Here is a 57671-nt window from a genome sequence, read left to right as displayed (position 1 = left end):
ATTTAGCTAAGCTCGCTCTGACTATGCTTTAATGGTCCGCTATAGATAGGCAAACTTGTAATCAAATCGTCATTCAACCATTGTCGTTTTGTCATGGAATCTGTTTAGTGTAGAGCTCGTCAAACACATTCATATCTTGACCAGTATTTTAATAACAATGTCGTTGGCTTATCGAAAAAACGCGCGTAATGCGCGTTTTTTTATGGCTATAGAACTCAATCTTCGCCATCATTTCACGGTAGACTTGAAATAGCTTGCGCGACTTACATGTTTACCTTGTTTCCTTACTGAGATTGCAACTTTGCTCGAATGAACTCACTGTGATCAACGTAGAGTAGTTCTGCTGTTTTGCGGATCACTGCATCTTCTAGTGGATCAATTTCGCCATCGGCATACGCCACTTCCCACATGCTTTTGATTAAGTTGTAGCGTGTTTCTTGAGTCAATTCTCTCAGTTGAGAAGTAAAATCGTACAGAGACGCGGAGTCTTTTATTTTCTGTTGCGCTTGCTCTAACAAAGCATTTGATTCTTCTTCATTTAATGACAGAAGCTTCATCAATAATGAACGCTTTGTTTCTTGCTCTTTATCATCGACGTTATGGTCTGCGCCAGATACTTCACACAGCAAGCACGCGATAGCCATATTCGGAGAGAGTGTGTTGGTTTGGCTTAAATCAGAGCCTTCAATGAGCTGTTTAAATAATGAGGTGAGAGAGTTAAACATATTGAACACCGAGCTATTGTTTATTTGGTTAACATGGTCATAAATACGGTAGATCTCAAGGTGTGGTATCAAATTTAGCACGCCGTTGACAGTCAAGAGCTTTGCTCATCTACCCAAATCCCTCGTACTTTTAAGTTCAGTCAAAATGACTTGCCTTCAAGAAAGGGCAAGTCATTTTGGGAGCGAGATTTAGCCTTCTGCACGAGTTGGTGGAAAATGTACCTCTTCACCATCGCTCGTTAGAATGCTAATTTGACTCGGCTTTCCTTCGTCATCAAGACGCAGCTCACCAATGGCGCTGTGGTTAACTAAGCGATAAAAATTGTGCGTACTTGGTGCGCGTTTGTAGATCTTTAGCCGCTTACGTTTTGTAAACCAGTTTAAAGGCGAACGAGGGCTATATAGCAGTCTATCTAGACCATCACAAATATTGAGCAATTGGGTTGGGAACTGATTTTTAATCCCGCTACAGGTGATTTGATAGATATTCGGACTATTTTTTCGATAGCGGAGCTTAATATCGTATGCAAAAGAGTAGTGCACGTCACCAGAGAGAATAACGAAATTGGTCGGCGTCTTAGTATGTGTAAAAATACTAATAAGCGTATTCGCACTTCCGGGGTGCGCCATCCAGTTTTCAGCATCGACCATTAATGGTTTACCAAGCATCGTTACTACTCGCTGCAGTGCTTCGATAAATTTCACTCCGAACATCGGCGCGGCAGAAACAATGATAACTTTGTCTTGATGAACAAGTTCTTGGTGGAACTCAATCATTGCTTCCCAGTCCATTAACCCAGAGGGCTTGTTCATTTTAGACTCAGAACGCCAGCGTCTGGTTCGCGTATCTAGCACGACAACTTTTGGCGTCGTCGGAATGGTGTAATGCCAATTCTCAAAGCGATACAAATATTGAATAAATGCATCTTGAGTTTGTGAGGAACGCTCGTTGAAAAAGCGTTGAGCGATACTCATAAATTCATCATTGAATTTTTCTGGCGCGTTTCCCCACCCTTGGCAGAGCCAGTAGGCAATCAGGCTGTTGCCTATAATACGTTTTGCAAAGGCGTTGCTGTACGCGGCTTGTTCCCAGCCTATGGTAAGGTTCCAATCGTCGGTGACATCGTGATCATCAAAGATCATGTAGGTTGGAATGTGAGCAAGTAGGCGTTGAACATTATCTAGACCTGAGACGAATTTATCTATTTGAGCTTTTTCTTCTCGCCATTGCTGTTGCCATTTGGGGTCGAGAGTTGCTCCGCCGACAGTAAACTCATTTTCTAATAAGCGATCTGTCCGAATGAGCTTCCATAAGGTTGGAGACCAAACCAATAAGTACATTGCAAAGCATTCGGCAAAGCTTATTAGATGGTTTTCACACTCTTTGGCGCTGAATATTGGCGTCCCTCTGTGCGGGAAAAACGTACTCAGTAAACTGCCATCATTCACATAATGAGGCAACAATTTGTCCCGACCATAATAACAAGCTGAGTGCTGGTAGAGGGCATTGGTATTTTTTATCGGCGCTTGCTCGAATTCTTCGCCCGGTAAACCGAGTAGGGCAATGACTTGTTCGATGGCGTCCAGAGTAGGGCCTGCAACATGGTCTGCGTAGATTTGGTCACCACTCATGATGAGCATATCTGGTCTTTCTTCGATGGTTTGAGATGCGATTTTATGATCCGCAGCGACCAATGTATCTTTACTGAAGTGGTGGGGATTCCGGCACGAGCCATGCAGAACATAATCTGCTTTTTCGCTGATTAGGAACTCAACGCCCAAATTTGGACAGTTATCTCGTTCATAAGTCAGATGAGGAAGCAGTTCCGTTACTGAGCCGTGTTGCGTTTGTATTTGATAGCGTAACGTTTGATGGGTCGGAAACTCGCCCTTTAATTGCAACAAACAGCACCACGCATTGAGACCGATTTGAAGCTGTTCTTTTTGCTCACTTAAGGGGGCTTGATGAAGGACGGAGGCGTTTTCATCCGTAATTTGCACCATACCCTCCAAGCGTTGGGTGGTGACTAACCAAATATTGATTTCAGTTGCGGTCACTTTGCGCAAAATCGGACCTGCAACGATAAGAGGAAGTGAAGATGTTTCAGTCGTATTCATCAATGCTGGCAAAACGGCTCCTTATGTGTCAGCTTCTTCTTCTAATATTTCGATAACTTGTGAACTGCTAAGTTCATGTCCCATAAGGAATAAACCTAGCATGGCATCGGCTTTTGACGCGTTATCACTGTCTTCATCCAAAATCTGCTGAAGTCGCGTTCTGATTAGATCTATTTCGTGCTCGACGAAGCCGCGTCCCTCTTCGTCTCCCTGACCATCTTCTGGAGCATTATCAAAGTGCAAAAATAACATGTCACCATCAAGTTGAGTCCCTATCAACCTTTCAGGCAGCCATGCTTCTCCCATCACAATGTCTGGGTCCGTGTCTGCGGGTAAATGATTCAAGGTAGAGATAAGTTCTGATGCTTTCACTTTTTTACTTCATTATGTTTGATTTAGAACTAAGCTAGAGTTTTAAGAGCTTGTTACGATAGTAAAAATATTCACAAATAAGCTCATCTAGTCGTGCAATATTAATATAATCTTGGGACTCAAACTGTCACGAGGATGACAACATTTGTCATTGTAACGGCTATCATCAGAAGAACATAAGCTTTAAATGGCAAATCATTGATGTTTGCCTGCTTCTCAACCAACATTTTTCGAACTCATGAAGAGATTAATTCTAACAACACTCACTTTGCCTTTAGCTGCGATGGCTTCTTCTGCGTATGGTGTAGAAGAGCAAACATGGGGAATTGCAGCGATGTATCGCACCGCATCGATCCCGTTTTATACCCCCGATAATGACTCGACGGTGAGTACATTTGTACCAATGATGTTCTTTGAAAACGAGCATTTGTATATCAATGGCATTGAAGGCGGCGTTTTTCTGTATGACGAGAGTGATTCTGACTGGCGCGCGAGTGCGATCATGCGATTGAGATTTGTTGATATTCCCATGTCGCTACAAAATGCCAATGAAGGGGACAGAGTCGACTTTGGTGGTCAAGTTCGTTATAGCATTAACGACAACTGGCGCGCGGAAGTAGAACTAATGACGGACGATGAACTCCAGTTTCACTCTAATTATCGCCTTGCCGCTAATTATGCGTTTGGTGATTGGGAGTTAGAGCCATCTATCACGATTCGATACAAAGACGCTGACTTCAACAGTGAATATTATGCGTTTAAAGATGTTACTGGGGAAAGAATTGGAGCAGGACTTGACGCCAACCTCGGCATCAAAGCGCGTTATCATGTGACTTCCAACTTGTATTTATTGGGGGAGACGAGTGTCACTCGCTTAGATGATAATGCTTACAACAGCCAGCTTGTAGAAGACCGATATCAAGGTGAAGTGTTTGTCGGTTTTGGTTTTTTCAACGATAAAGGCAAAGCTCCGAAATCAACACTGAGGAATAAACCATACCTACGTATCGCGCATGGTTGGGCGACGCCTTCAAATATTGGTGAAATATTTAGCTTTGAGAGAGAAAAAGACCCATACAACAATCAACTTACTTCACTGTTTTATGGGCACCCGCTAACGGACGAGTTGTTTGGTTTTCCTCTTGATATTTATTTAACGCCAGGTTTGGTTCATCACTGGTCGTCCAGTGTACAGTCCGCGAGCACAGAATACGTGATGGCGATTAAGGCTTATTATACCGTTAATTGGCCAACGACTTGGCGATTTGGTGTTGCGGAAGGTATGTCATACGTCGACAACATTACCTACATCGAAGGAACCGAAATGGAAGACAAGGGTTATACACCAAGTAAGCTACTGAACTACTTAGACTTCTCGTTTGATGTAAATATAGGTGACTTATTCAACCAAAAAAACTGGGAAAATATGTGGGTGGGTTATTCATTGCATCACCGCTCAGCAATTTTCGAAAGTGCGTCCCAGTTTGGGCGCATTAAAGGCGGGAGCAACTACAATACCATTTACTTCCAGTTCGAGTTTTAGAGCATCGTAAGATGCATATAGGTCGGATTTGCAACTGACTTCTTTATCACCCATTATGAGTAATGATGAATAATACAATGCTGCTTTCAACGCGAACCTTCGTGTATCGTGCCAAAGTTAAGGCTGTTTGTGATGCATCTGATGAATCGGATGGCATGAGCACCATGAGTATCGACTCCTCATTCAATATTCAAATTGAGGCGATAAACTGTACCAACGATGAATTTGCCAAGCGTTTTTTTGTCGTCCACGGGGAAGGGCATTTAGAGGGGGATGAATGGTTAGTGTTGTACGTCAATTCTCTTGAGGTTGACGTTGGAGACGATCTCGAAATTCCGAGTGATGTCGCGTTTGATGCGATGATTGAGAATATGATAAACGAAGCCGAGCAGTCTTTGGAAAAGCTCTATCACGAAGCGCTACACAACTTAGAGAAAGTGAATCGCTCTGGGAGAAATAAGATAATTTCTAAACACGATTAGGGTATTTTGATCGACAAGGGATTGGCGCGAACCAATCCCTTGTTATTTACATTCTTCTATCTAGCTTGGCCAATTTACGCTATCGCTGCAAGTTGGCTCTGCGCTTCAGAAATGCCTTTCGCAGCGAAATCTTCACCCATGTTTAGCGCTTCCGCATAAACAAATTCCACATCAGTGATACCAACGAAACCTAGCACGGTACGCAGGTATGGTGTGACGTTGTCAGTTGGTGAATCTTTATGGATACCACCGCGAGTCGTGATGACAATCGCTTTCTTACCTTCGATCAGGCCTTGAACGCCGTTTTCAGTGTATTTGAATGTCACGCCAGCACGAGCAATCAAATCAATCCAGTTTTTAAGCTGAGTTGGAATTGTAAAGTTATACATTGGTGCGGCAATAACCAAAGTGTCTGCGGCTTTTACTTCTTCAATAAGGGTATCCGACAGTTCGACAACCGCTTGTTGTTCTTGTGAAAGATCTTCCGTTGCGCGAAGTGCAGTGGCAACGGCGAAGTCCAAAACTGGTAATGGGTTTGCAGCCAAATCACGAACAGTTAGCTTGTCTTGGTCTACATTTTTGATGAAGTCTTCAACCAGTTTGTTTGATTGAGAGTAATCGCCAAGGATGCTTGATTTTAGAGCTAGTACACGAGACATAATGGTTATTCCTTAAATAAGTGCTTTTGACTATGGGAGCCATTATAAGCGAGGCACGTTGGTTAAAAAGTATAGGGATTCGCTGAACATGTTCGAAAAATTTGAATGTGGTTTCGGTTATCTTGTTGCAGATCTTGTGTGATACAATCCGCGCAGTTTTTGTAATGAAAAGAATAGGAAACGCTTTGACTTCGTCACAGCCCCCAAAAAAGAATCCCGCTGAAGAGCAAGCGACACCGTCAAATGGTGTGCAAAAGGCGACAGCGAAACAAGATAAAGCACCTCAGGCTCAAGTGAATAGCGCGGCGTCTCTACGTAAAGCGTTAAGCCAGTGCATGATGCGTGACCGCTTCCGTTTAAGTAAACGCATTTCTGGTGCGAGCAAAATTAAGAAAGATGCAGCACGTAATGCTGTGTTTGATGAAATTGCACTCGACATTGCCAAATCAATGATGGTTGCGGAACAACGCAGCAGCTACAAGCCAACGATTGAATATCCAGAAATTCTGCCCGTCAGCCAAAAGCGTGACGACATCGCTAAAGCGATCGAAGAAAACCAAGTGGTTATCGTCGCGGGTGAAACCGGTTCTGGTAAAACCACTCAGCTGCCAAAAATCTGCGCTGAGCTTGGTCGCGGTAAGTTCGGCCTGATTGGTCATACTCAGCCTCGTCGTCTTGCGGCGCGTTCGGTTGCGAACCGTATTGCCGAAGAGATGGAAACCAAACTGGGTGAGTTTGTTGGTTACAAGGTTCGATTCAACGATCAGATCTCTGAAAATACCCAAATCAAATTGATGACGGACGGTATCTTGTTGGCTGAAATTCAGCATGACCGTTTCTTGAATCAATACGACACCATTATTATCGATGAAGCGCACGAGCGCAGCCTTAACATCGATTTCATCTTGGGTTACTTGAAAGAGTTGCTACCACGCCGTCCTGATTTGAAAGTAATTATCACGTCGGCAACCATCGACCCAGAGCGTTTTTCAAAACACTTCAACAATGCACCAATTATTGAAGTGTCAGGTCGTACTTACCCAGTAGAAACCCGTTACCGCCCACTAAGCGGTGATGACGACAATGATCGTGACCAGCTTGAAGGCATCTTCGAAGCGGTAGATGAACTGTGCGATGAAGGTTTAGGTGACATCCTGATCTTCATGAACGGTGAGCGTGAAATTCGTGATACCGCAGATGCACTGTCTAAACGCAATCTGAAGAGCACCGAAATTGTGCCGCTTTACGCGCGTTTGTCGGCGGGCGAGCAGAACAAGATTTTCCAACCTCATGCCGGTCGCCGAATTGTACTGGCAACCAACGTGGCAGAAACCTCGCTAACTGTTCCTGGCATTAAGTACGTTATCGACCCGGGTACGGCGCGTATCAGTCGATACAGTTACCGTACTAAGGTTCAGCGTCTTCCAATCGAGCCAGTTTCTCAGGCGAGTGCGAACCAGCGTAAAGGTCGTTGTGGTCGTGTGGAAGAGGGTATCTGTATCCGTCTGTACTCAGAGGAAGATTTTGAGTCGCGCCCAGAGTTTACCGACCCCGAGATCCTGCGTACCAACCTAGCATCGGTTATCTTACAGATGACGGCACTTGGCTTGGGCGACATTCAAGCTTTCCCATTTGTGGAAGCGCCGGACAAACGTAACATCCAAGATGGTGTTCGTTTGCTGGAAGAGCTTGGCGCGATTAATTCTGAGGTAAAAGACCCGAAAAAACGCCTGACTTCCATCGGTCGCCAATTAGCTCGTTTGCCAATCGACCCACGCTTGGCGCGTATGGTTTTGGAAGCGCCAAAATATGGTGCGCTTAAAGAAGTGATGATCATTGCAGCAGCCTTGTCGATTCAAGATCCACGCGAGCGTCCTTCAGACAAACAACAATCATCAGATGATAAGCACCGTCGTTTCTTCCATGAAGAGTCGGACTTCCTGACGTTTGTGAATTTGTGGGAATACATACAAAAGCAGCAAAAAGCGTTGTCTAGCAACCAGTTCCGCAAACAGTGCAAGCAAGATTATTTGAACTACTTGCGCGTTCGCGAGTGGCAAGACGTGTACTTCCAAATTCACCAGTCGATGCGTGAAATGGAATTCAAACTGAACGATGAGCCTGCGTCTTACCATGGCGTACACAGTGCGATCTTGGTTGGTTTGTTGTCGCACATCGGTATGAAAGACCAAGAAAAGAATGAATATCAAGGCGCGCGCAATGCTCGTTTCCATATCTTCCCTGCATCGGGTCTATTTAAGAAACAACCTAAGTGGATAATGTCAGCCGAGTTGGTGGAAACCTCGAAACTTTGGGGCCGTATCATTGCCAAGATTCAGCCGGAGTGGATTGAGCCATTAGCCAAACACCTTATCAAGCGCAGTTACAGCGAACCGCATTGGTCGAAGAAACGCGCGGCGGTGATGGCGCACGAAAAAGTCATGCTTTACGGCGTGCCAATCGTACCGAAACGTTTGGTGAACTACGGCAGTATCGATCCGACCGTTAGCCGCGAAATCTTTATTCGTAGTGCATTGGTTGAAGGTGAGTGGGAAACCAAACACGCGTTCTTTAAACAAAACCGTAAGCTTCTGCAAGAAGTGGAAGAGCTTGAACACAAATCTCGTCGTCGTGACATCTTGGTGGATGATGATGAGCTGTTTGATTTCTATGACCAACGTGTTGGTACCGAAGTGGTGTCTGGTAAACATTTCGATACGTGGTGGAAAAAAGCATCGAAAGAAGATCCTGAACTGCTGAACTTTGAAAAAGAGATGCTGTTCAAGGGTGATGCTAGCCATGTGACCGATTTGGATTACCCGAACTTCTGGCATCAAAATGGTTTGAAGCTCAAGTTGAGTTACCAATTTGAACCGGGCGATGATAGTGACGGTGTCACAGTGCATTTGCCGTTGCCGATTTTAAACCAAGTTGAGCCAGCGGGCTTTGACTGGCAGATCCCTGGTCTGCGTCATGAGCTTATTGTTAGTTTGATTAAATCGCTGCCGAAGACGATTCGTAAGAACTTTGTACCTGCGCCGAACTATGCCGATGCATTCTTAGCACGCGTAACACCAATGGAAGCGCCGCTGCTAGACTCGCTAGAAAAAGAACTGCGCCGCATGACGGGTGTAGAAGTGTTGCGTGAAGACTGGAACTTGGAACAGGTGCCTGAACACTTGAAAGTCACGTTCCGAGCGGTTGATCATCGAAATCGCAAACTGAAGGAACATAAAGATCTTCACGAATTGAAAGAGAGCTTGAAAGACAAAGTTCAAGAAACGCTTTCCAAAGTGGCAGATGACGATATTGAACAGCAAGGTCTGCATACGTGGAGCTTCGGTGAATTGCCGAAAGTGTATCAACAAAAACGTGGTGGCTACGATGTAAAAGCGTATCCTGCACTTGTTGATAGCAAAGACAGCGTTGAAATCAAACTCTACGAAACGGAGTACGAGCAGATAACGGCAATGCGTGCTGGTCAGCGTCGTTTGATTTTGTTGAATGTGCCGTCTCCAATTAAATATTTGCACGCTAACTTACCGAACAAATCGAAGTTGGGTTTGTATTTTAACCCTTACGGCAAAGTGCTTGATCTGATCGATGACTGTATCGCCTGTGGTGTCGATAAGCTTATTGAAGAGCAGGGTGGCTTAGTTTGGGAGCCAGAGAAGTTCGAAGCGTTGAAAGAACACGTTCGTGCTGAACTGGGTGATACCGTCGTAGAGATCGCGAAACAGGTTGAGACTATTCTGACAACGGCGTTCAGCATCAATAAGAAGCTAAAAGGCAAAATCGACTTCACTATGGCGTTTGCTCTGTCAGATATCAAAGCACAAATTGAAGGCTTGATCTTCAAAGGCTTTGCGACGGAATGTGGCTGGAAACGCTTGCCGGATATTCTTCGCTACATGCGTGCGATAGAGCGTCGTATGGAGAAGTTGCCAATCGATCCAAACAAAGATCGTTTACATATGCTGAAGATTGAATCTGTGACTCAAGACTATAAAGAGTTGCTGAACAAGATCCCGAAAGGTGTGGCCATTCCTGAAAACGTAAAAGAAGTGCGTTGGATGATTGAAGAGCTTCGCGTGAGTTACTTTGCTCAACAATTAGGCACTCCTTATCCTGTTTCTGATAAACGAGTCAAAAACGCGATTGATGCTTGCTAATCAACCAGTAAAATAGCGTCAGATTTGCAATTATCGCGTATGAGGTTACTGGTACACTAATTGCTAGTAACTCAATAAGCGTTATTTTTTAGTTCTGGGAGGCAATGGTTCGCCTCCCTTTATTTGTAGTACCAACGACTGAGTTATGCAGACGTGGGAATAATAAAGAGTAAAGGTAGATGATGAAAAAAACTCTATTAGCAGTGGCGCTACTTGGCGCATCTTCTGCGGCAATGGCAGATTCTTGGATTTACGGTGGTGCAACAGTAGGTCAGTCTGACTACAAAGGTGAGACGGATACATCATACTCTGTTCACGTTGGTACAGGCATCCTACCTATCATTGGTATTGAAGCAGGTGTGACGCAACACGGTGAATTTAACGTAAATGGTCAAGACACTAAGCTAACGTCTTACTACGCAGCACTTAAGCCAAGCATCGACTTTGGTCCACTGCATGTGTATGCAAAAGGTGGCTTCCACCAGTGGGACAAAGAAGTGAAAGGCGGCAAAGACGATGACGATTTGGATCTAATGTACGGTGTAGGTGCTGAGTACTTCATTTTTGGTCCGATGTCTGTTGGTGCTAGCTACATGAACTACACGGCGGGTAAAGACGATATCGGCACGTTCTCTGTTAACGCAACACTGCATTTCCTATAAGCGTCTAGCTTTCTAACACCCATATGAAAAACACCGACTTTATGTCGGTGTTTTTTTGTCTGGAAGTCACAAAACAAAAGTTGAACATAAATTATTCACTTTTGGATCTTAAAATGCTCATGCTTTCCAATATATAGTGGCGATTAAATGCGCATATTTGCGTAATGTTTCGCTTAGGAATCGCTCAGGAAGGGATAGTATGAAAAAAACACTCTCGTTATTAGCTCTAACGTTGTGCTCAACATCAGCAATGGCTGACTCATGGATTTACGCTGGCGGTCAAATTGGTCAATCTGATATCGATAGCGAAAACGATACAACCTACGGTATTCATGTAGGTACTGGTATTTTGCCATTCATTGGCATTGAAGCAGGTTACTTTAATCACGGCAAGGTGGATTTATCACTGAGTGGCAGCAGGGGTAGTGCTGATTTTGATTCATTCTATTTAGCAGCGAAACCAAGCATCGACTTTGGGCCGCTTCATGTCTATGCCAAAGGTGGCATCAATGCATTCAATGTTGATTATGACGGCGGACTGAGAAATCTAGATAAAGATGATGGTGTCTCCTACATGTATGGTGTCGGTGCCGAATACTTCTTGCTCGATAATGTTTCTATTGGGGCAAGCTATCAAGCGTTTGGCGTGGATATTGACAGCGATAGTGACACCGTGAGCAGTGTGACGGGGAATATTACCTTCCATTTCCTATAATAATCAGTCTCTATGAAAACTTTACTGACTTGGTTTCATCGCTATCTTTGAAACCAAGTCAGTGTTACTTATCTCAATTTACGCGCCCATCAATGATAAAGCCACAGAGCGCAAGTATTTCCAGTGCTTTTCGAACGATCAAATTACGATAAAATCAATCGTTAGACCTCATAATTTTTGTGTTGATATTACTTTGTTCTCATCTGCCTTTAACTGAGCCAAAAATGCAATAAATGGCGATTTTTTGCAAAAATATGTGATTACTGCTAAACTTCGCCCCGCTTTAAAACTTTAGAGTTCAAATTAATGGAGGGCGGTATTGGAGTACTTCTCACCTGAGGGGCGTTTCAAATTCACGTTAAATTTGTATTTATGGATAATGCATTTAAAAAATATAGTATCGACACAACAGACTATCAGGTTGGACAGGACAACGTTCAAAAGTGGGGATTCGACATACATAACCCCGTTTTTGGCATCAGTGCGGGTCTCGTTGTTTTCTGTCTAATTTCACTTCTTCTTGTTGAGCCAACCACTGCTCGTGATGTATTAAACGGTCTGAAAAACGGAATTATCGAACAGTTTGATGCGTTCTTTATGTGGTCGACAAACTTCTTCTTATTATTCGCTGTTGCTCTTCTTTTTTCTCCGCTGGGTAAAATCCGCTTAGGTGGCAAAGAAGCAACGCCGGATCACTCAACCGTTTCTTGGTTGTCGATGCTCTTTGCTGCTGGTATGGGTATTGGCCTTCTGTTCTGGAGTGTGGCGGAGCCGACCGCGTACTTCACTGATTGGTGGGGAATGCCACTGAACGCAGTGCCATACACAGAAGAAGCGAAATCTCTCGCGATGGGTGCCACCATGTTCCACTGGGGTGTGCATGGTTGGAGTATTTACGCACTCGTTGCACTAGCACTTGCGTTTTTTGCTTTTAACAAGGGTTTACCGCTTTCATTGCGCGCGGCGTTTTATCCAATTTTTGGTGACCGAGCATGGGGTTGGTTAGGACATGTTATCGACATTCTTGCCGTTTTATCCACGCTGTTTGGTCTTGCAACGTCGCTGGGTCTCGGTGCTCAGCAGGCGACCAGTGGTATTAACCATGTCTTTGGTCTAGAAGGCGGCATTGGTACACAAATGATTGTGATCACCTTTGTTACCTTTATCGCGGTGCTATCAGTAATTCGTGGTATTGATGGTGGTGTTAAGCTACTGAGTAACGTCAATATGGTGGTTGCGTTTGCCCTGCTTATTTTCATTACCTTTATCACGTTTGATACGGCGTGGGGTTCGCTACGCGACACAACAATGGCTTACATTGAAAATATTATTCCGTTGAGCAACCCCCACGGTCGTGAAGATGAAACTTGGATGCACGGCTGGACGGTATTCTACTGGGCTTGGTGGGTATCTTGGTCACCGTTTGTTGGTATGTTTATCGCGCGTGTGTCTAAAGGTCGTACGGTTCGAGAATTCCTGTTCGCAGTGATCGTTATTCCTACTGTCGTTACCTTGATTTGGATGTCTGTATTCGGTGGTATCGCGCTTGACCAAGTGGTGAATAAAGTTGGTGAGCTAGGCGCAAATGGTCTAACTGATATTTCACTGACTCTGTTCCATGTTTACGATGCGCTTCCGTATAGCTCAGTGATTTCAATGCTTTCTATCGTGCTGATTCTGGTGTTCTTTATTACATCATCAGACTCTGGCTCACTGGTTATCGATAGTATCACTGCGGGTGGTAAGATTGATGCACCAATTCCACAGCGTATTTTCTGGGCTTGTATTGAAGGTGCAATTGCAGCTGTTATGCTTTGGGTTGGTGGTAAAGAAGCCTTGCAAGCATTGCAGTCCGGTGTGGTTGCAACGGGATTACCGTTTACCTTTGTTCTGTTGTTGATGTGTGTAAGCTTGGTTAAAGGGTTAAGAACCGAACTGTCAGCTTACAAATAAACACTATCCACTATTGAATTTAAATGCCGAGCCTAATGCGCTCGGCATTTTTTATTTCTACTTTTCTTTTTCAATAATTCCGTTACAGTTTGGGCTTATTCCCACCTCATTTAACAGCATTATGTCACTGGCTAAACTCATTCTTATTCGTGGACTTCCAGGTTCAGGTAAAACAACCTTAGCAAAGCAATTGGCGATAGAGCTTGGTGCTAAGCATTTTGAAGCTGACATGTATTTTGAAAATGATGAAGGTGATTATCACTTTAACCCAACTGAGTTACCCCAAGCGCATGAATGGTGTTTTCAGCAAACTCGAAAGTGGTTGAACAAAGGGAAAGTCGTGATTGTGAGTAATACGTTTGTTCGGCACTGGGAGATGAAGCGTTACTTGGACTACTGCGTGAAGAAGCGCATTGAGGTGGAAGTTAAAGTGTGTCGCGGCGCGTATCAAAGCATTCATGATGTGCCACCAGCGACCATCGAAAAGATGCGACGCCAGTGGCAAGAGTGATCGTTACCAGAATCGAGAAACTACTGGCCTCGTCCATCAATCATTACAACGAATGTTTTACTCATGATTGAAAGGTCCATTGAAATCCAAGAGTAGAACGAACCTAAGCTTAGTGCGTAACTGTGGTCAAAACCAACTTTACGTCTTACATCTTCAATGCATGCATCATAGCCTTGGTTAACTTGCGCTAGGCCTGTAATTCCTGGTAATACGCCATATGTGCGTTCTACAAAATAAGGGATTTCATCTTCCAACTTTTGGTAGAAAGCAGGGCGCTCTGGACGTGGCCCGATCATGGACATTTCACCTCTCAACACATTAAACAGCTGTGGTAGCTCATCTAAACGCGTCTTACGTAAAAAACGTCCTACTGGTGTGATTCGAGGATCATTTTCGGTTGCCCAAACTGCACCGGAGCGTTGCTCCGCATCAATATACATGGTGCGAAACTTCATGATTTGAAAAAGATCCATTTTTTCTGGTGTACAGCGACCAACACGCAGTTGACGATAGATCACTGGGCCTTTTGATGTGATTTTTATAGCTAGCGCGATAAATGGGAATAGTGGTGCAGTGACGAGCAAAATAAACATTGCAACCAGTACATCAAACGTTCTTTTCGCGTGGCATACATTTGAATCGTAGCGTGAGTTTTTCATGATGCTTTCCTTATTGGTTGACGCGTTTCCAACGTCCATTTTCCATTCCTAGCAAATACTTCATACCGCCGATGAAATTGGCGAGATGACCAATGACGATGTAGCTAATCAGTTTAAAAGGCTTGACTGTGTTAAGTGCAGGCACCAAGTAAGTGACAAGTGCGATACCATAAACACAGGCTTGAGCGAGCAGCATTATTTGAAACAGCGGGTTGTGTGCCAGTAGCAGTGAACAAACCAAGCAAACAATCATCAAATAGGGTGTTGCTAAGCGCAGAACCTTTCCCGATAGAAATGCAAAGGCAGTGCCACGATAGCGAGGTAGCAGTAATTTCTTTAATTGCATGAGCTGCTGCATGTTACCCGCTGAAATTCTTAGGCGTCGCTTGAAGTCTGCGTCGTCTGAGCTTTGTTCGAGTTCAAGAGCCAGCATGTTAGGTTCGTAGATAGCGTTATAGCCTCGCAAAACGATTCTCATAGGGAGAATAAAATCGTCATTGATGGTGCTGACTTCAAGTGGTTCAAATAGGTGGGTTCTGAATGTATAAAACGCACCGTGAGAGCCAATCGTTGAACCTAGCAAGGATTCTTGGTGCTTCACTCGAGACTGGTATTGCCAGTACGCTGCTTCACCTTGGTTATCGGTACTCATTATTTGATATGTCGCGTTAACCACTCCAACCTTCTCATTTTGATAATGCTGACTAGCTAGCAACAGAGAATCGCAAGAAATCAATGCCGATGTATCACTTAGTGCGGTAATGTCCGAGTTAACATGACGCATTTCTTCGTTGAGTAGGGCAACTTTACCGCGATTGACTTGGTGGTCATTAATGATGAACAGTGTATCGGAGCAGATTGCTTCTTGAATCGTTGCTTGAGCAATCTCGGCTGTGTTATCTGTGCAGCCATCACATGCGATCACCACTTTCAATTTATCTCTTGGGTAATCTAAGCTCGCAAGGTTGCGGATCTTTTCTGCTATCCATTGTTCTTCATTGTAGGCGGGCACGATGACAGTAATAGATGGTAACTGACTGTCTGTTTGAGAGGCTTTGTAAGCTCGCTCTACAAATGGTGCTGTGGTTTTTTGCTGTTTTAAAGGAAGCCATTTAAGTAGCAATGGATAACCAACATGATGATAGACAATCAAAAATGCGGATAAACCAAAACCTGTAATCCAAAGTAAATCATTCATAGCTAGCCTCCTTGGCCAAACGTGAGTAGCGACTCACCATGTCTCTGATATCAAAATGTTTGAGAATAAAAGTTCGAGGAGAACCATGGGTTGATTTCAATTGCAGCGACAAAGCTTCCGCCAAAGAGAATACTCGGTTGGCTTCAACCAATGTGCTGTTAATCGGGCAGAGCGTCTCTTTCACGCCACCAACATCGGTTGCGACACAAGGAATGTCACATGCTTGAGCTTCTAGTGTTGAGAGGGGGAAACCCTCTTGAAGCGACGGTAAACAAAATAAATCGAGGCTTTGGTAAAAGCTGGGCATATCATCGACCAAGCCTAAAAAGGTAACGCGATCCTCAAGTTTTAACGTTCTAACTTGTGCTTCCAATTGAGCTCTCTGAGAACCATCTCCAGCAATGGCTAGGTGTGTGTTTGGCGTAAGATGAGAGAGGGCTTCGATAAGCACTTTATGGCCTTTAACAGCTTCTAAACGTCCAGCTACTCCAATTACGGTTTTGTTGGCTGGAAGCCCAAACAAGTTTCTCTTGGTTGCTTGATTACCGCTTTGAAATTTCTGGCAATCGATTCCATTGTGAATGGTGCAGACTTTGCGGTAATTCAGTTTTGTCTGGATTTGTTCGGCGACAAAGTTCGCATCGGCAACCACATGTGGACGAATCATTTTTAGCAGTAGGGACTGCAGTCGAGCTGACTTTCTGTTATTCAGATGCCAGGCGTCGTGCTCAGTATGGATAATTACTGGCACCTGCGCTAAGCGTGCCGCAATCCCACCATATAAGAGTGGACCGATATGGTGAGTGTGGACCACATCAGGCTTAAGTCCTTTGAGCATGGAAGTCAGCGTACTTATGGTTGTCCCGCTGAATCCAGGTTTCTTATTGAGAAAGTGCAGTTGGCCTTGGTAGGCCGAGAGTTTTGACCAGCATTGCAGTGCTTGCGCTTTGCTTCCCTCTAAACTTACGACAAACACGGAATGATTCGGTTGCGCAAAACGAAGCATCTCTAATACGAGCGTTTCCAAACCGCCAGGAGCTAAGTGCTGCACGACGTGTAATATCACTTTTTTATTGCGTTGAGTGCTATTTTGTTTTTGTCTGAATTCCATTCTCAAACCCTCGTTGAGTTCTTTGTTTATTTAGGAATTGCAGACTGCGTGCCAATAAATTAAGTTTTTAAAAACATAAGGTTAATGGCAATGCATATGAAGGGCGATGTTTATTCTCAATTTGAGATTCATATTAGTGGAAACCTTACACGGAGTTAGAATAAGCACAAAAAGAAAAGCACTCGCTGAACGAGTGCTTGTAATGGAGTGTTAACGGCTGTTAGCTTCCGTATACCACTTTAGGTAGGGTGGTGATCACAGGAACGCCAAGATGCTTTTCTAATGCTCTTTTAGAGCGGATAGAGTTATCTGCTAACTCAAGTATCGTCGCTAATCCAATGCCCAAACCCGCGCCACCGATAAACCCTAAAATGACAAACACAAAACTAGGTAAGTTAGACGGAATGGTTGGTGTGAAAGGTTCATCAATGATTTTCACGCGTTTATTCTCTTCAAATACGCCAAGTGAACCAGTTAATTGAGCCATTTCATAACGCTCTACAAGGTCATCATACATTTCTCTTTTTACCGCGACATCACGAGCTAGGCGGTTAATTTCTGTTGCGGTGCTACCAAATCGATGTGCATTACTTTCTAACTCTTGAATCATTGTTCGTAAGCTATTGGTTTCTTCTGTGAGGGCTTCAAAGCGTCCGCGCATAATTTGCAGTTGGTGAAGCTGAGAGACCAGAAGAGGCTGAGCTTCTCCAAGACTGTTTACGGTGGTATTGCTTGCGATATCCCAAAGTTGGGCGCTGTTTAATTCCGGTTGTTTAGAGTTTAATAGTACTGAGCGCTCTTGCTCCAAGCGGTTTAACTCTCGTAGCTTGCCTTGAACCATGCTATGCGCCTCAGTGTACTTGGCGCGAAGCAAAGTGAGCTCACTACGAATGTCGATGATTTGTTCTTCAAGCTTACCGATAACCGGGTTGGTTTTAGAAAGCTGTTGGTCCAAACTACCTAGGCTTCGGGTAACACCAGCAAGCTCCGCTTCTTTTTCTGCCAAGGTTTGTTTAAGGCTTGCCAGACGAGTCAGGCTTTGTGCTTGCATTTCAGGCGTCGCGTGAGAGTAAGTATTCTTGTATTCCGCGAACGCTTGCTCTGCTTTATCCAACTCTTCTCTGCGTTTATTAATATGGATGGTTAAAAAGTGACTTGAATCTTTAATTGAAGATCGTTCAGGAGCTAAAAGCTGTTCGACAAAATGTTCGCTGACGGAGAGTAACATCGACTCCATGCCATTCGGTTTGCCACTTCGTAGTTGGATTTGAATGAAGTCCTTACCAAGCTGCTGAACAGACAAACGCGACGCGAGATCTTTAATGATGAACTCTTGCTCTTTGGCACTCATTTCGTCACTAATCAGCGCTTGTTCTTTGGCAACTGAGTACAAAACATGTCGGCTTTTTAGCAAGGTACTGAGTGCGCTCAATCGATCTTTCAGCATGGTTGAGACGGCAAGATCTTGAAGGAATGGGTTCATTTTCGCTGTCTCTTGGATAAGCATACTCGTATGAGCGACATAAGTCGTCGGAACCAGTTTACTTACGATGAAACCCAGCACAGGCAATACAAGCATAGGAATAACGATCATGTAGCGACGTCTCCAAGCTCCATGTAACAGTACACTGAGGTTTTCTCTTAAATCGTTCATAGCGCCCTCACTAATTTATCAACTTGGTTGGCTCTTGCTTCCCAGCTTTGCTGTTGAACAAATGACTTTGAATCTGTCGGTGGCGGTAGGAGGTGATCGAGACTGGCACGCACGTCTTCGACATCTTGAACCACATGGAGCATATGTTTGTAGGGCATTAATGCGGGAAAGGGTGTGCTGATAACAGGGGTTCCTGTTGCCAAGTACTCAAGAAGTTTAAGCGGATTACATGCCTTGATTTGAGCGTTATCAACAAAGGGCAACCAACTGGCATCCCAGTGTTGAGAGTAACGTGGCAGAGTGTGATGCGCTCTAGGGCCCAGGTAGTATATGTTGCTTCTTTGTGGAAGTGGATTATCACTGAACTCGTTGGGGCCGATGAACACGAGATCCCAGTCAGGCGCTTGGTCTGCGACTTGGGCAATTAAGTCGTAGTCTAACCATTCAGACAAACTGCCATAAAAGCCCAGCACTTTGCGACCATTATTAGGTAAATCTTCAGCCTTAGGTGCTGGCTCAGAAAACAGGCTAAAGTCGACACCGTGAGGTAAAGTGACGGTTTTACCAGATGGAAATTGAGTGGCGAGTTTGTCACTTGCTGTAAAAATCACATCAGCCGCGTTAACCAGTGTACGTTCATGCTTGGCAACCGTGTCGTGGTCAACACCAGCTAAAGCGCTAAAGTCATCGCCACAATAGTAAATTAGCCCACGTGAATTCATTTCCGCACAAACATCTGCGGCCGTCGGGAGCGATGTCCAAAATATAGGCTTATCAAAACCAAGAGCGTGTAACTGTTTATTGAGCTGGTATTTCATCATCTTAGCCGCTACTTTTCTTACCAGCGCAGAACTTGGAGCAGGAATAGTGAGTAGGTTAATGGTGTGAATATTTGGGTTTATTTCAGACTCTAACGTTGGCTTATGCGATCCAGCGTTATTAAACACACGAGTGAGCTTGTTTAACGCACGTTGCATGTCTTTAGCGGTCAGCCTAGGTTGACGCAGACCGATTGAGTTAACCCAAAGGATGCGGTGGCTCGTTGCTAGTCGTTTGACAATGTGTTGAGTGGAGGAGGGTAGCCCGCCAAAATCTTCTCCAAATACTACGATGTCTGTCATGTGGCTCTCCTTGAGTCTTCGTTATTTGATTACTAATCAGAGAGTAATCACAATACGTGCCAAGGATTTATTTGTTATAAAACAGGTAATTAGACTTTCTATTGGTATTTGAAATTAGGGTTTCTCATTTTGACAATCACTTTGAACGATTCGGCTAACGACAACCGTTAATGCTGCCAGAATGTAAATTGGCCAAGTGAAACCTTGAGTGAGGAAAGTACCTGATACGATGGTCCCGATAAGCCCACTTAAGACTGCGTTTGCTCCAACAGAGAGGGTGTAATCCGATGTTGGCGTCAGTAGTGAAATAGAATGCAAAGAGGTTCGAATCAATGACACAATCAATGTAATGAACACGGCGAGTCCAACAAACCCCGTTTCTGCTAATACGCCAAACCAAGTACTGTGTACGGCGTGATTGATGCCATCCCAGTGAGGGCTATAGAAATAGTAATTGAAGTAGAAATTATCAAGCCCAACCCCAGTTAACGGATGGTGGAGAGCCATTTTAAATGCGGCCTCCCACGCGTAAAGTCGTCCCATCGCAGAGGCATCTATACCATCCTCGGCTGCGCCACCCGATTCTCGCCCTGAGATACCAGCAAATGCGTAGAGTACGATGGCTGCTACGGCGCCTAGTACTAAGACTAACGTTTTGCTTTTGATGTGCTTAAAGGCAAAGTACGCAAATACCGATAGAGAGCCTAACAAGCCTCCGCGGCTTTGTGTCTCAATAATCGCAAAAAACAACACCAAACAGGTAACAAGTGCGAAGAGCCGGAGATGCTTAGGTGAACGTTTCTCCATTAACTGACTAACGGTAAAGGCGAGGGGAAACATTAATACCAGCGCCAAGTCGTTCGGATCGCCGAGTACTGAACCTATGGAGCGTCCAATCGATACGCGCGTCCCTTCGACTAAATCAATGCCATTCGCTGCGTTTTGTAATGCGACTAAACCAATCAACAATCCGGCGAAAATTATCGCTTTCGACATTTGTGCTAACTGAGCCGGTTTGGTAATAAGCCAGGTGATCGCCAATGTCATAATGATGATTTTCCAATAGGTACTTTTGAAAACTGTAATGGCAATGTCACGACTGGATGCAAAGACGATGCCGATGATCACCAACCCCCAAAATATGCACAGCCATTTTAATGAAGGGTGCCAAAAAGCAGTAAGCTGGCGACTTATTAAAAGGTGGAAAGCAAGTGCGGCCAGTGCCCCCAATGATAGTAGCAATGGGATCTTAAAGTTATAGATAACGGGAAACGCTTCATGAATACGAAAGAATGAAAAAATAACGAACAGCGTGACAAGCCAAAACGTTTGGTTGAGAACGAACAGTAAAGCCAGCGGGGCGAAACATAATGCGACAATCAAAATAGGGTGAGGCATAACAATCCAAAGCAGGCCGATACAGACGGTAATCGTCAGCGCTGCGATGGACTGCTTTCTTCTCACCTTGCTTTCAGTCATAACGAGTATCTCTTCACCTGTCCACGCCATTTCACCATGTATCGAGTGAGCGCATTTAGCGTCTCTTTACTCATATAGCGAGTGGCTATCCCTGCCAGCAAAGTGCATGTCAAAATGCAAATTGCGATGGCGATGCCTATTGATTGTGAGGAGTGAAGCAGGAACAGTGCCACACCGGAGATAATCTGCAGTAAAACCATCAGACTTAGGTGAAAAGGCAACGGCATGCATTGTTGGCCTACCACATAAGTAAGGCCAAGCTTACACAGTTGAGCGTAATAAAGCGCAATGAAAACTCCATAGATACCCAGGGACGATAGGCCAAACAGCAAAGCAATTGCAACGCATGCTGAGACGACATTAATACCCAGTAACCAGCGAGTACGACGCTTGTACAAAATGGAAATATTAATGAGCTCGCTCCACTCTTTTAGCATAGCGATAGGCAGTAAGAACAAGCTGAACAGTACCGCCTCATGATAGGTTTCTGGTAACAGGTAAGTGATCATCACCATTGCTAATGTGCCGACTGCAACACTTAAACCTGTAATGTAAATCATGCCTAGATGAGTGATGCGCACAGCTTCTGTACTCTTACGACCTTCTAGGTAATTAAATCGACGTGGCATCCACCACATACCAAATGGCTGAACTAAAATACACATGCCAACCGCAAATTTTACGGCTATCGCGTAAATCCCTAAGGTCGCAAGTGAGGCGTTCGCGCCGATGAACCAGCGTTCAGCGCCATTGAGACAAAACGCAACCAATCCAGCCATCATCATTGGCAGACAGTAATTTAGGTATTGTTTCGCCACTGTCATACTTGGCAGAGTCATGCTGTAGCGGTTAATGATGTGCAGCCAGACAAACTGAGTAATAGCAGCCAACAAGCCACCCCATAAAACAGAAATAACATGTGGGTGAACAGACAGCGCCGTGATGATGAAAATGACCTGAAAAACAGTGGTAGTCACCATGACGTTAAGTAGGGTTCTTGCTTTGTCGTCCTGTGTTCTCAACCAAGCTGTGCCGATTGCGATACTGCCTTCTAGAACGATAGCAAACATAACAATAGCAAACTCGACTCGCGTAAAAGGTGCAGGAATAGGCGCGAGCATAATGATAGCGAGTAGGCATAAAGCCACGATGCCAGCGATGAATAAAGCAAGTGAGTACAGCTGGTTTAGAAGGCTTGTGCGCGTATTTTGATCCTTTTCAACCCCGACGAATCGATACAGCGCTTCATGTAAAGCGAAACTGACGAATAAGGTTGTGACAACGCCAAAGGTGGTAAGCAGTTCAAGCTTGCCCATTTGTTCTGGTGAGAGAAAGTGGGGCAATACAGGCAGCATGATTAAGCTGATGCTTTTGTTTATCACTAACGCGATAGCGAACAGCGACATGTTGGTCATTGCTTTAGACATGGTCATATCCTTTGATGTATCGCGGTGTTTTGAGTTTACAATCGCCATTCGGTGCGGATTCTGCTGCAAGGTGCTGAGCGATTGGCAGATAACAACGTTCGGCCGTATAAAGTTGAGAAACGTTGAGTGCTTCGATACCCATTGTCACTTTCATCCATGGAGACTCATTCAAAAGGCGAATTGCGTTATGTAACGACGCCACATTGTTTGGTGTGTACTTGATGCAATTGCGGCCATGCGTCAATACGCGATCCCAGTAGCTATCATCATGTGGGATGACGATGCACATGCCTGCTGCGAGAGCTTCTAAAATGGATAATCCAAAAGGTTCGTTAACACTGGTGGAAACAAACACACCACACTGAGAGCGTAGGTCATCGAGGTTATCTGGGCATTCATGCCATTCAACACCTTTTGTGGTGAAGTCTGGTGTTGAATATTCCACACCTGCCACATTTGGTTTGATGTAACACACGGTAGATTTGATCTCTTTTGTCTTATCAAGTGTTAAAGCATCAAGAAAAAGATCGATGTTCTTCCATTTTAGTAAGCTGGCCGCCCAGAAGACGCGGTTTGAAATCGGATTTGCTTGTTTTGGCCAACGGTCTCTCGATAGTCCGTTAACAAACGTAGACGCATTCAAACCACACCAATAGCGTTCAGTGGCTGGCTTCTCTGTTTTGAGGTAGACCTGTAAGGCCTCTAGCATCGATTCTCGGGTGTTTGCCAAGTAATAAATTGCGGATGCTTTTACCAAGCAGTAGCCGGAAGATCTTGAACGACCAACTGGACCATGAACCATTTGTACCACAGGCTTTTTGCTGATTAATCTTAGTAAGTACAAAGGCATATCGTTACTTGGGCAAGATAGACCTAAAAAGCTATCTATCTTTGGTAGTTTCATGCACGCAAAAATCAGTTGGATAAAGTAATACGCGTTCATTAACCAGTAAGTGAGGCCATGAGTGGAGCTCAGTGGTGATGGTTTGATTTTGATAATCTGCACACGAGGCGTATCGCTAAGTAGTGACTCCCAATGCTCTGGATTCGTGGTCAGCAGATAACCAATTACGTTCAGTTTATCGCACTGTTTGAGGAGCTCTGCATTCGCAATTTTAGAACCACCTTGCATTGGGATGGCGTCGAACATTAATACACGTTTCATGACTGGCCTCCTCAATTGATGCTCAACCAGCGTGAAAGAGGCTTCATGCAGTGAGTCATTGGCATTGGTGTAATACTGTTGTTCTCAAGCTCACCTTCATAAATACGTTCAATGGCGCTTATGGATGCTGCAGTCGTGAGGTTTTGGCTAGCATGAAGATAGGCGTTTTCAGCTAGCTTGTTTCTTAGAGCTACATCTTGCATGACTTGTTGGATAGCGTTTAATAAGCCTGCCATTCCGCGATTCTGGTACAGTAGCGCAGAGTGATTATGCTCGAACAACTCAGGAATACCTCCCGTTTTAGGAGCCACGATAGGTAATTGGGCTAAAGCCGCTTCCCCTAATACGAGACCAAAGGCTTCCTCGTAGGCGCCGCTAATAAAAGCGTCTGCATTCCCAGACATCCATGCACCAGCATTGCTTTTTTCCCCGACAAAGTGGACTCTGTCTTGGATACCGAGATCCGAAGCAAGTTGTTGCAATGTTTCTCTTTCCTCGCCATCGCCAACGATAACAAGATGAGGATTATCGTGATGGTAATTGTGCATGCGCATAGCGCGAATAAGGCGGTCGAATCCTTTTCTTTTAATCAACGAACCTACCGAGAGAAAGGTAAATGCTTGTGGAGGTATTCCGAGGTGAGCCTTGATATCAATGGGCGTATCAGAGTCCAGAAGCGATACACCGTTGTGCACAACATAAAGTTGGTCTTCTGGGTAACCGTCCTGAATAATTTCACGGCCGACATCTTTACTAACGCAAATCAATTTTGGGGAGAGGTGTAGCCCAAGAGAGAAGCGATCTCGCAATGTATAGTGACAATGAAGTTGAGTGACAAGTGGGATGTGATTCATGCGTGCAGCCAAAGACATCCATTGACAAGGACCACCGCTATTAACGTGTACCAAGTCGATATTGTGTTTTTCGATCAGTGCTGAGCCCTGTTTGATAAGGCTATTCCATCCGCTAATATCCCAGCGAGGTGCACTCCAGCCACCAACGAGATTGAAAACAGAATGTTCCGCTTCAATTCCGAGCGATTGACACTTATCGATTAGTGGCTGGCAGTTTGACCACACGAATAGCTCAAACTTATCACGGTCAATCCCTGAGATGAGATCCAGAAGTACCACTTCACTGCCGCGAATCCAGTTATCACCATAATGAACATATAGAATGCGTTTTGGAGTAGTCATAAGTCACCTCTGTCTCATCATTAACTTGTGTTAACTGCTGAGTTGCAACAGAGATGCCAAAATATGCCATTAGTTTATGTGTTTGAATATTATTAGATATTTGTGCTTGGCCTTAAGGGGGTAAGCAATATTCTCATATTGAGAACCAATATGGCTTATTGCTCCGTTTCAATTTGATATTTTCGTAGCAATACAGGAATAACGTTTTGCGCCGAGAAATCATCAATAATGGTCTGCCGAGCGTTCTGACGAATGTGAGATTGCTGCACTTCATCAAGAGACATCCAATGTTTAAGGCATTGAGCGAGAGATGGGACGTCATCGACAATAAAGCCATTTTCGCCAGTTTGGATAATATCGGGCAAGCGACCCACGCGTAGGCTCATCACTACTATTCCTCTAGCCATTGCTTCAAGCGCCGCCATAGGCAGGCCTTCATAGCGAGAAGAAATAACAAGTACGCTAATGTTTTTCCAAACGGTCTCCATTTCAGTTTGATGACCGAAAAATATCACATTTGAAGGGGCAATGTGGGCGAGTGATTCTCTTTCGGGTCCATCACCGTAAACACTAAAATGCAATGTTGGGCAGAGCTTAGCCACTTCGATAAATTGGTCGGCACCTTTTTCTTGGCTCAATCGGCCGACGAAAGCGATTTCTTGATAGTTGAGATTACGATCGGGAATCGAAACAAAGTTATTCAGCAGTTCCGAAGGGAAAATGACTTTGCGCTGAATGCTTGGGCTGACGGAAAAGCAGTGGTTAGAGAGGTAGCCTGAACTTCTATCAAGCCAATCATAGAGCCACATTTTGCCCGAGGATGATTCTCCTGCATGATAAGTTGAAATCAAGCGAGGAAATGTGCGCGTGAGTAGCTTGGCACAGCGCGCTAAGATTGACGCTTTGTAACCGTGGGAGTGAATGACCGATGGTTGGTGATTGGCGACCGCGCTTGTTAGGTGTTTGATCTTTAATGCCTTATGTGGCTCACCAGACAAATGGTTCAAGTAACTCACAGGGATGGTGGATTCTTCTGCTTTCTCTACAATCTGTGCTGGTGGCGAGTACTCAGTCGTTAAGACAACACGTGCTTTGTGCCCAAATGTCATTAATCCACGAGCAAGCTCTATGACGTGACTTTCGATACCGCCAAACAGGCGGCTATCAAGAAAAATCCAAATTTCACCAACGTCAGGTTTCTCAAGATTGTTCGAGATTAATTTCATCCGCTTCCCACGCTTGTTTTTTTCGGTAAACCGTAGATGGGCTTAGCTCCAGCATTACGGCGGCATTGAGAACGTTGCCATCACAGTATGCGATTGCGTTTTGAATCGCCTCGCGTTCCACTTGCCACATAGGGCGAATGGTTCCATCAGAGTTAAAGTACGGCGAGGCAGCCGCTGAGGATTGTATGTTAGGTTCCGGTGTCGGTATTGACGGTTCTCTAGCGGGGGCCAACTGTTCCTCAACATACACAGGTTGGGATGTTATTGTTGGAGGGGGGGCTGGCTCTTGAGTTACATGTGCGGGAGTGGATGTTCTCACCGTTTTAGACTTTCTAGTCAGTTGAGCGGGTAGGTGATTCACCGTGACTTTTTCGTCATTATTAAGCACCACAATGTTACGTATGATGTTTTGTAATTGCCTTACATTACCCGGCCATTCGTAATGCTTGATGATATGTTGAGCTTCGCTGTCGATTGTTGAGAATTTCTTTTTGTCCTGTTTGGCATAAGTGGTCAAAAAGTGCTTGGCTAGCGTGACAATGTCACTTCCTCGCTCGCGTAGGGGGGGCATATCGATAGGTATTACGTGTACGCGGTAATACAAATCTTCACGAAAACGACCTTCTTCCACTTCTGTTAATGGATCTCGGTTGGTGGCACAAATGATTCGAACATCCACCTTCATCTCTCGAGTGCCGCCAAGCGGTGTGTAGGTTCCTGTTTGAAGAAAACGGAGCAACTTCTTTTGCATCTCAAGTTCCATTTCACACAGTTCATCGAGAAAAAGCGTACCACCGTGAGCCAGCGTCGCAGCACCTTTTCGGTCTGTTGTGGCTCCGGTAAATGCGCCTTTAACGTGGCCAAAGATCTCACTTTCCATTAAATCTCGTGGGATAGCCCCGCAGTTAATAGCAATAAAAGGCTTGTCTTTACGATCGCTCTGACGGTGCACGGCTTCAGCACAGACTTCTTTACCTGTGCCGCTTTCACCCACAATAAAGACACTAGCAGATGTTGGAGCAACGGCATCAATGGTTTTATATACCGCCTGCATTGGGAGACTTGAACCGATAAATCCGTGATAGTTATGGCGATCAAACTTGGACTGAATGTTTTCTACTAAATCTTCCAATTTGGCGCGTTTGAGGTGTAATGCAACAGAAGTTTTTAGGCGATCGGCGTTAATAGGTTTTTCTAAGAAATCTTCCGCACCTTTTTGAATTAGGTTAACGGCTAAGTCTACGCTGCCGTGCGCTGTAGCAATAATAACTGAGGTAGGAATGTCATTCTGGTTGATCCAATCCAACACGTCTTCACCAGACATATCGGGCAGTTTCAAATCGAGAATGATGAGCTGAGGTTTGCTTCTTTCAATAAATTGAATTGCTTCGCGACCTGTTTCGACATGAAAAATGTCATAAGGTTCGTCTTTGACATACTGCTTATAAAGTATGGCTAATGAAGTAGAGTCTTCTACCAGTAACACCCTTGGTCTCATAGTCCTATCCCAACGTAGTTCGTTTCACTTTTATGATTTTTGTCAGCACTATTATTTCTATTTGGCGTGATGAGCGAGTTATATGGCTTAGTGCTCTCTAGTGCTGAATATTCTCAATTTGAGAAAAGCGTTATCTAAGTATTAGCACAAGGTGGGAAATTTGCGAAAAATCCATACTTTTTAATTGATTAAGTTAAATTGTAAATGTCTTAGATGATATCGGCATCGCACTTTAATAAGTGCGATGATTCATAAGATAATTTATCATTGAAACTGTTACTCGAATCCTTGATCTTTTCGCTTTTCTAGCGCGTCAAAAGATTCATTTGCCAGCTGGGATAGAGACTCACAGAGAGCCAATGCTTCTAGTGTTTTCCCTTCCACACAATATTTCTCAATCATTCTTGCTTGTCTGGAAAGCGTTCTGTTACCTAAAGCAAGGGCAGAGCTGCCGAGTGTATGAACTTCGAACTCTAATGTTTGGAGGTCTTTCGCGCTTAATGCTTGCTCTATTTTCTCCATGCGCTCTCGTGACTCTTCAATATAGTGTTCAATCAGCGTAGGGATGATTTCGGCGCACGTATCTTTGATCATTTGCTGGAGAATGTGTTCATCCACCAATTCTTGTTCGATAGTCGGTGTGTTATTTGCAGTCATATTGGCGCTCCCTATAACATAAACAGTTCACTTTTCTTAATTTGTTGAGATATCTTTTCTTTCCACTTTTTGGGTAAAAAGCGTAGCTTGGAAACTTGGCGGATCAACTCATCTTTCAGGCTTGGTGTATGCTTCATGTTCAGCACGGAACCAATCAAATTCGCATCGCTAGCATCAAGTAGTTTTTTGGCTTGTTCGAGTTGGGTTGCCGTCGTAGAGCCATAATGTGCGACTAATAAGGTGGCATCACATACGCCCGCAATCACTTGAGGGGCAATATTGCTTCGGTTGACACTCAGAAGTGGAGATGTGTCTATCACGACGCGCTCGTACTGCGTTAACCACTCTGCAATATTGCGCTTCAGCATCGTCGGGTCTCGGTACGCCAATTGAGTGCTGGCGAGAGATGGAGCAGGGAGACCGACTAAGGTTTGATGCGTATTTTCTCTTGTGATCAGGTGGCCAACTTTTTCTGTATCATCAAACTCGTGAATGGTGCGATAAGCGGGCTTGAACAAGTTAAGATCCACATACAAAGTATTGTGTCCAGCTAAAACCAGACGCTCTGCTAGAGATGAAGCCACGGAAGTGACGCCGTCTTCAGACTTACAACCCACGACACAAATTGTTTTGTGGCCTTTCTGTTCACTCTGAAGATAAATTTGCTCAATCTCAGCGTGAGTGGCAGGAATAGTCATTACAACGCTCCTATTAACACGATGGTTGTGGTGATTTGTAAAATATCTCTTAATCCGGCTCTTGCTTTTTCAGCAAAGCTTTCGTCTTTATGTGGAATGTAAATAGTGTCGCCTGCACGGATGACTGGTAAATCATAAATGTTGGCGGTTTTGCTAAAGTTCACCAAATCAAATGTTCGAGCTTGGCCCTGACAGCAAGACATGTTGACCACACTGATTTTTTCAAGATACGCATTGTTTGTCGGGCCTCCTGCTTCGGCCAGCAAGTCAAGTACCGTCATGTTGTCATTAAATACATAGCGCCCAGGGTCTCTTACTTCACCTAATACACGCACGGTGGATTCTTTGGAGCGATCCAACCAGTTTTTGTTTTTTTCCGGAATGTAAATGGTATCGCCGGGACGAACGTGGGGCAGAATAGACTCATCGCCCGTTTCAAAGTACATCGACAAATTCAATTTACTCACTTTGGCATAGCCTAGGCCACGGTGCGTCACACGAATATTGTGAATATCGGCATCCATTGTTGGTCCATCGGCGGCAGATAAAATATCCAGAAAGTGCATCTCTTCGGTAAAGCGATAGCGGCCTGGTGCATTGATTTGACCGAAAACATATATCGAGGCATCAGAGCTTTGGCTTACCCATTGCGATTTGTTGTCTGATGGATCGTCAGGTAATGCATGGACTCTTACTACCGTACCAGCTGAAACTCGGGGCAGATTCGATGTTGGTGAGCCATCTAAAATGTATTGATCTAAATCGAACTGTGTCATTTGACCATTATTGGCGACTTCAATTTTGGTGGTGTCAGCTCTACGTGTTGGGCCGCCAACATGCGCAAGCAGATCAATTAAATCCATTTCGTCTGACCATTCAATACGTCCCGGGCGGACGACTTCTCCCATCACAGCGACCGCTCGACTTGGCGCCACTTTTAGCCATGACTTCTCGTTGAAATCGGTTTTCTCAGGCACGAAAATCGCGTCTCCAGGTCCGACATTCGGTGGTCTAACCGAAGACAGCCCCTCGGTATGCGCGGTTAGGTCGAATTTGATGACCTTACCATCGGCTTTTATGACACGAATTTGGCGAGATTCTGCATAGCGAGTAGGTCCGCCTGCATTGGCGAGAATATCCATGAAGCTAGCATCTTGCTTTCCTTCATACGCGCCAGGGTGGGCAACTTCACCCATGACATAAACCACATTTGCACCCGCTTTGATTTCTTCTTCCTGTTTTGGAACAAAAATGGTGGCACCCGGTAGGATTTCTGGTAGTAAGCTTTGATCACCCGTATCCAGATACTTTTTTAGATTAAACATGGTTGGGTTGTTATTTGTGATGACGCGAATTTGCTCAACACTGGCATATCGCGTTACGCCGCCAGCTCTCATCACGACATCAACGAGCGTGGTGTTCGGTTTGTAAGAGAATGAGCCGGGAGCATTCACTTCACCAAAGACTTTGATGGCACGAGCGGAGTCTGCGCTATCGCCTGAGTTCGCGAGTTTTGCTGCATCAAATTCTTGCTCAATATTCCCAACGAGTGGAGATGCTGGAACAAACAGTACATCCAGCGATTCCAATTTCGGGAGCTGGCTATTATCACCAGTATCAAGGAAACGTTTGTAGTCAAACTCGATGTTTTTGTCGCCGCGTTTAACGATCATTTTATCGAGCTGAGCACCAGCGCGAAGGCCTCCAGCTTCGTATACAAACATTTGAATGTTGGAACCTGAAGGTAAGGTATATTCCCCGGGTTTGACCACGTAGCCTTGGACTGACACTAATAACTGTTGTTGTTTGATAAAGACTCGAGCGTTGTTTACGTCACGATACACGGTTTTTAGCGTTTCAATAATCACGTCTTGGAGTTGTTGCTCATTATATCCAGCAACAAATACAGGGCCGACTTCTGGTAAGTTAATACGCCCACGGCGATCAACTTGAAACCCTTTGTTTAAAGACGCTTCTCCAGGTAGGTTAATCTGAATTAAATCGCCGACCTTAACAGTATTGTTTTCATCAGCTGACGAAGTAGGTACCCAAGCGACCAAGCACAAAAGAACTAAGGTGATAAATGGTTTCATCGTGTTCATAGCGTACCTCCTGCAGATAGATTGCGATTTACTGAGGTATCGCTATCTGAATTAGGGCTAATAACCTCGATGCTTACGCGGCGGTTGGTTAAACGCACGGCAGGTGTTTCACCTTCATAAAGCGGTAGGCTATCTCCCACAGATTTGGTGGTTACGCGTTCTGAAGTGATGCCAAATACAGTCAGGTAACGCTTCACTTGTTCTGCACGCGCTTGAGCGAGTTTCTGGTTGTAATCTGGTGCTCCAGTGACATCTGCATGCCCAGTCACCACAAGAGTTAGGTTAGGGTGGTCACGTAAAATGTAGGCAGCTTCTGCCAAATGTCCCATGTACTTTGGATTAATTTCTGCTGAATCGACAGCAAATTGATTATCAATATTGAGGAGTGCATAAATTTCAGCGACGACGTTCAAATCGCTACGCAATGCTTCAATATCATCGGGTGGCGTACAAGTGGTTTGGCTTAATACATAGTCGAGTTGCTGTTCAAGTTGGTTTAAACGTCGACGTTGAATCACCAGATCGTTAGATGCATCGAGTAGAAGTCCGCCTTCTAGCTCACGTGCGATTCTGTTTTGCTTCTCAAGCGCTTGCACTACTGCTGCAGGAAAGCACCAGCGTGCGCCTTCTTGAATCAACGCGTCTAGGTGTAGCTTGGTGAGTTGCCAATCAAACCTCAATCCATGCTCTGGACCTAACGGCTCATCGGGCATGACTGGGGAAAACTGATAATTTTCAATTGAAATATCTTGATAGTTTTCCGCCAAGCCACCTTTTCCGTGATCTGGGTAGTCAAACGACGAACAACCAAACATGCCGACAACAAGACCGCTTACTACATATCGTCGTATAAGATTTACCATGCCAACCTCCGTTTAAACCGGTATTTTTAGTGTCCTTTTGAGTTAACGGGAATAGCATGGTTAATACGAAGCAAGCTCATGATTTCTAAAGGTTGGCCTGATACGTTTTCAATACTCATACTTCTTTCACGTTCAACTAGACGCTTATATAAGTAAACAATGGCACCAATCCCTGAAGAATCAAGAAATTGGACGTGCTGTAGGTTAATTTCGACTTCTTTGTGATGATTGTCGTGAATTACTTCATCAATGTGATGTTGTGCTTGTCGACAGCCACTTGCGTCTAAGTCACCAAAAAACTCAATGGCTAATTTGTCTTGATTAATTTCTAGTTTGCGTAATTCCATGACTCTATCTCCGTTTGTTTTCTCTACTTGGATATAGAGCAGGTAACGTGCCAGATTTAAATGAGTATAAAATCAGATAGTTATGATTTTTTGGTGGTGTCATTCAAATTGAGAAGGAATAGGTTCTCAATTTGAGAATCAAAAACGCATAGACAAACGGCTTGTTCAGGAGAGATGTCGAATTAATATCGAGCGCTAATGCAAGAGTCTCATCGAGATTAGGTTGTGACTTGATTTGAGACTCACTCATCCCATTGTGAACAATGTGTAAATATTAAATGCAAAATCTGTCTAAAGTTTATGATTGTCCTTGCAAATCATTACTTAAGTTGATTGTTCTGAGTCGAAGAATGACTAGTAACAAATAGGTCATCGAGAGGAGTTACGGTTCAATAAAGGCGCTTTTTTGTACAAGGTCTTCTTATGCCATTAAAAATGACATTAATCGCGCTGGCTGTTATGACAGCGTCTTCACAGCTTCAAGCTGATACTTCTCTCACGCCTCCAGTTTCTCTTGCGCAAAGCTATCAAGATGGTATCGATGTATCTGAATATTGGTATAGCGAAAAACTCGACGGCATTCGCGCCTATTGGACCGGACAACATCTCGTGACGAGAAATGGTAACCGAATCTACGCTCCAGATTGGTTTATAGATTCACTACCTGACTATCCGTTAGATGGTGAGCTATGGGCGGGACGAGGCAATTTTCATCTCGTACAACAAACGGTTTTGGATAAAACGCCTGTGGAGTCAGCTTGGCGAAACATTGATTTTATGATCTTTGATATGCCGTATTCTGCTGGTGATTACCGGAAGCGTTATTACAACATCAAAGACTTAGTGCTCGAAGTAGACCAACCTCATATCAAATATGTCGAACACCGAGCGATCCAAAATGAAGCTCACCTGTTTGCGCAATTGGATAAGATTTCAATATCCGATGGTGAAGGGGTGATGCTACGTAAGGTATCAAGCCGTTATCAAGCTGGACGCGGTAGTGATTTACTTAAACTGAAACGATACGCGGATGATGAAGCGCTAGTCGTGGGCTATAAGCCAGGCACGGGGCGTTTATTGGGTATGATGGGGGCGATGTTAGTTCGCTTACCAGATGGTACAGAGTTTTACATTGGTAGTGGGTTTACCGATGAAGTGCGTCGTCAGCCTCCGAAAATAGGCTCAACCGTCACGTTCAGGTACAACGGTTTTACTCATACCGGTAAACCACGCTTTGCCCGATTCTTGCGTGAGAGGCTGAAGGAATAGAACGCTCTGCACTTACTAGTTGCCAACGGTTACGCCGCACCGCTTGAAGAGACCCTGCCAAAACTGAACGTGGTTTAGGGTTTCTTGTCTAAAGGTTTTGTGTGCTTCTTTTATGCCATATTGATGACCATGAAGTTGCATACGCTTTTCTATCAAGGTGGCGCCATCATGAAGTTGCTGATAGGTACTGTCTAAATAGGCTAAGTAAGGTTGCACTTCTTCAACGTAAATGGATTGAAAGACATTTCTTAGGTAGCGGAACTGGGTCACGTCTCGGTTTGGTCCGCACAACACATTATTCTGATTCTGCTCAAGTAGCTGAGTTGTCGCTTTTAACCAAAGGGATGTGTTTACCATCGAATAGTAAAGTCGTCCGAGTAAACGAGATTTCTCTAACTCTTCTTGATACTGCACAATCTCAATATCGGGCAGACGTGAAATGGCGCGATGAGGCAAGCCGTACATTTCACTGAAAAGGCGATAGACGTCGTTAATACGTGCAACATCATTTGGTGTTTCTTGAGATAGCCAATCCGACGCCGTTAGCTGCTTTTGCATTGCATCACTCGCGAGTAGCAAGTTGTCAAGATGAGTACCTAAATGTTGCCACTTAGTCGAATAAAGCTCTGTTAATGTAGTACGTTCTTCATCGCTGAGCTGAAATTCGGATAGACATCGATTCATGACTCGTAACAGTGAAGTTTGGTAATCAAAATCATGAAAGGCATCCTGCACCTTTCCAAGTTGCGAGTTTTTCTCGGCAAGTAGATTGAATAATCCACACTGGCGTAATTGGTAGCTTTCTAGTAAACCAATCGATAGCCTTGGAAGTGGCTCGAATAAGTCACGTTTTGCAGGTATGGTCACAGTAGGTTGCGATTCGATTGGAAGAGTAGGAGCGTCCAACACATTGGCGACACGTTGGTGATACTTGTCAAACATGGCGTTTTCTGGGTTGAACCAGCTATCGCAACCGTTAAGAAACAAGACTAAGAACAATAAAATAGACCGCACAAATATCCTTTTTATAACTTCGTATTCGTCACCCAGAGAGCAGGCTCAAGTGGCTCACAAGCTTGTTATAAGTATACTCAACAGCGTTATTATTCGATCAAAAAAGCCAGCGTGTGCTGGCTTTTTCTTATTATCACTGAACTGAAAAGTTCAATTGCACCTCTGGTTCTTGGCGGTGCATCCAGCGCATTCTTACCCCTAACATAAGTGCGGCAGAAGAAAGGCCGATGATAAAGCCTAGCCAGAAACCTTGCGCACCCATTGGCTCGACGATCCAGTCTGTGCGGCCAAGGACGTAACCCATTGGTAAACCAAGAATCCAGTAGGCGATAAAAGTACGGTTGAAGATGGCTCGCATATCTTTATAGCCACGCAGTGCACCTGCCGCGATTACCTGAACTGCGTCCGTACATTGATAAACAGCAGCAAATACGAGCAGTTGCATCGCTAGAGTGATGACCTCTGGGTTGCTAGTGTAAAGTTCGGCGATCCATTCACGAGACAATACGGTTAATATCGCTGTAAGAACAGATAAACCTAGACCAACCATTATGCCCACTCGTGAAGCAACGCGAGCGCCATCTACGTTTTCTTCGCCAAGTCGATGGCCGACACGAATGCTCACTGCGGCACCGATACTCATTGGAAGCATAAATACCAACGAAGAGAAGTTAATCGCAACCTGATGCGCAGCAACGATGATTGGTCCTAATGGTGATACCAATAATGCAACGACAGCAAACAGTGTCACTTCAAAAAACAGCGCTGCTGCAACAGGAAAGCCGAGCCTGAACAGACGAACTTGCGCTTTCCATTGTGGTCGATGCCATTCACCAAATAAGTTGATGCTTTTAAGTCGATCTGATGTCATCACATAAAGCAATAGTAGGGCAAACATGACCCAGTAAACAATCGTGGTTGCGACACCACAGCCAATACCGCCTAATTCCGGTGCGCCAAACTTGCCATACACGAAAATCCAGTTTAGGGGAATGTTAAGCAGTAAACCGATAAAGCCAATGACCATTGCTGGTTTCGTCAATGACATACCATCCGTAAAGCTTCTAAGCGTTTGAAAAAGCAAGAAGGCAGGGACTGCTAAGATAACAGCATGAATGTACCCCACTGTTTTTTCTGCCATCAGCGTTTCAACATCCATAAATCCGAGAATAAATTGGGTTTGAAGCAGCACTGCAATAATCGGCACACTGATCAACAATGCCAAAACGACGCCTTGTTGAATTTCAAACGGGATTTTTACTCGACGACCAGAGCCATTTAACTGTGCGACAACAGGGACTAACGCCATTAACAAACCCACACCAAATAAAATGGATGGAAGCCAAATACTTGAAGCGACAGAAACCGCAGCCATGTCGGTGGCACTAACGCCTCCGGCCATAACGGTATCAACAAACCCCATACCAGTTTGAGCAACAGATGCGATCAATACCGGGGTCGCCAATTTGATGAGACTTGATGCTTCTTCTTTATAGCGATGCACGAAAAATACTCCAGAGCGGAACAATAAGTTGAAAGAATGAGAGCGCTCGAGGACAAAAGATGTGGTGAACTGATCTGATGGTTGATTTTAGTCACGATAAGGTGAAAAAATGCCTCGGAGAAACTCCGCGCAAATGATAAACAATTGTATGTTTATATTCCATAGTTAGGTTGCGAATAGTGGATAACACTAACTTAATGCTCGCTAAGCTCAGGATACGCTAATACTGAGAGCTGTAATAAATCATGTTAATGTTAGAAGCATGTATGAGAACAAGGCTCCATTTTTCAATAGGTCGTTGATCTATAATCTACAGGTTTTATCTCGATACACAGTGCTGTGCTTAAGGCTCTGTCATCGATTGCAGCTTGTATGAAATCAATAGGTAAAAAGAATGTTTACAGGAATAGTTCAGGGTACGGCGAAGGTCGTTAAAATTGATAAAAAAGAACGCTTTCAAACGCATGTTGTCGAGTTAAGCGAAGAGCTTTGTAAAGGATTAGAAATAGGTGCATCTGTCGCTCACAATGGCTGCTGCCTGACCGTGACCAAAATTAATGGCAACCTTATCAGCTTTGATTTAATGCAAGCGACATTGGCTCTCACCAACTTAGGCGAGCTAGTTGAAGGTGACAGCGTAAACATTGAGCGAGCTGCCAAGTTTGGTGATGAAATTGGCGGACATAGCATGTCTGGCCATATTAGTTTGATGGCTGACATTGTCGAGATCATCGATACGCCTAATAACCGCACTATTTGGTTCCAACTGCCGCAAGAATCAATGAAATATGTGTTAGCGAAAGGCTATATCGGCTTGGATGGTTGTTCTTTGACGATTGGTGAGGTTGAAGCGTGTCGTTTTTCAGTACATCTAATTCCAGAAACCTTGCAACGAACACTCTTTGGAGTAAGACAAGTAGGGGACCGCGTTAATATCGAGTTTGACCCTCAGACTCAGGCCATAGTTGATACTGTTGAGCGAGTTCTCGCAGAAAAACAGCTTTAGAATGATAAAAAGGAGCCAAGCGCTCCTTTTTAATTCAAGTGACTTTGTGTTTCCAACGCTTACATGCTCGAGTTGTTATTCGTAATTGTCATCGATAAACAGTTCGACTTTATCTTGCAGCTCATCTACTCGCATATTTAAGTGAATGGCATGGCAACAAGCTGGGCAATCATCATAAAACTCTTGGTCACCATTACTTGCATCTAGTGTAATGCCGATTGAATGTCCACAATGGGGGCATTTGACATGCCTTTCGGTATAATTTTTCATACAACAACTCCTAATATCGCAGGGCTTTTAAACACTCTATTCTTTAAGGAAGTACAGCCCTTCACTTACTTTGCCTACAAGGAAAATAGGCACAATCCAAAGTTAAGTCTCCTTTGATATTAGGTGGAGTTGTTGCTAATTGAGTCGAAATAAGTATAAAACTTGACCCCAAACTCAACCTTGAGCTTAGGGTCATTTTCTGTAGTGATGTGCCTCGAGGTTTTACATCTTGAAATATGCAGTGGCTTCCAAATTAATAAGAAATAATTTTATTAATAACTTGTTGAGCCTGCTCCAAGTAATGGCCGCCAAATAAATTGCAATGGTTGAGAACATGGTAAAGGTTATAGATATCTTTACGCTCTTGATAACCAGCAGAAAGTGGCATAACAGATTCATAACCTTGATAAAATTCCGGTTGAAATCCACCAAAAAGCTCAGTCATCGCAATATCACACTCCCTGTCACCCCAGTAGCAGGCGGGATCGTAACAGATAGGGCCACATGCCGTGAGAGCCGCATTCCCGTTCCATAAATCGCCATGCAGCAAGGAGGGCTCTGGAGCATGGTTTGCTAGCAGTTGTTTTACGACATCTATAAAGTCGTCGATATCAACTAAAGTGACGCCTTTTTCTTTAAGGAGCTGTAATTGCCATCCTATGCGTTGTTCAGCAAAGAAGACACACCACTTCTTGTGCCACTTATTGGGTTGTAGAGTGGATCCGAGATAGTTATCCGTATCAAAACCAAATTCCTTTTGCTCGCCCCATTGATGAAGGTGAGCTAATTGCTGTCCTAATTTAAAGCTGTTTGGGCCATCTTCTAATGGCTTTGTTGGAAGGTAGTTAAGAATTAGGAATGAGGCGTTTTTGGTTTTACCAACCAACACAACCTCTGGAACAAATAGGGTAGATGTTTCACGCAAAAGATGCAGACTTTCTGCCTCAACTTCAAACTTAGACAAAAACTCGCGATCGTTAATTTTCACGAAATAGCGCTGTTCGCCGTCATTGATCATGTAGCTTTCACTGATATCCCCGCCAGACAGTCTTACTTTTTCCGTGATCTGGTACTCGAATAATAAAGTATCAGAAAGCTGTTGCGATATTGCTTGCCACATACAAAACCTCGCGAATCTATTTGACCACCAACAGTTTAGGATAAAAAGCAAGGTGTTGGCGCTACGTTGAGCATACTTCGTAAAGAAACCTTCCTCTCAGTGTAGTCAATTTGTATAAATGTGAATCAAATCGCTTATAAGCCTCTGATTTGTCGGCATAGCATATGGAGATGAACGTATACAACAGGTATTATTATTTTTTTGACGTTAGTTCCATTGGTGACATGAAAATACTGATATGTGATGACTCGGCGGTTGCAAGAAAGCTCATTGCGCGCTCCATCGTACAAGATACATCATTGCACCTGATCGAAGCTCAAGATGGGTATGAGGCGCTAAATATTCTTGCGGAGCAAAATATCGATATTTTGTTTCTCGATTTAACGATGCCGATCATGGACGGTTTCGAAGTCCTCGAGTCATTACCTGTTAGTCATTACCAGACTAAAATCGTCATTATTTCTGGAGATGTTCAACAAGAGGCAAAACAGCGCTGCATAGAGCTAGGTGCTCAAGCTTTTATCGCTAAGCCTCTGACAGAAGAGCAGGTGATGCCGCTCTATGAACAATTGGGGCTGCACTATGCGTTCAAGCCTAGCCATTCGATTGATCCTAAAAGCCAGATTTGCGAGGAGTTCTCCTCATTAGCCAAATTCCGCGAGATTGCAAACATTGCACTTGGTAAAGGGGCTGCGATTATGGCAGACCACTTACACGAGTTCATCCAACTTCCTGTTCCACATGTTGGTCCGTTATCCTATGGCGAACTTCATATGACGCTTGTCGACGTTGTTGGGCGTGATGGCTCCGTCGCGGTTGCGCAGAGGTTTGTTGGTGGCGGTATTCATGGTGAAGCTCTGGTGTGTTTGCGTGGTAGAGACATCAATCAAATTGGCGAGAAGTTAGGCTATCTGCTTGAGTTTACACCTCATAATGAAATCATTTTGAATATCTCGAACTTACTGGTTTCTTCATTTCTCACATCGTTAGGGGATCAGCTCGACAAGCAATTCTCACTTCGTCAGCCAGGCATTGTAGATACGTTAACGCCTTACTGTGAAGAGCAGGGTGAATTAGGTGAGCTGTTTACTATCGAATACACCTACATGGCAGAAGCGCTCGATTTTGAGTGTGAGGTACTGTTTTTAATTGATAAACCATCCGTAGAAATTATTTATGAAATCATGGAGCTAATCTAATGTCCGATATTACGCTGGACATAGCAGACTTTCATTGGGTCACACAAATTCTCGATACGATGGATTCAGGGCTTATCGTGTTGGATCAAGAGTATAAGGTCTGTGTGTGGAACAGTTTTATGCAGTCATACAGTGGCGTTCTGTCACAAGAAATCCTTGGCCAATGTTTATTTGATCATTTTGAAGAGCTGCCAAAAACTTGGCTAGAAACCAAGATAAAAACCGCCGCCGATCTGGAAACTCGTTCCTTCTCTAGCTGGGAAAACCGACCGTACCTTTTTAAATTCAACAACTTTTCTCCGGTTTCAAACAGCAGTGATTTCATGTATCAAGACATCGTAATCACCCCGTTAATCGGGCTCTCAGGAGAGGTCAGCCACATTGCTATTCAAGTGAATGATGTCTCTGAAACGGCAAGAAATCGCATTCATTTGAAAGAAACAAATCAACATTTGTCTGAAATCAGTCGCAAAGATGGTTTAACAGGTTTATTTAATCGTGCTTATTGGGAGCAATCTCTGAAAGAAGAGTTTGCTCACCTAAAAGTTATCGACGGACCATGCTCATTAGTAATATTTGATATCGACCACTTTAAAAAAGTGAATGATACCTATGGTCACCCGACGGGAGATGAAGTCATTCGTCGTACTTCTTCGTTATTAAGAAAGACAGCAAGAAGCAGTGATGTGTGCGGTCGTTTTGGCGGAGAAGAGTTTACGGTATTGCTTCCTCATACGAATCAAGAACAAGCTTGCTATTTCGCGGAGCGTTTACGTAAAAGAATTGAGCAAGAGATCGTGAAAGTGGAAGATTTTTTGATTAATTACACGATAAGTATTGGTGTTTGCGAGTATAAACCTTATTTTGAAACTCACACTCAATGGTTAAAGAGTGCCGATGCTGCGTTGTATCGTGCAAAAGAAAACGGTCGTAACCAAACTTGTTTGCATGAAAATGACTGAAATACAAAAAGGTTTGAAGAAACCCTGTATCCGAACGCAGTGAGGCAAAGCGCAATTGTTTGAAAAACATCCAGTTGGTTCGTGAATGTTTGTTAATATGAAATAAGTTAATGAAATTTTCTCGGCATGTCTTACTATTGAAACTATTCCGCTTTCAGCTTCGAAGGCTTGCAATAAACGGAGAAAAACAGTGGTTTTAGAAACCGATGGATATCTCGCTCTTATCGAGCACTTGTCGCTAAATCTAGATATTTTCACGACTGAAATTGGCGACACTGGATCCGAAAGCATCGAAGATGTCGTCACCGATATGGTGGCTTCAAACATCATGGCGATCTTTGAGCAAAACCCAGAGCTTCACTCAAGCGTACGCTTCAAATTACTAAAAGAAGCGGATGCGGTTGTTGAAGATCTTGGTGAGATATTGGCTGGTGTATGGCATAAAAAAGCGACTAATGAACAGATCACGTTCCTTGATGAATACATCGCTTTGGTTAAAAACCTATTCGATACTGCCGTTGCTACTTACGATTGATATTGTTTGATACCAGTCATCTCCAATTCTAAAAGTAAGAAGAGTTACATTGTAACTCTTCTTACTTGCCAAAACTTAGATGCCCAGTATGGGTTGTCGATTCTTGAAATGATCACACCTTTAGACGTTGACGCATGCATGAACTGCTTGTTACCCAAGTAAATCCCTACATGATAGGTCGTCCGTCTTGTCTTAAAAAACACCAAATCTCCTTGTTTGGCGTCCGTCCAATTTAATTCCACACCTTGTTTCGATTGTTGTCTCGTTGTCCTGGGTAACGATAGCTGATAAGCCTCGACAAAGGCTTTTTGCACAAATGCCGAGCAATCAATACCAGATTTTTGTGTGCCGCCTAAGCGATAAGGTGTGCCATGCCATTCTGTATAAAACTGGAACAAGTCAGGGTTATTGTCCAATAACTGATTTGTAGGTGTTGTCACTTGCACTTGCTCGCTAGGTTCAGGCCCAGAAGAGCAGGCGCTTAGTAGCACACTGATTATCAAAGGAAAATATACTCGACGCAAATCACCACCTGTCATCTCTACGACTCACAACTGAAATATTAGTGTCATAACCAATCCATAGTATGGGCTGCAAATCACGGTTTTGTCTCACAAATGTGACGGAATTACTGCAAAGCCGATTCAACCTTAAGAAAGAATAAAAATTGATTATGGCAAAGCGAAAACGCTCACGCACATCACTTTCACTGATTCAGGCTGTTAGTGCAACATTCTTAACTATCATAGCTCTTGTTATAGCCCTTTCTGTCTCAAGTTTCAAAGGAATGGAACAGGTAGGAGAGCAATTTGAAGACTTGTCGCAAAAAGCGTTACCAATCGCGATGGCGAACGCAAAGTTAACTAGGAATGTATTGGAGATGGTTAAGCTACTCAACCATGGTATGCAAATTACTGAGCCAAAAGAGTTGCCTCTAATAAAAGAGCAAATCGATTCACTTGCGACTCAAAGCAAAAGTTTGGTTGGAGAAGCTTCTGGTGTTGCTGAGCAACTCTCTGAGGAGTTAGATACAAATTTAGCGCGTTTACATAACGTCACGCAGTCCATTTTACTGAAGCAATCTTCAGTGATAAAAATTCAAATGGATATTGATGCAGGAGTTGGTGGGTTCCGCTATGGGCTCAGCTCTATCGGCCCGGAAATGAATCGAATCAGCTCGTTTCTTAGTGCCGAAAATCCTGAATCGAGTGATGCCGCCAACCGATTTATTGCTTCAGCGAGCTCAATGGAAAGCACCTTCTTAGTAATGATGATGCATTCTGAGCTGAGCAAAGCCGAAAAAGAATATCGAGAAATGCGTAACCGTATTGCAGGTATTAATCTCGCCTATGAAGATTTCCAGTCTTTACATCCAGAAGTAAGCGAATATGCAAGCCTAACGGCACCGTACGAGATGGTGAAGCAAGGCTTTAGTGAAAAGGGCGTGCTGCGTTTGATCCTCGCCAAACTAGAACAAGGGGAAATGCAACGTTCAGAGTTTAAACAGGCTTCGATTCTTGCGGATGAAACCATGCGGTTGCTTGATCAAATATCACAAGCTGCTGGTGAGTTGATTGCGGATAAAGAGAGTGTGGTCAATGACACTATTCAGTCAGTGAGTGTTATGATCGTTTTTGCAGCGTGTGTGATTTCTTTCATTATTCTGATCACTTGGTTCAGTCTGAAGTCATGGACAAACCGAGGGTTAAGGAATGTACTAACGCGTCTTTCAGCACTTACCGAGCATGACTTCCGTGACAATGCACAAGAGGTTGGTCCTTATGAGCTAAAAGAAGTGGCACGAAAACTAAACCAAGTGATTGATTCAACAAACAACTCTATCCAAACAGTTACACGTAACTGTGAGACGCTTTATCAGACGGCCGAAGTAAGCCACAGTGCAGCTGAACAAACGAGCGATGGGTTGACGACACAAAATGAAGCGTTGGCGAGCATGATCACGACCATTACGCAACTTGAAGCCTCCATTCGTGAAATAGCAACAGTGACAAATGCCTCGTCACAGGACTCGATGCTTGCTACCAAGCACACTGAAAAAGGCGTTCAAGTTGTGGAACAAAACCGTGAACGTTTGGAATCACTTGAAAGCTCTTTGGATATGAATGAGCAATCTATGTTAGAGCTAAACCAGCGTGTTAAGCAGATTCGTGAAATGGTCGACATGATCAGTGGTATTGCTGACAACACAAACTTGCTTGCTCTCAACGCAGCAATAGAAGCCGCTCGAGCTGGTGAACAAGGGCGTGGGTTTGCAGTTGTCGCGGATGAAGTCCGCAAACTAGCAAGTGATACTTCTCAACAAACAACGAACATCCGAGCAATGATGAGCGAGCTTATTACCGCAGCAGAGCGTTCTCGCCAAGCGGTAAGTGATTCAAGAGAAGAAATGGCCCACGCGCTGCAGTCCAGCAATGAAGTGAAATCAACATTCTCGGATATCAACCTCGCGGTTAAGCACATTCAAGAGCGTGTTGAGCAAATCTCTGTTGCCACGGAAGAGCAAGAACGTGCGACGGCAGATGTATCTCAATCCATTACCCATATTTCTGACCTTGGCGAACGTACTAAGCTGCAGCTTGAGTCTATGGTTGAGAGTTCTGAGCAAGTGGCGGAAATTGCAGGGCGTCAACAAGCGATGTTGCATAAATACGAGCTACATCAGTCCGCATAAGTGACATGTTTTCATCTTCTAAAAGCAGAACTCCGGTTCTGCTTTTTTGTTGCTTCTACTCATCCTCTCATTGCTATTCAAATCGCAAAAGTGAGTTATATCGCATCTTGCTCATTTCTTAAGGGCTGAGTTATCACTACGTGGTGTTAATGCTATCTCGGTGAAACAAGATGGCTAGAATGTTGTCCGAATTCAAAGGAATGGATAATGCAACTTCATGCGATTCCTTCATATCCAGAACAAGCCAAAGCTTTCTGCTTAAACAACGAGGAGTGGTTTTGTGATCGATAAAGTTTGTCCCTTCGTTCTGCGTAAGCAAAACCAAGAGCTCCTACTTTTTAAACATCCGTTGGCGGGTATTCAGCTCGTCAAGGGCACTGTTGAGACGTTTGATGAAAGTTACATCACAGCCGCGAAGCGGGAGTTAGCTGAGGAGTCTGGTATCACACATGTTCGTTCCGCACGATACTTATGCTCATGGAACAGTGGCTTTCAAAATCAAGTATGGCACTTTGTTTTGTGCGAGTGTGCTGACCTAGCGGATTCATGGATGTTTCATACGCAAGACGATGGCGGACATGATTTTGCGTTCTTTTGGCACCATATAGGGAGCGATATTTCCTCACAAGCGCATACCGTTTTTCAGAACGCGCTGGAAAAAGTTCGAAAACTGATAGACCAAGGAGTGGTGTAAGTGAAGTTGCGAGTTGGAGGTTTAACAAAGACGAATTTGTTAAAGCGCCTGAGTCAAAAGGGTGTTAAATTGAATCCCTTCGCCCAACAACTATTCGATGATGACAAAGTCGAGTGCTCAGATGAGGTTCAATCGTTCTGTTTAACGATAAAAACACCGTCTGACTTCGGACTTTATTTTGGCGCGACCCTTGGAGAAATGATTGAAGCGGCGTCGACACAAAATCTATCACCTTGTCCTTTAGCTGTTGCGCCATACCTCCGTTTGCAAGAAATTGATTTGGAGAAGGAAGAGTACCTTACTGTAGTGTCTTGCCTGCTTTCGAATGACAAATCTTATCCACGTGGTTTGTATTTAAGGGAGCTCGACGACGGATTCTGGCTACGAGGCTTTAGATGCTCGGAAGATTGTATCTTTCCGCCGTCGAAAAAGTTTGTTTTTGTGTCTGAAATAGTGAAGGAGAGTAGAGTGTGACATGCCTTTATCATCGCGCGCCTGACAACCTTTCTCACCTTATCACTTGGGAAAACTAGCGGATTTGAGCGAAATGCCAAAGCTAACACTATGCTTCTATCAGGAGCGAATAAATTTCTTTCGCACGCCTCACGTACTGTTTAAAGGCACTGTCGATCTCAAAAATGGCTATGAGATTACAAATGTTTAACTGACTTCTATATGCTTTGCGCATTCATTCAGATAAGGAAACGATAATGGATAAATTCGTCGTGTTTCTCTTATGCCTTTTTATGACAGTTGGCGGTGTGGTTCATCTTTATGACAACATTGCTAACGGTTTTTTGCCTTATGATTTTGCGCCACGCTGGTTGAATATTTATTGGAGCGCATTGGGGTTGTTAGACTTACTAGCAGTGTATCTGTTGGTGAAGCACCGTCGTTCCGGGTTAGTACTTATGCTATTGATTCTGACGACCAATGTTATTTTTAGCTCGCACGCTCACTATGCATTAGAAATATTGGACAACAATGCCGCACTTCAAATGAAAACACTCTTTTTAGGTTTTTCATTCGGCGTATCTATCTGGTTATGGAACGCGCGTAAACATCGACAATCACGCCAGATATTTCGTTAACTTTCACTTTTCATCACTCAATTAAGGATAGTAAACAGGGATTCGTTATGAACGATTTTAAAGACTTGGCCAGTTTCGCTGGTTTCAGCGTACTGACAGGTTTAAGCTTTGGTACCACTTTCTTCAGTCTGGCTTTTCTATACAGCTCAATAGAAGCACAACAAGCAATGAATACTAATGCTTTGGTGTGCACGGTGCTTGGTGTGGTTGGTTTATTTGTTGGTATTACTCAGTTAAACAAAAAACGTCAACTAACGGAGAGTGAATCCATTAGCTAGCATCGTAAGGATGAAGTGGTGTTTAACTGGTTGGTGTTTAGGTTTAGTCTATTCGCTTTGTTTACGCACTTCATCCCCAAAAACTTTTCTTCAACTGTTGCGTCTTCTTCGGTTATAGCGAAAAGGTTGCGTTAACAGCTTGTCTAATCGTTGTTCTGCTTCATTCCTAATTTCCGGTATACCAATTACGACATCATCATGGCCAAGCTCAGGCTGAGCTCGATATGTCCCAAAAAGTCGATCCCAAACAGAAAGGAAGAAACCGAAATTCGAGTTGGTTTCTTTTGCTATCACGGAATGATGAACGCGATGCATGTCTGGCGTTACTATGACGTTTCGCAGTTTATGATCCGTTGATAAAGCCAGTTTTGCATTACTGTGATTAAACATCGCACTGGCATTGAGCACTATTTCGAATACCACGACAGCGACAGGAGAAACGCCTAAAATAAATACGGTGGCAATTTTGACACCCATCGAGATGATGATTTCGATAGGATGAAAACGTGCGCCAGTGGTGACATCAATGTCGAGATCGGCATGGTGCATTCGATGAAGCTTCCACAGTGGCTTTACATAGTGAAAGACCACATGCTGAACGTAAATGACGAAATCAAGCAGAATAACCGCTAGAAGCACGTTTAACCAAGCGGGTAGGGAGAGCAAATTAAATAGTCCCCATTGTTGCTCCTGAGCGATAATTGCAGCTTGAAAGGCGGCGATAGGCATGACTAACGCAACAATCAAGCTATTCACAGCAACCAGTGATAAGTTGTTGACCCAGCGAAACCCGCGTGAAGCGGTAAGTGTTTTTCTCGGCAGTTTGTTTTCCCAAAGGGCACAAAGTAATAATACGCCGAGAAAAAAGCCTAATCTTATCCACGAGGGATCTTGAAACGTCGTTTCTGTCACTGTCATTTCCTTATTTATTACTTTATCTATGACCGAGATAAGGGTGAAATTATTTCAACAAACAGTAAGGTGCTTTGAAGGGCTTATCTTGAGGCGAAACCATAATGTCAGTAGAATCGCGCTCTACTTTTTACTTGGCATTACTTACCATGAGAATTCACGCTTTCCACCGTTTATATCAGTACCGACAATCTATCTCAACCAAGCCTTTCAACGCGCGTGGATGTAAAGTGGTTCGTTGCCAATATTGCCAGGTTTCTGAGCAACACTGTTTGTGCGATCTTCAGCCAAACATCAAGGCTAATATTGCATGTATGTTGATTGTTTCTGAAAACGAAGTATTTAAGCCAAGTAATACCGGTCGTCTAATTGCGGATACGATTCAAGAGACTTACGTTTATCAATGGAACCGAACAGAGCCATCTGAGGAGATGCTGGAGCTACTACAGGATGACAACTACCAACCAGTGATTGTATTTCCTGCAGACTATGTGGATGACCCATCTCGTTTAATTGAAGATCTGGAGCCTGCGCGATTAATAAACGAAGAGGCTCAGAACAAAAAATGGTTGTTGATTTTTATCGATGGTAGTTGGCGTGAGGCCCGAAAAATCTTCCGTCGCTCTGAGTTTTTACAGTCTCTACCAGTCCTATCTATCGAGCCGGAGTGTTTATCTGAATACATCATGCGTCGTTCTGAGAACGAGCAGCATCTTTCGACAGCTGAAGTCGCGACGTTAGTTTTGAAACAAGCCGGTGAGAATAAAGCATCGGAATGCCTGCAGTTGTGGTTTGAAGCCTTTAGAGAAACCTACATGTTGACCAAGACCCGAGTCAAAAACGATCCCAACCGACCGCATTTAAAACGTTTCAAAGAGTGGGTGAAAACCGAGAGCTGACTCTAAGGAATGAACTTTTGTTGATGGCATGTTGTTCAACTGGCTGCGGTGAGGGGATAAATCTGCATTCGGTCACGGTTTGCAGGCGTACAGATATGGATAATGCCACTAGTTTATACTTTTGACTCCAGCCATTTTTGGAGTCGTTTAAGCATTTTTTAGGAGAGAAATACATGTATTACGGCTTTGATGTCGGTGGCACTAAAATTGAATTTGGTGCATTTAACGAGAAGCTTGAGCGTGTAGCGACGGAACGTGTACCTACACCAACAGACAACTACGAGCTGCTGGTTGATACCATTGCGGAATTGGTTAACAAATACGATGCAGAGTTTGGCTGCGAAGGTACGATTGGTCTTGGCCTACCAGGTATGGAAGACGCCGATGATGCAACGGTACTAACAGTTAACGTTCCTGCGGCAAAAGGCAAACCACTTCGTGCTGATCTGGAAGCTAAAATCGGTCGCAGCGTAAAAATTGAAAACGATGCAAACTGTTTTGCGCTATCAGAAGCATGGGACGAAGAGCTTCAAGATGAGCCTTCCGTACTTGGTTTGATCCTAGGTACTGGCTTTGGTGGCGGTTTTATCTACGATGGTAAAGTTTTCTCTGGCCGTAACCACGTAGCAGGTGAGGTGGGCCATACTCGTTTACCTATCGATGCTTGGTTCCACTTAGGCGAAAACGCACCTCTGTTGGGGTGTGGTTGTGACAAGAAGGGGTGTTTAGACAGTTACCTTTCTGGTCGAGGCTTCGAGCTTCTGTATGCCCATTACTACGGTGAAGAGAAGAAAGCGATCGACATCATTAAAGCGCACGCAGAAGGTGAAGCGAAAGCCGTCGAGCACGTTGAGCGTTTTATGGAGTTGCTGGCTATCTGTTTTGCAAACATCTTTACAGCGACTGACCCATATGTTGTTGTGCTGGGTGGTGGTCTTTCAAACTTCGAATTGATTTATGAAGAGATGCCAAAACGCATCCCTAAACACTTATTGTCTGTGGCTAAGTGTCCTAAGATCATCAAAGCAAAACACGGTGATTCAGGCGGTGTACGCGGTGCTGCGTTCCTAAACATCAAGTAGTGACTGAAACCTTACTCGATATAAAGTAAGAAGAAATCTAAAGCCCCGTTTAGACCATCAAGGTAAAACGGGGCTTTTTACTTATATATCGAAGTAACCCATATACCCAAGTAACTTCTATATGCTGGGTATAGAGCACGAACAAAAATAGCATGCATAAAAAAACTCGCGACGAATCGCGAGTTTTCTGTTTACAGCTAAGCTTATTTGTTCTTTTTGCCTACGCCTAGGTTTTCTTTTTGAGCTAGGGTGATTTTACTAAAGCCTAATTTTCTGAAGTAGTTATCGCGGTAGTTTCGCACCGCTTTAGTGTCAGACACTGCTTCAATTTGTTGCTCCATCTTTAGGAACTCAGTGATATCGATACCTTCCGCTTCTGCAACCGCTTCTTGAATGTTGCGGTGCTGCTGGTATGAGAACGTCAGTTCTTTGTCTTGGTCTTTGTAAGTGTAAAGAATGGTGCGAGCCATAGCTGTCTCTCTGAAAAGGTTTCTGTATTAAACAAAAAGGCCAGACTCGCTGACCTTTGAATTTCTAGTTTGGGCTAGATTCTGCCTTGAAGTGGGATAATTGTCACGCTTTCTCCCGCTTTTACTGTATCAATAGCTGGGGAGATTTCGATTAAACAGTTTGCTTCACTCATTGAGCGCAAAATACCAGAGCCTTGCTTGCCTGTTGTACGAACGGTTAAACGGCCAGTGTTATCCAGTTCATAGATTCCTCGACTAAACTCGGTACGACCTTGTCGAGAGCGAAGATTCTCAGTCGCGATGGCATTCGCTTTCAGAGGCTTCCAGCCTTGTTCGCCTTGCATCTTACGCAGTGCAGGCTCGACAAAGTTAATGAAAGAGACCATCACGGCAACAGGGTTGCCCGGCAGACCAAAGAACGGCTTGTTGTTGATTTGACCAAACGCTAGTGGCCGTCCCGGACGCATGTTGATTCGCCAAAAATCGATTTGACCAAGTTTATCCAAGGCAAGTTTGATGTAATCCGCATCACCAACGGATACGCCACCAGAAGTCATAACCACGTCCGCTTGCGCCGATGCGTTTTCCAACGCTTCAATCATTAACTGTTCGTTGTCTTCCAGAATACCGAAATCCAAGATCTCGCAGCCGAGCTTTTCAAGCATGCCCATGATGGTAAAACGGTTGGAATCGTAGATAGAATTCGCTTTTTGCTCTGTTCCCGGCGCTTGTACTTCGTCACCTGTGGAGAACACGGCAACTTTCAATTTGCGGAACACATTCGCTTCACCAAAACCGAGAGAAGCGATCATGCCCATTTCTGGAGAGGCTAGGCGAGTGCCTGCGGTAAAGACGTCACTGCCGATAGCGAGATCTTCACCTGCTTGACGAACGTTTTGGCCTGCTTTGATATTCGCACCATTAAAGGTGACCTTGTCACCTTCTTGAGAGGCTTGCTCACGCATGACCACTGTGTCGCCGTTAAGTGGTGTTGGTGCGCCGGTCATGATCTTCACCGCTTGACCAACTTCCAGAGGCTGATCGTAAGCATGGCCCGCCATCACTTCAGCAACCACTTGGTAGCTATCGCGCTCAATATCATCACTGCGGATGGCATAACCGTCCATCGCGGAGTTGGTGTATTGCGGCACACTTACTGGTGAAATGATATGTTCCGCGAGAACGCGGCCATAGGCGTTTTCAATCTTGCATGCTTCTATTTCCGAAACCGTGTTCACCAAAGAAAGGATTTTTTCTTGGCCTTGAACCACAGAAAGGAAAGCAGGAGAAAGTGTGTCGCAACATGCGGCGTCTTTCTCTTTAGATTTTGGTGCTTTTGCATCTTGAACGTATTGGAGAACAAATTGAGCGATGGCATTCAAATCATTGATGTTCATTTGTGGCAGTTCAGAGTCCAACTCCGCACTGTCGGAAGCGATAGCAATGATGTTTTCATCGTGAGGGTAAAGCCAAGGCTTACCCACTTCTTCACGGTGCAATTCAATTTTAGGAAACGCGATGTTTTTACAGCCTTCGACCAAAACTACATCGAGGTTGTCTTCATCAAAACGTGTTAATAGGTATTCAAACTCTGCTTCGGCTTCTGGCGTTTCTGTCATTAACGCAAAACGGTTGCGAGAAGCAATCAGCATTTGAGACGCGCCAGCTTTGCGTAAACGGTAGCTGTCTTTACCCGGCTTATCGACATCGAAGTTGTGGTGCGCATGTTTTAGCATGCCAATGCGTAAACCTGCTTCAGTCAGCTTTGGCAATAGCGCTTCAAGTAGCGTGGTTTTGCCTGTGCCTGAATAAGCTGCAAAACCAAGAATAGGAATATTTAGCGTGTGTTTCATGATTCTAATTGTCCAAATTGCGCCAGTTCTTCCGGAGTGTTCAAGTTGACGAAACAGTTTGGTGAGTCGCTAAAGTCAACGTAACTGGTGTTGCACTCTTTGTAGAGCAGAATGATTTTTCGGTCGCCACGTTCTAAAAATGCGGTGAGTTTTGGCAGTACGCGCTTGTGGTAGAGCGTAAAAACAGGTTGCTGATGGTCACCATCATGAGCGACCAAAATATCACTGTCTTCTTTGGCGGCTTGGCAGAAACGCTCGACAAGGTCGGTGTTAATTTGTGGGCTATCGCAAGGTACAAATCCAACCCAGTCAGTTTCAGCATGCATCAAACCCGCGTGAATACCGCCCATAGGTCCAGGGAAATCTTTGAATTGATCACTAAATACGAAACCAAATTTGCTGTACGCATCTTGGTTTCGATTGGCATTAATTAAAATGCGTGGTGTTTGTGGAGATAAACGTTCAATAACGTGTTCGATGAGTGGCTTCTGATTTAATTCAATCAGACCTTTATCTTTTCCACCCATACGGCTGGCTTGGCCACCAGCCAAAATGACCCAACTAGTTTGTGTTGGTTGAAGCATATGCATTCTCTTGGGATGTTTCTTTTGGTATGACATACAACAGGGGAGACTCTATCAAAGTCTTGTCTTTAATCCACCACTGTTTTTTACATAAGTCGGTCAGTGCGTTGGTTTGATGGCTTGTCACCACGATACTGGAACCACGATCCAAAAGATCTTTCGCCATCACCACCAATCGTTCAATGGATTCTTGGTCTAAAGACGCACTTGGCTCATCCATCAATAAAATCGACGGTTTTAAGATCCAAGCCCTTGCCATGGCAACGCGCTGTTTTTCACCGCCGGACAACACGGAAATATGTTCGTCCGCTAAGGTTTCTAAACCTACCATGCGCAGCGCGTGAATAACTTGAGCTCGCTTATCTTTTGGTGTGTCTTGTTGATATTTCACTCCATAAACTACGTTCTCATAAACAGTGCCGTCAAAAAGGTAAGGAGATTGATGGAGATAAATCACATCGACACGACCATTGCGACGCGTCAGTCTTTTCAGCCACGTATCTTTTGGCGCAACAACATCGCCAGTAGAAGGTTTGAGCAAGCCGGCAAGGATTTTGAGTAGGGTAGTTTTGCCCACACCATTGTCACCCTTGAGATAAATGGCATCATTTGGGCCGATGGCTAACTCAGGGATGTGGAAAAGCACACGCTCTTTAAAGCGCATGGATAACTGCTCGGCGGTGATTTTTATAGTCATAATGCGCCTCTACATGGGGTTAATGGTGAGTCGTTTGTTTGCTTCATGTTCTATGTTCTGAGGTAGCCTTTGCCTCTCATGCTTGATAAGAAGAAGTTTAGTGCCAACGCTAAAGATAGTAATACAATTCCTAATGCAACTCCTTGCGCAAAAGCACCTTTGCTGCTTTCCATTGCGATAGCGGTCGGAATATTGCGCGTTACGCCCATAATGTTTCCGCCTACCATCATTGAGCAGCCCACCTCGGTTACGATACGTGAGAACCCTGCAATGATAGCTGCGAGTAGAGGAAAGCGGGTTTCCCAAATCATCGTAGCGGCCACGCGCGGAATGGAGACGCCTAGCGTGATGGCAGTTTCCACAGCGCGACGGTCGCTAGATTGCAATGCACCATGCATCATCGATACCAAAACAGGGAAACAGATTACCATTTGGCCGAAAATCATCGCCTTCTGAGTGAACAGCATTTGCCAGTCTCCCCAAGGGCCAGCGCGTGATAGCAACATATACAGCAAAAGGCCAATCACGACGGTAGGAACCGCTTGCAGAGTATTCACGATCGACAACAAAAACCATTTACCGCGAAAGTCGGTATACGCCAGTACAAAGGACATCAAAATAGCCGGCAATACCACTAAAGATATTGCCGTGATAGAAACACTAAAGGAGACCGCAACGATCTCCCATAGGTCTGCATCAAAATTCACCAGTAAGCGAAGCGCTTCCAGTGTTGTATCAGCAAGATTCATATTGCGTTATTTGCTCTCAGCATTCGCAACAAACAGTTGTTTACCGTTTAGGCGGAAACCATTGATAAGTTCCTGTCCGCGAGGGTTCACCAACCAATCACTGAATGCTTTCGCGCCTTGGTAGTTGATTGTTGGGTAACGCTCAGGATTAACAAGAATAACTTGGTACGGGTTAAACAGTTTTTCATCGCCTTGGAACAGAATTTCTAGATCCAATTTGTTTTGATAAGCCAACCATGTGCCGCGGTCTGTCATTGTGTAGCCTTGCATTTCAGACGCCATGTTTAGAGTTGGGCCCATACCTTGACCTACGCTGCGGTAGCCACCAAAGTTTGGTTCGATTTTAGTTTGAGCCCAGAAGCCCATTTCTTTTTTGTGCGTACCAGAATCATCGCCGCGAGAGATGAACGTTGCGTTTTTGTTCGCGATCTCTTTGAATACATCTAACACGCCTTCGTCATTTTTGATTTTTGCTGGGTCAGCTTTCGGGCCAACAATTACAAAGTCGTTATACATCAGTTTACGAGGTAGAACGCCGTAGCCTTTCTCAACGAATGTGCCTTCGGCTTTTGGTGCGTGTGTCATCACCAAATCTACGTCACCGTTTTCGCCCATTTTTAAGGCCTTGCCAGTACCCGCAGCGATAACATCGACTTTGTAGCCCGTGTCTTTCTCAAATTTTGGAAGCAGGTAATCAAGTAACCCTGAATGGTAAGTACTGGTAGTGGTTGCTAGGCGAACGTGCTCGCCATCTTGAGCGGAAAACGCAGAGTAACTTACAAGCGTGATTGACGTCGCAGCCAGAGTTAGCGCAATTTTTTTCATTTTTATGTATTCCTTTCCAATGATTATTTGGCATTTCTCCCGATGTATTGGGAGAGGCCTCTTGGGCGAGAGCGATTAGTTCAAAGTGCAAGTTGTCTTAGGGTGTTGGAATAACAAACACCAACATCCTGAGATCACTTGAATACGCCCCGTAGCCACCTTATAGCAAACAAGATGCCAACCTTTTACAAGCGAAAAGTGCTCGATTTATGCACTAAATCATGGGGTTATTTGCACAAAAGTTTGCGTTGGTACAAAATGTCGCACTTTTTGTAGGGTATCTCTGTTTAAACTTGGTACACTCTGTCCCATCCGAAGCCATCTGGGGTAAATATGTCTACTCAATCCCATATTAGTACAAACCAACAATATAACGCCTTTTCCGTACTGGTCGTTGATGATGAATTGGGCATGCAAGCCATTTTGAAAAAGGCATTGGGGAAGCTTTTCTCACATGTCGACACTGCTGGCAGCATCGAAGAAGCAGAGCAACTGCGTAATTCTCGACATTATGATCTGATTTTACTGGATATTAATCTGCCGGGGCGCTCTGGGATTGATTGGGAAGAAGCGTTTGAAGATGATGAAAAACGCGCCGATGTGATTTTCATGACGGGTTATGCGGATTTAGAGATTGCTATTCGCGCACTTCAACTTGGTGCTTCTGACTTTATCCTCAAGCCCTTCAACCTAGAACAAATGCTAAAAGCGGTCAGTCGCTGCATGGATCGTCGCTTGAACGAGCGCATGCAGTACGCCATGAAGCGCGATTACCAACGTCACAATACCTCCGAGATCATCGGTGGTTCAGAAAAAACGCGTCAGCTTAAGCAGCTTATTAACCAGTTTGCACCGTCGCGTGCTTCTGTTTTGGTGGAAGGTGAGTCGGGTACGGGTAAAGAGCTGGTTGCGCGAGGTATTCACCAAGCGAGTGGGCGAACGGGCCCATTTGTGCCAATCAACTGTGGCGCCATTGCGCCAGAGCTACTTGAAAGTGAGTTATTTGGTCATACATCGGGGGCGTTTACCGGTGCGAAAAAATCTCGTGAAGGTTTGTTCCGTGTTGCGAACGGTGGCACCTTATTTCTTGACGAAATTGGGGAAATGCCACTTGCAATGCAAGCGTCGCTGTTACGAGTTTTGGAGCAGCGAACTATCCGTCCTGTTGGTTCAGAAAAAGAAATCAGTATTGATGTCCGTATTGTTGCCGCCACCAACCGAAACCTGCAAGAAGAGGTCAACCAAGGAAACTTCCGCAGTGACCTGTATTACCGTTTGAATGTGCTCAAAATCGAAGTGTGTCCGCTGCGAGAGCGTAAAACCGATTTGTTTGAGCTCGTGCCATTTTTCAGCAATATGCTGACGCGGGAGCTTGGTATGCCTGCGCCAAAATGGGCGCACGAGGACATGGAAGCCATGAGTGAGTACGATTGGCCAGGCAATATTCGTGAACTGAAAAACTTGATTGAGCGATGCATTTTGCTCGGTAAACCGCCAGCGCATTATTGGCGGGAGCTGAATGGTGGACACTCATTGCCTAATGTGTCGATTACCGTTTCTCATTCTGCTGAACTACCGACGTTTAAAGAAGGTAGAGAGTTCACTGGTGAGGGGTATCCAAACAACTGGACACTGAAAGAAGTCGAAAAAGCGCATATAAAACAGGTCGTTAATTTGCACGAAGGCAACAAATCAGCCGCTGCCCGTGACTTAGGCGTGGCGCGTAAGACCTTAGAACGTAAGTATAAAGAATGGGATTCTGAGGATGAGGAATATGCCGACTAACGGCTCACAGCACAAAGGATTGTCGAAATGGACGCACCGTTTTAAAACCATGGTGCGTTATCGCTTATTATTTTTAACCTCCGCACCTATCTTTCTGACTTTGATAGCCCTGATCGGGATTACCATTTATTGGTCCATCCATTATACGTGGCAAAATGCACTGCTGGATGTTTCTGAACGTCTTGGTGTTGCGAATAACAGCGTAACGTTGTTACAGCAAAAGCAATCGAATTACGTACGTGCGTTTGCTGACTCATACGATTTTCGTATTCGCATCAATCAAGGGATACCGCAAGATGAGCTGCAAAAGTGGGTCACTGAGCAGAAGAAACGATATGCTTTAGATTTTCTCTCTTTCCAACGCGTCAACTCGATGGAAAACAAATTCCGCTTTATGGATCTCACTAAGCGAGAATCGTTTTTTGATGTACTCAATAAAGAAGAACTCGAACGCCTCGATCCTGAACTCGCTAAACGAGCGGAAGTGCCTATTCTTGCTGATGGTGGCATGGAAGCGCGTGGGTTAGTCAGTCGAACCGTGATTCCTGTGTATAGCCAAACGAATGATTTGATCGGCTTTCTTGATGGTGGTTTGCTTCTCAATAACAGCACTGTATTGGTAGATCAAATTCGCGACTTAATCTATCTCAGCGATAATGATCGCCTTCGTCCGGTTGGCACATTGACCGTATTTCTTGATGATTTGCGTGTAAGCACCAACGTTCCTCTAGACAGCGAGCATAGGCTAGGGCGCGCTATAGGCACTCGCGTGAGCGCAGAAGTGTATAACCAAGTACTTTCAAAAGGTGAGCAGTGGGTTGACCGAGCCTATGTGTATGACGCTTGGTATATTACGGCGTATCAACCGATCAAAGACCAATACGACAACGTCATTGGTATGCTTTATACCGGTTACCTAATGTGGCCATTCGTTAAAGCCTACATGACCAACATTGCAGAAATTAGCTTGATTACGGTTATGTTATTGCTGGTTTCCGGCGTGATGGTATATCGCGGTTCTTATGATCTGTTTCGACCGATCGAACGCATCCATAAAGTGGTGAAGCAGGTCCAACAAGGAAAAGAAAAACGGATTGGTCCATTGGGCTTAGATGCAGATCATGAACTTGCGCAGTTAGCCAGACAGTTTGATGATATGTTAGACGCGCTAGAAGAGCGCAAAATTGAACTGAAGAACTCCGCAGCGCAACTTGAATGCAAAGTTCAAGAGCGTACGGCAAGCCTTAGAGAAAAAACCCAAGATCTAGAGCTGCATATTCAATTGCTCAACCAAACTCGCGACAAACTCGTTGTTCATGAAAAACTGGCAGCACTGGGAGAACTCACCGCGGGGATTGCTCACGAAATTAATAACCCAACCGCCGTGATTCTTGGCAACGTGGAGTTGATCCATTTTGAATTGGGTGACGATGCAAGTCGAGTACAAGAAGAGATTGATGCTATTCACGCGCAAATCGACCGTATTCGCAATATCACGCGCAGTTTATTGCAATACAGTCGCCAAGGTGGTGTTCAAGATGAAATCACTTGGCAACATGTCAATCCTATCATTGATGAAAGCATCACCTTGGTTAAAACGGGCACCAAGAAACGCGACGTTGAGTTTGTGACTGATCTACAAGCGCATACGTCCGTTGAGATAAACCGTCACCACTTGCTACAAATCTTAGTTAATTTGCAAATGAATGCCATTCACGCAATGAACGGCAAAGGCACGTTAACCGTAGTCAGTGAAGACTGGATTGAAGAGGGCGAGGTGAAAGGAGCCACGATTCATGTTATCGACGAGGGTTGCGGTATTAAGCCAGAAAACTTGAGTCGAATCTTCTCACCATTTTACACAACGA

54 protein-coding genes (2 of these 54 cut by a window edge) are annotated in these 57671 nt (G+C 44.3%); 22 read left to right on the top strand and 32 right to left on the bottom strand.

The annotated features are described in order from the left end of the window. Positions 1-32, top strand: the final stretch of a protein-coding gene (locus D8S93_RS04450) for a 3'-5' exonuclease (RefSeq protein ID WP_005394213.1). 499 nt of this gene lie to the left of the window's left edge; the window shows 32 of its 531 coding nt (coding positions 500-531); the start codon falls outside the window, past its left edge; its stop codon occupies positions 30-32. Between the two features lie 252 nt (positions 33-284). Here the strand turns inward: D8S93_RS04450 and D8S93_RS04445 are convergent, their stop codons facing one another. From D8S93_RS04445 to D8S93_RS04435, 3 genes are all read right to left on the bottom strand, one after another. After that, positions 285-725 carry a TerB family tellurite resistance protein gene (locus D8S93_RS04445; protein ID WP_005394215.1) on the bottom strand — a complete coding sequence of 147 codons (441 nt, stop codon included), beginning with the start codon at positions 723-725 and terminating at the stop codon, positions 285-287. A gap of 189 nt (positions 726-914) precedes the next feature. Further along, positions 915-2855 (bottom strand): alkaline phosphatase D family protein, encoded by a 1941-nt coding sequence (locus tag D8S93_RS04440; protein WP_193621576.1) that lies wholly within the window; start codon positions 2853-2855, stop codon positions 915-917. Between the two features lie 9 nt (positions 2856-2864). Further along, positions 2865-3215, bottom strand: coding sequence for a hypothetical protein (locus D8S93_RS04435; protein ID WP_005377676.1), 351 nt, complete (start codon positions 3213-3215; stop codon positions 2865-2867). A 238-nt stretch (positions 3216-3453) separates the two neighbouring features. Between D8S93_RS04435 and D8S93_RS04430 the strand changes: the two genes are divergently transcribed. Both D8S93_RS04430 and D8S93_RS04425 read left to right on the top strand, forming a co-directional pair. Continuing rightward, complete coding sequence (locus D8S93_RS04430; RefSeq protein WP_152812181.1) at positions 3454-4758, top strand: MipA/OmpV family protein; 1305 nt, start codon at positions 3454-3456, stop codon at positions 4756-4758. Between the two features lie 62 nt (positions 4759-4820). Continuing rightward, positions 4821-5240, top strand: coding sequence for a hypothetical protein (locus D8S93_RS04425; protein ID WP_225311865.1), 420 nt, complete (start codon positions 4821-4823; stop codon positions 5238-5240). A gap of 74 nt (positions 5241-5314) precedes the next feature. Here the strand turns inward: D8S93_RS04425 and D8S93_RS04420 are convergent, their stop codons facing one another. After that, a complete protein-coding gene (locus tag D8S93_RS04420; RefSeq protein ID WP_046875241.1) occupies positions 5315-5899 on the bottom strand; it encodes an FMN-dependent NADH-azoreductase in 585 nt (194 codons plus the stop codon). 185 nt (positions 5900-6084) lie between these two features. On the opposite strand from D8S93_RS04420, the gene hrpA reads away from it, so the two are divergent. The 5 genes from hrpA (at position 6085) to D8S93_RS04395 (ending at position 13912) form a co-directional block, all read left to right on the top strand. Then, positions 6085-10071, top strand: a complete 3987-nt coding sequence (hrpA, locus tag D8S93_RS04415) for an ATP-dependent RNA helicase HrpA (RefSeq protein ID WP_193621575.1) — start codon at positions 6085-6087, stop codon at positions 10069-10071. A 182-nt stretch (positions 10072-10253) separates the two neighbouring features. Then, the gene (locus D8S93_RS04410; RefSeq protein ID WP_005394221.1) at positions 10254-10733 is read left to right on the top strand and encodes an outer membrane beta-barrel protein; all 480 of its coding nucleotides are present in this window, start codon (positions 10254-10256) and stop codon (positions 10731-10733) included. A gap of 199 nt (positions 10734-10932) precedes the next feature. Next, entirely contained in the window at positions 10933-11448 is a 516-nt protein-coding gene (locus tag D8S93_RS04405; RefSeq protein ID WP_005394222.1) for an outer membrane beta-barrel protein, read from the top strand. A gap of 372 nt (positions 11449-11820) precedes the next feature. Beyond that, positions 11821-13401, top strand: a complete 1581-nt coding sequence (locus tag D8S93_RS04400) for a BCCT family transporter (protein ID WP_005394224.1) — start codon at positions 11821-11823, stop codon at positions 13399-13401. Between the two features lie 121 nt (positions 13402-13522). Then, positions 13523-13912, top strand: a complete 390-nt coding sequence (locus tag D8S93_RS04395; protein ID WP_005394226.1) for an ATP-binding protein — start codon at positions 13523-13525, stop codon at positions 13910-13912. A gap of 20 nt (positions 13913-13932) precedes the next feature. Here D8S93_RS04395 and D8S93_RS04390 read toward each other — a convergent pair whose 3' ends face one another. The 16 genes from D8S93_RS04390 to D8S93_RS04315 form a co-directional block, all read right to left on the bottom strand. Then, positions 13933-14571 (bottom strand): sugar transferase, encoded by a 639-nt coding sequence (locus tag D8S93_RS04390; RefSeq protein WP_005394228.1) that lies wholly within the window; start codon positions 14569-14571, stop codon positions 13933-13935. A 10-nt stretch (positions 14572-14581) separates the two neighbouring features. Further along, entirely contained in the window at positions 14582-15769 is a 1188-nt protein-coding gene (locus D8S93_RS04385) for a glycosyltransferase family 2 protein (protein ID WP_005394229.1), read from the bottom strand. Beyond that, on the bottom strand, positions 15762-16880 hold the full coding sequence (locus D8S93_RS04380) for a glycosyltransferase (protein WP_152812177.1): 1119 nt from the start codon (positions 16878-16880) through the stop codon (positions 15762-15764). Before D8S93_RS04380 ends, D8S93_RS04385 begins: the two co-directional genes overlap by 8 nt. Before the next feature lie 220 nt (positions 16881-17100). After that, positions 17101-18534 (bottom strand): GumC family protein, encoded by a 1434-nt coding sequence (locus D8S93_RS04375; RefSeq protein WP_006742947.1) that lies wholly within the window; start codon positions 18532-18534, stop codon positions 17101-17103. After that, positions 18531-19655, bottom strand: coding sequence for a glycosyltransferase (locus tag D8S93_RS04370; RefSeq protein WP_152812175.1), 1125 nt, complete (start codon positions 19653-19655; stop codon positions 18531-18533). The genes D8S93_RS04375 and D8S93_RS04370 overlap by 4 nt, the downstream gene beginning before the upstream one ends. A gap of 114 nt (positions 19656-19769) precedes the next feature. After that, entirely contained in the window at positions 19770-21134 is a 1365-nt protein-coding gene (locus D8S93_RS04365; RefSeq protein WP_193621574.1) for an O-antigen ligase family protein, read from the bottom strand. Continuing rightward, positions 21131-22561, bottom strand: coding sequence for a lipopolysaccharide biosynthesis protein (locus D8S93_RS04360; RefSeq protein ID WP_193621573.1), 1431 nt, complete (start codon positions 22559-22561; stop codon positions 21131-21133). The genes D8S93_RS04365 and D8S93_RS04360 overlap by 4 nt, the downstream gene beginning before the upstream one ends. After that, entirely contained in the window at positions 22554-23726 is a 1173-nt protein-coding gene (locus D8S93_RS04355; RefSeq protein ID WP_006742943.1) for a glycosyltransferase family 4 protein, read from the bottom strand. Before D8S93_RS04355 ends, D8S93_RS04360 begins: the two co-directional genes overlap by 8 nt. Positions 23727-23737: 11 nt before the next feature. Further along, positions 23738-24922, bottom strand: coding sequence for a glycosyltransferase (locus tag D8S93_RS04350; protein ID WP_152812171.1), 1185 nt, complete (start codon positions 24920-24922; stop codon positions 23738-23740). Between the two features lie 155 nt (positions 24923-25077). Next, complete coding sequence (locus tag D8S93_RS04345; protein ID WP_152812170.1) at positions 25078-26148, bottom strand: glycosyltransferase family 4 protein; 1071 nt, start codon at positions 26146-26148, stop codon at positions 25078-25080. Beyond that, positions 26123-27646: a sigma-54-dependent transcriptional regulator gene (locus D8S93_RS04340; protein ID WP_152812167.1), complete on the bottom strand. Its 1524-nt coding sequence runs from the start codon at positions 27644-27646 to the stop codon at positions 26123-26125. The genes D8S93_RS04345 and D8S93_RS04340 overlap by 26 nt, the downstream gene beginning before the upstream one ends. 276 nt (positions 27647-27922) lie before the next feature. Next, positions 27923-28303, bottom strand: a complete 381-nt coding sequence (locus D8S93_RS04335) for an Hpt domain-containing protein (protein ID WP_046875251.1) — start codon at positions 28301-28303, stop codon at positions 27923-27925. 11 nt (positions 28304-28314) lie between these two features. Continuing rightward, on the bottom strand, positions 28315-29001 hold the full coding sequence (locus tag D8S93_RS04330) for an AAA family ATPase (protein ID WP_047008761.1): 687 nt from the start codon (positions 28999-29001) through the stop codon (positions 28315-28317). After that, complete coding sequence (locus tag D8S93_RS04325) at positions 29001-31103, bottom strand: SLBB domain-containing protein (RefSeq protein WP_114322354.1); 2103 nt, start codon at positions 31101-31103, stop codon at positions 29001-29003. The genes D8S93_RS04330 and D8S93_RS04325 overlap by 1 nt, the downstream gene beginning before the upstream one ends. Beyond that, complete coding sequence (locus D8S93_RS04320) at positions 31100-31966, bottom strand: OmpA family protein (RefSeq protein ID WP_152812165.1); 867 nt, start codon at positions 31964-31966, stop codon at positions 31100-31102. The genes D8S93_RS04325 and D8S93_RS04320 overlap by 4 nt, the downstream gene beginning before the upstream one ends. A 26-nt stretch (positions 31967-31992) precedes the next feature. After that, positions 31993-32313 (bottom strand): STAS domain-containing protein, encoded by a 321-nt coding sequence (locus tag D8S93_RS04315; protein WP_005394270.1) that lies wholly within the window; start codon positions 32311-32313, stop codon positions 31993-31995. A 423-nt stretch (positions 32314-32736) separates the two neighbouring features. Between D8S93_RS04315 and D8S93_RS04310 the strand changes: the two genes are divergently transcribed. Then, entirely contained in the window at positions 32737-33582 is an 846-nt protein-coding gene (locus tag D8S93_RS04310) for a DNA ligase (protein ID WP_046875255.1), read from the top strand. A 15-nt stretch (positions 33583-33597) separates the two neighbouring features. On the opposite strand, the gene D8S93_RS04305 is transcribed toward D8S93_RS04310, so the two are convergent. Together D8S93_RS04305 and D8S93_RS04300 are read right to left on the bottom strand one after the other, a co-directional pair. Further along, on the bottom strand, positions 33598-34596 hold the full coding sequence (locus D8S93_RS04305; RefSeq protein WP_319802962.1) for a DUF3080 domain-containing protein: 999 nt from the start codon (positions 34594-34596) through the stop codon (positions 33598-33600). 133 nt (positions 34597-34729) lie between these two features. Next, positions 34730-36100: an MATE family efflux transporter gene (locus D8S93_RS04300; RefSeq protein ID WP_065646737.1), complete on the bottom strand. Its 1371-nt coding sequence runs from the start codon at positions 36098-36100 to the stop codon at positions 34730-34732. Between the two features lie 394 nt (positions 36101-36494). On the opposite strand from D8S93_RS04300, the gene D8S93_RS04295 reads away from it, so the two are divergent. Continuing rightward, entirely contained in the window at positions 36495-37106 is a 612-nt protein-coding gene (locus D8S93_RS04295; RefSeq protein ID WP_152812161.1) for a riboflavin synthase subunit alpha, read from the top strand. Positions 37107-37181: 75 nt separating this feature from the next. Here D8S93_RS04295 and D8S93_RS04290 read toward each other — a convergent pair whose 3' ends face one another. Beyond that, positions 37182-37376, bottom strand: a complete 195-nt coding sequence (locus D8S93_RS04290) for a CPXCG motif-containing cysteine-rich protein (protein WP_005396219.1) — start codon at positions 37374-37376, stop codon at positions 37182-37184. 253 nt (positions 37377-37629) lie between these two features. After that, positions 37630-38496 carry a fructosamine kinase family protein gene (locus D8S93_RS04285; RefSeq protein WP_005396217.1) on the bottom strand — a complete coding sequence of 289 codons (867 nt, stop codon included), beginning with the start codon at positions 38494-38496 and terminating at the stop codon, positions 37630-37632. Positions 38497-38720: 224 nt separating this feature from the next. On the opposite strand from D8S93_RS04285, the gene D8S93_RS04280 reads away from it, so the two are divergent. The 3 genes from D8S93_RS04280 to D8S93_RS04270 all read left to right on the top strand — a co-directional run bounded on the left by D8S93_RS04280 (position 38721) and on the right by D8S93_RS04270 (position 41192). Beyond that, positions 38721-39695 (top strand): response regulator, encoded by a 975-nt coding sequence (locus D8S93_RS04280; RefSeq protein ID WP_152812159.1) that lies wholly within the window; start codon positions 38721-38723, stop codon positions 39693-39695. Continuing rightward, a complete protein-coding gene (locus D8S93_RS04275; RefSeq protein WP_005396213.1) occupies positions 39695-40657 on the top strand; it encodes a GGDEF domain-containing protein in 963 nt (320 codons plus the stop codon). Before D8S93_RS04280 ends, D8S93_RS04275 begins: the two co-directional genes overlap by 1 nt. 190 nt (positions 40658-40847) lie before the next feature. Further along, positions 40848-41192 (top strand): DUF3802 family protein, encoded by a 345-nt coding sequence (locus D8S93_RS04270; protein ID WP_005396212.1) that lies wholly within the window; start codon positions 40848-40850, stop codon positions 41190-41192. A 44-nt stretch (positions 41193-41236) separates the two neighbouring features. Here the strand turns inward: D8S93_RS04270 and D8S93_RS04265 are convergent, their stop codons facing one another. Next, positions 41237-41731, bottom strand: a complete 495-nt coding sequence (locus D8S93_RS04265) for an NlpC/P60 family protein (RefSeq protein WP_005396208.1) — start codon at positions 41729-41731, stop codon at positions 41237-41239. Positions 41732-41865: 134 nt separating this feature from the next. Here D8S93_RS04265 and D8S93_RS04260 point away from each other — a divergent pair, with 134 nt between their 5' ends. From D8S93_RS04260 to D8S93_RS04235, 5 genes are all read left to right on the top strand, one after another. After that, positions 41866-43884, top strand: coding sequence for a methyl-accepting chemotaxis protein (locus D8S93_RS04260; RefSeq protein ID WP_152812157.1), 2019 nt, complete (start codon positions 41866-41868; stop codon positions 43882-43884). A 280-nt stretch (positions 43885-44164) separates the two neighbouring features. Then, entirely contained in the window at positions 44165-44578 is a 414-nt protein-coding gene (locus D8S93_RS04250; RefSeq protein WP_319802961.1) for an NUDIX hydrolase, read from the top strand. Beyond that, entirely contained in the window at positions 44579-45052 is a 474-nt protein-coding gene (locus D8S93_RS24820) for a hypothetical protein (RefSeq protein WP_319802960.1), read from the top strand. It abuts the gene before it with no gap. A 236-nt stretch (positions 45053-45288) separates the two neighbouring features. Then, a complete protein-coding gene (locus D8S93_RS04240) occupies positions 45289-45669 on the top strand; it encodes a hypothetical protein (RefSeq protein ID WP_054867073.1) in 381 nt (126 codons plus the stop codon). 47 nt (positions 45670-45716) lie between these two features. Continuing rightward, entirely contained in the window at positions 45717-45947 is a 231-nt protein-coding gene (locus D8S93_RS04235) for a hypothetical protein (RefSeq protein ID WP_005396201.1), read from the top strand. A gap of 90 nt (positions 45948-46037) precedes the next feature. On the opposite strand, the gene D8S93_RS04230 is transcribed toward D8S93_RS04235, so the two are convergent. After that, positions 46038-46859, bottom strand: a complete 822-nt coding sequence (locus D8S93_RS04230; RefSeq protein ID WP_319802959.1) for a sterol desaturase family protein — start codon at positions 46857-46859, stop codon at positions 46038-46040. A 149-nt stretch (positions 46860-47008) separates the two neighbouring features. Between D8S93_RS04230 and D8S93_RS04225 the strand changes: the two genes are divergently transcribed. Next, a complete protein-coding gene (locus D8S93_RS04225) occupies positions 47009-47758 on the top strand; it encodes a tRNA-uridine aminocarboxypropyltransferase (RefSeq protein WP_152812493.1) in 750 nt (249 codons plus the stop codon). Positions 47759-47931: 173 nt separating this feature from the next. Next, positions 47932-48840 carry an N-acetylglucosamine kinase gene (nagK, locus tag D8S93_RS04220; RefSeq protein ID WP_152812153.1) on the top strand — a complete coding sequence of 303 codons (909 nt, stop codon included), beginning with the start codon at positions 47932-47934 and terminating at the stop codon, positions 48838-48840. A gap of 203 nt (positions 48841-49043) precedes the next feature. Here the strand turns inward: nagK and D8S93_RS04215 are convergent, their stop codons facing one another. The 6 genes from D8S93_RS04215 to D8S93_RS04190 form a co-directional block, all read right to left on the bottom strand. After that, positions 49044-49310, bottom strand: coding sequence for a DUF2960 domain-containing protein (locus D8S93_RS04215; RefSeq protein ID WP_005377584.1), 267 nt, complete (start codon positions 49308-49310; stop codon positions 49044-49046). Between the two features lie 74 nt (positions 49311-49384). Next, positions 49385-51163: a bifunctional molybdopterin-guanine dinucleotide biosynthesis adaptor protein MobB/molybdopterin molybdotransferase MoeA gene (locus D8S93_RS04210; RefSeq protein ID WP_152812151.1), complete on the bottom strand. Its 1779-nt coding sequence runs from the start codon at positions 51161-51163 to the stop codon at positions 49385-49387. Beyond that, positions 51160-51747, bottom strand: coding sequence for a molybdenum cofactor guanylyltransferase MobA (gene mobA, locus D8S93_RS04205; RefSeq protein WP_025534433.1), 588 nt, complete (start codon positions 51745-51747; stop codon positions 51160-51162). Before mobA ends, D8S93_RS04210 begins: the two co-directional genes overlap by 4 nt. Next, positions 51725-52444, bottom strand: a complete 720-nt coding sequence (locus D8S93_RS04200) for an energy-coupling factor ABC transporter ATP-binding protein (RefSeq protein ID WP_005396189.1) — start codon at positions 52442-52444, stop codon at positions 51725-51727. Before D8S93_RS04200 ends, mobA begins: the two co-directional genes overlap by 23 nt. 50 nt (positions 52445-52494) lie before the next feature. Continuing rightward, entirely contained in the window at positions 52495-53193 is a 699-nt protein-coding gene (locus D8S93_RS04195) for an ABC transporter permease (protein ID WP_005396188.1), read from the bottom strand. 6 nt (positions 53194-53199) lie between these two features. Further along, positions 53200-54018 (bottom strand): substrate-binding domain-containing protein, encoded by an 819-nt coding sequence (locus D8S93_RS04190; RefSeq protein WP_152812149.1) that lies wholly within the window; start codon positions 54016-54018, stop codon positions 53200-53202. A gap of 333 nt (positions 54019-54351) precedes the next feature. On the opposite strand from D8S93_RS04190, the gene D8S93_RS04185 reads away from it, so the two are divergent. Both D8S93_RS04185 and D8S93_RS04180 read left to right on the top strand, forming a co-directional pair. After that, positions 54352-55803, top strand: a complete 1452-nt coding sequence (locus D8S93_RS04185; protein WP_152812147.1) for a sigma-54-dependent transcriptional regulator — start codon at positions 54352-54354, stop codon at positions 55801-55803. Continuing rightward, positions 55793-57671, top strand: the 5' portion of a protein-coding gene (locus D8S93_RS04180) for a cache domain-containing protein (RefSeq protein WP_152812145.1). 161 nt of this gene lie beyond the right edge of the window; 1879 of the gene's 2040 nt are visible here — the first part of the coding sequence; its start codon is at positions 55793-55795; the stop codon falls past the right edge of the window. The genes D8S93_RS04185 and D8S93_RS04180 overlap by 11 nt, the downstream gene beginning before the upstream one ends.

Origin of the sequence: Vibrio sp. VGrn 2, from assembly GCF_009361695.1 — a bacterium.
Classification (GTDB): Bacteria; Pseudomonadota; Gammaproteobacteria; order Enterobacterales; family Vibrionaceae; genus Vibrio; species Vibrio diabolicus.
The sequence above is the reverse complement of the archived record's forward strand: the minus strand, read 5'-3'. Positions and strand labels throughout refer to the sequence as shown.

What these genes read in the sequence shown, in the direction of transcription:
- D8S93_RS04290 (WP_005396219.1), bottom strand. Translation starts at nt 37,376, where the DNA reads ATGAAAAATTATACCGAAAGGCATGTCAAATGCCCCCATTGTGGACAT.
- D8S93_RS04240 (WP_054867073.1), top strand. Translation starts at nt 45,289, where the DNA reads ATGGATAAATTCGTCGTGTTTCTCTTATGCCTTTTTATGACAGTTGGC.
- D8S93_RS04385 (WP_005394229.1), bottom strand. Translation starts at nt 15,769, where the DNA reads ATGAATGATTTACTTTGGATTACAGGTTTTGGTTTATCCGCATTTTTG.
- D8S93_RS04410 (WP_005394221.1), top strand. Translation starts at nt 10,254, where the DNA reads ATGAAAAAAACTCTATTAGCAGTGGCGCTACTTGGCGCATCTTCTGCG.
- D8S93_RS04225 (WP_152812493.1), top strand. Translation starts at nt 47,009, where the DNA reads ATGAGAATTCACGCTTTCCACCGTTTATATCAGTACCGACAATCTATC.
- D8S93_RS04235 (WP_005396201.1), top strand. Translation starts at nt 45,717, where the DNA reads ATGAACGATTTTAAAGACTTGGCCAGTTTCGCTGGTTTCAGCGTACTG.
- D8S93_RS04420 (WP_046875241.1), bottom strand. Translation starts at nt 5,899, where the DNA reads ATGTCTCGTGTACTAGCTCTAAAATCAAGCATCCTTGGCGATTACTCT.
- D8S93_RS04260 (WP_152812157.1), top strand. Translation starts at nt 41,866, where the DNA reads ATGGCAAAGCGAAAACGCTCACGCACATCACTTTCACTGATTCAGGCT.
- D8S93_RS04200 (WP_005396189.1), bottom strand. Translation starts at nt 52,444, where the DNA reads ATGACTATAAAAATCACCGCCGAGCAGTTATCCATGCGCTTTAAAGAG.
- D8S93_RS04295 (WP_152812161.1), top strand. Translation starts at nt 36,495, where the DNA reads ATGTTTACAGGAATAGTTCAGGGTACGGCGAAGGTCGTTAAAATTGAT.
- D8S93_RS04310 (WP_046875255.1), top strand. Translation starts at nt 32,737, where the DNA reads ATGCCATTAAAAATGACATTAATCGCGCTGGCTGTTATGACAGCGTCT.
- D8S93_RS04370 (WP_152812175.1), bottom strand. Translation starts at nt 19,655, where the DNA reads ATGACAGACATCGTAGTATTTGGAGAAGATTTTGGCGGGCTACCCTCC.
- D8S93_RS04350 (WP_152812171.1), bottom strand. Translation starts at nt 24,922, where the DNA reads ATGACTACTCCAAAACGCATTCTATATGTTCATTATGGTGATAACTGG.
- D8S93_RS04400 (WP_005394224.1), top strand. Translation starts at nt 11,821, where the DNA reads ATGGATAATGCATTTAAAAAATATAGTATCGACACAACAGACTATCAG.
- D8S93_RS04345 (WP_152812170.1), bottom strand. Translation starts at nt 26,148, where the DNA reads ATGAAATTAATCTCGAACAATCTTGAGAAACCTGACGTTGGTGAAATT.
- D8S93_RS04215 (WP_005377584.1), bottom strand. Translation starts at nt 49,310, where the DNA reads ATGGCTCGCACCATTCTTTACACTTACAAAGACCAAGACAAAGAACTG.
- D8S93_RS04390 (WP_005394228.1), bottom strand. Translation starts at nt 14,571, where the DNA reads ATGAAAAACTCACGCTACGATTCAAATGTATGCCACGCGAAAAGAACG.
- D8S93_RS04365 (WP_193621574.1), bottom strand. Translation starts at nt 21,134, where the DNA reads ATGACTGAAAGCAAGGTGAGAAGAAAGCAGTCCATCGCAGCGCTGACG.
- D8S93_RS04195 (WP_005396188.1), bottom strand. Translation starts at nt 53,193, where the DNA reads ATGAATCTTGCTGATACAACACTGGAAGCGCTTCGCTTACTGGTGAAT.
- D8S93_RS04210 (WP_152812151.1), bottom strand. Translation starts at nt 51,163, where the DNA reads ATGAAACACACGCTAAATATTCCTATTCTTGGTTTTGCAGCTTATTCA.
- D8S93_RS04275 (WP_005396213.1), top strand. Translation starts at nt 39,695, where the DNA reads ATGTCCGATATTACGCTGGACATAGCAGACTTTCATTGGGTCACACAA.
- D8S93_RS04445 (WP_005394215.1), bottom strand. Translation starts at nt 725, where the DNA reads ATGTTTAACTCTCTCACCTCATTATTTAAACAGCTCATTGAAGGCTCT.
- D8S93_RS04340 (WP_152812167.1), bottom strand. Translation starts at nt 27,646, where the DNA reads ATGAGACCAAGGGTGTTACTGGTAGAAGACTCTACTTCATTAGCCATA.
- D8S93_RS04265 (WP_005396208.1), bottom strand. Translation starts at nt 41,731, where the DNA reads ATGACAGGTGGTGATTTGCGTCGAGTATATTTTCCTTTGATAATCAGT.
- D8S93_RS04405 (WP_005394222.1), top strand. Translation starts at nt 10,933, where the DNA reads ATGAAAAAAACACTCTCGTTATTAGCTCTAACGTTGTGCTCAACATCA.
- D8S93_RS04330 (WP_047008761.1), bottom strand. Translation starts at nt 29,001, where the DNA reads ATGACTATTCCTGCCACTCACGCTGAGATTGAGCAAATTTATCTTCAG.
- D8S93_RS04375 (WP_006742947.1), bottom strand. Translation starts at nt 18,534, where the DNA reads ATGAACGATTTAAGAGAAAACCTCAGTGTACTGTTACATGGAGCTTGG.
- D8S93_RS04335 (WP_046875251.1), bottom strand. Translation starts at nt 28,303, where the DNA reads ATGACTGCAAATAACACACCGACTATCGAACAAGAATTGGTGGATGAA.
- D8S93_RS04425 (WP_225311865.1), top strand. Translation starts at nt 4,821, where the DNA reads ATGATGAATAATACAATGCTGCTTTCAACGCGAACCTTCGTGTATCGT.
- D8S93_RS04355 (WP_006742943.1), bottom strand. Translation starts at nt 23,726, where the DNA reads ATGAAACGTGTATTAATGTTCGACGCCATCCCAATGCAAGGTGGTTCT.
- D8S93_RS04285 (WP_005396217.1), bottom strand. Translation starts at nt 38,496, where the DNA reads ATGTGGCAAGCAATATCGCAACAGCTTTCTGATACTTTATTATTCGAG.
- D8S93_RS04280 (WP_152812159.1), top strand. Translation starts at nt 38,721, where the DNA reads ATGAAAATACTGATATGTGATGACTCGGCGGTTGCAAGAAAGCTCATT.
- D8S93_RS04360 (WP_193621573.1), bottom strand. Translation starts at nt 22,561, where the DNA reads ATGTCTAAAGCAATGACCAACATGTCGCTGTTCGCTATCGCGTTAGTG.
- D8S93_RS04320 (WP_152812165.1), bottom strand. Translation starts at nt 31,966, where the DNA reads ATGGTAAATCTTATACGACGATATGTAGTAAGCGGTCTTGTTGTCGGC.
- D8S93_RS04325 (WP_114322354.1), bottom strand. Translation starts at nt 31,103, where the DNA reads ATGAACACGATGAAACCATTTATCACCTTAGTTCTTTTGTGCTTGGTC.
- D8S93_RS04315 (WP_005394270.1), bottom strand. Translation starts at nt 32,313, where the DNA reads ATGGAATTACGCAAACTAGAAATTAATCAAGACAAATTAGCCATTGAG.
- D8S93_RS04395 (WP_005394226.1), top strand. Translation starts at nt 13,523, where the DNA reads ATGTCACTGGCTAAACTCATTCTTATTCGTGGACTTCCAGGTTCAGGT.
- D8S93_RS04190 (WP_152812149.1), bottom strand. Translation starts at nt 54,018, where the DNA reads ATGAAAAAAATTGCGCTAACTCTGGCTGCGACGTCAATCACGCTTGTA.
- nagK (WP_152812153.1), top strand. Translation starts at nt 47,932, where the DNA reads ATGTATTACGGCTTTGATGTCGGTGGCACTAAAATTGAATTTGGTGCA.
- D8S93_RS04430 (WP_152812181.1), top strand. Translation starts at nt 3,454, where the DNA reads ATGAAGAGATTAATTCTAACAACACTCACTTTGCCTTTAGCTGCGATG.
- D8S93_RS04380 (WP_152812177.1), bottom strand. Translation starts at nt 16,880, where the DNA reads ATGGAATTCAGACAAAAACAAAATAGCACTCAACGCAATAAAAAAGTG.
- D8S93_RS04185 (WP_152812147.1), top strand. Translation starts at nt 54,352, where the DNA reads ATGTCTACTCAATCCCATATTAGTACAAACCAACAATATAACGCCTTT.
- mobA (WP_025534433.1), bottom strand. Translation starts at nt 51,747, where the DNA reads ATGCTTCAACCAACACAAACTAGTTGGGTCATTTTGGCTGGTGGCCAA.